Here is a 54,122-nt window from a genome sequence, read left to right as displayed (position 1 = left end):
CGCCGCCGTGCATACGGCAGACGTTCGTTCCGAGCATCGCCCAGTTGCGGCAGGGCTCTCCGTTGCGGCGGCGTGCGGTGCAACGGGTGTCCGCGTGCATGAGGTCCGAGTTGTTCTTCGACATGTCTTCTTCTCCTAGGTGCGGTGTGATGCGAAGGCGTCAGGAAGACGCCACGCTCTCGGTGGATGACTTCTTCGTATTTCTCCGAGGAGCAGATGAATTCTTCGGAGGTCAGGATGACTTCTTCGGCAGGCTCGGAAGAAGTCGCGGTCAAGCCCGGGTTTCAGGAAGAATTCACCACACGGAAGGTTGACGTGTTCGTGGTGCCTTCGGGCCAGTACCACTCCCACCCGCCCGTAAGGCTCGACTTGCGCGATTCAACCGGTGGTCGCGTCTTCCTGCGTGCGCGGGTCAGAGTGCTCTTCTTGTAGCCCTCTGCCTCCCCCGCCGCCTCCGCCTCGGACGCGGGCGCAGTCCCGCTGTTCTCGCGCATGAACTCCTGCAGCCACATCACCGCGTCGTTGCCCTCCGGCGTTCGATTGATGAGTTGATCCACGGTCGTCAGCGTTTCCCCCAGGTACTCGACCCGAGCTGCGTGGGCGTGATCGCCGTCATCGAGCGGCACCAACGTGTCTTCGAGCCGATATGCAATCGACATCTCACCGAAGTCCGCGTAGTTCCCCTTGTCCTGCGTCATTACCACTTGCTGCTGATCGTCATCCTTCGCAAAGAGCATCACTGCCCGCGCCGCGTCTCGGTAGGCGTGGCTACCAGACAGCTTGTCGGAGGCATTTCCGCCGCCCTTGTTGAAGTGCATGATGCCGATCACGACGACGTCCATCTCCCGTGCCAGCTTTGCGAGAGGATCGAGCACAGACCGAACCACTTCTCGGTGGTGGTCGTTGCCTGTCATGCTGGACGTGATCGGGTCGAAGATCACGAGCCGTGCTCCGGTTGCCTCGATTGCCCCCTTCACTAGCGGCAAGTCATCCGGCAGCGACGGGTAGCGCTCCCCAGAGGTCTCCTCCACGCCTGTGGAGATGGCAACGTCGAAGATGCGGTCCATGTCAGCGCCAGCGGCTGCGAGTCTCGGCTTCATCTGAGTCGCCCAGTCGTCTTCGACACTGACGTACAGCACCGAGGTCCTCTGGCCCAAGAGGTCGCCTGGAAGCGTGCCGTGCTGGACCTGCGCCGCGAGCCAAAGCGCGAACGTCGACTTCCCAACGCCACCGCGCCCCGCAAAGAGCGTCACAGCTCCGAGCGGGATGCGGTTGTCCCACAAGAACCGTTGACGGCGAGACGAGACTGCAGAGGCAGGCCGGAGAACCAAACGACCAGCGGATTGCCCCGACGCATCTGTATTGCGTTGCCGCGCCTCCCGCATCGCCCCGTACAGTGCCGCCGCCGACCCATCGTGATAGAGAAAGAAGTCGGAGATATCAGCTCCGACCTGACCAGCAGGCAAAAGCCCTTCCTGCACCAAGTCGATGATGAACACTCGTGCGCCAGCCGCACGCAGCCGCACCACGACCTTTTGTGCGCCAGAGCGTCCGGCCTCGTCGGCGTCGTAGGCGACAAATACGTCTCGACCACCAAGCAGCTCGAGATTTTGTGGCGGCTGCGAGGATCCGCCAGTACCTGTTGCTGCGACGAAGAGGCCCTCTGACTCCTGATTCGCGAGCAACGCGTCCAGCTCACCCTCACAGAAAAGGACCGGAAGATCGTTTCCGAGCACCACATCCTCCGGATATAGGACAGATACGCCGTGCCCGGGCGTGTTCAGCATCTTATTTGCGGTTCCGGCCCTATACCGCCGGACATTCACCCACCTATCGTTCTGCCGCACGGGGATGGTGATCCGGTCGCCGTCCCAGCCGAGGTTGTAGCGTTCGATTGTCTCCCTCGACAGTCCCCGCTCGCTTCGCAAGACTTTGAGTGCCCGTGATCCAGCTTGGCGCATCAAATCCTTGTGCCAGCGTGCAGGCGCTTTTTGGTCTTCGAGCGCGAGGGGCTGTCGCTGGGCGGAACCGTCCTCCGCACTCTGCGGTGACGCCTTGGCGCGGAGAACCCGGGTCGCCTGGTCTGGGTTTAGACCTCGGAGCACGAGACCGTGCTTCACCTCGGTCCAGTCGCAACCAAAACAGTGGGCTAGAACCCGCCCGTCCTTCCCGACGCTGAAGCCGAACGAGGGTTTCTCGTCGCGGTGGTCAGGGTTCGGGCAACTTGCCTCCCACTGGTTCGGGGCGGTCCTGTGCGCATCAAGAGCGGTGGCCCATTCGACTGCAATCGCAGGAGGCGCCGGCCATGCCGAGCTCACGACTGCTGCTCCGGCGTGAAGGTGTGGGCCTCGATGTAGGCGTCAAGCTGGTCAGGGCTGAACAGCGTGTGGAGGCCCAAACGGGTGAAGCCGATCTTCTTGCCTGTGACGAGTCGACGGACTTGCCGGTCCGTCAATCCGAGGTAGGCGGCGGCCTCGGCGTAGTGCAGCCAGTTGCGCGCTGGCGCTGGGGAGTTGTTGAGGGATGCCACGGCTGGCTCCTGTCAGGTGATTCGACCGGAGCGATGCACGCGCGTGAAGCACGCAAATTCGCCGCCCGGCCCGGTGGAAGAAGGACCTGAGAGGCGGCGGGTTGGCGAAGAGGAACTACTACGCCAGCCGAGCCGCCAGGACGGCGTTCGGAGCGTTGGGGCTAGCAGGACGAGCAGCGGGGCGTGCAGCGGGCACGCGGAGAGTCCTGCCAGCGGCGACGAGCACGACCAGCACCCGCAGCGCGTGGCGCAGCCGGGCGTTGAGGCGATTGATCCTGTCCTGCGTGCGCTGGTGGGCACGCAGCATCTCGGCGACGGCGCGCTCGGTGAAGACAGCATCCGACAGCTGCGAGAAGACGACGGCGAGTTCAGGGAGCAGCCGCGGGGCGCGCCCGATAGACGCCGGTCGGGCTGTGGTGGCGTTCCGCCCCTGCCATGCCGTGCTTCCGTACTTCATCCATCTCACCGCCTCTCTCGTCGTGGGGATCCTAGATCACGTTAAATTTATTCGAGCTCGACCCAGCGGTTTCGCAGCCGCATCGGCCGGTGGTGGAGGCCGTCAGTCGGTTCAGCGTCGAGCGTCACGGAGACGCCATGCATGTCGCTGGTGCAGTCCACCGCTACGAGCAGGTCGAGCCCGCGCACGGGCACCTTCGCGTTCCAGGACTGCGGGTAATAGAGCGACTGAAGCGACTTGGCCACGGTCCACCCGGACATGTACGGCAGGACGCCGCGATCCGCCCACACGGCGATGCGCATCGCAGCGTCGAACACGATGCCCTGACACGGCACGCGTTCGGCAGAGAGGTCTGCGCGCAGTCGCATGGTAGCGAGCTCCACGCGGCTCAGGTGGCGCATAGGGCTGTCGCCCGGCGCGGTCGGTACCGGGTCGAGGTTCAGCCAGCTGCGCTTCCAGTTCCACAGCGCGTGCAGCGCGTCTAAGGGACGCTCTGGTAGAATATTTGATGTCACGGTCAAGTCCCTCCGCCGCCCCGACTCTTTTCTTGGGAGTCGGGGCGGTATTCTGTGGCTAATATTTCTTGCTCAGCGCTGGATAGCGGACCACAAGGCTTCTGTACGCGCCGTAGGGGTCCTCGGCCTTTTCGGCCAGCCACTCGGCCTCCCGGGCGAGCCGTTCGAGCTCTTCGATCTTCTGCTGCGCCCGGCTGTGCAGCGCGGTGTAACGAGCGGCGACTTGCTTCAGGTCCGTGCGGCTCTCGTGATCCAGCGCGTACTCGACCTCTTCGCGGACGGACTGCTCGACCTGGGTGGTCTCTCGCGTCAGGGCCGTTCCCCGTTCCACGAGTGCTTGGGAGCTACCGACCAGAGAGTTCTCATAGACGCGCACGCGGCCGAACACGGCGTCGTCCACGCGCTTGATCTCGGTCTGCTCTGCGACCGAGTTGGGGTAGCTCTCCTCGCGAGCGTGGATGCGGTAGACCTCCGGGTCGGCTGCCACGGCTGGGCTGTAGTCGAAGACGGGCATGTCAGGCTCCGATCCGGCGCGCGGGGCGCTTGGCCAGGTCGCGGATGCGGTCCCGGGTGCTGGTGGCCTGGTCGGTTCGCTCGAACGCAGCGCCGAACGCACGCTCGGCGGCGTCCAGCTCGGCGCGCAGTTCCTCGGCTGCACCGCGGTAGTCGCCGGCCTTCTGCCGGAGGTTCTTCGCTGCACGCGGTCCGCCGTAGGCGGGGTATGGGGTGGTGGTGACGGTCATCGGTCTTCCTTCTGGGTTGAGCGGTCGCGAAGGCGACCGCGGGTCTTGGTCGGGCGGAGTGTTTGCGCGACCTCGGGGAAGAGCACCCCGAGCGTCGTCAGGTGATCCACCAGCGCGGTGCGCACGATAGTTGCCTTCGAAACGCCGCCGAGACGCACCATCAAATCCAGTGCGTCGACTACTTCTGTAGGCACGGTGGTGCGCAGTTCCGCTTCGGATTGACGCATTGCCATGTGCTGCCCTTTCCTTTGGCTGTAGCCTTCACGGTACATACTTGCGGCAGCACCGCGGGGCGAAAGGGGCATTTTTCTTTTCGCAACTATCGACAATGACGAAAGGCAATCCTCGTGAACACCAACAGCGAACGCGGCACCGAGTACACCGGCGACGACAAGGAGCGAGCGAAGCGCCCGCTCACCGTGCAGGAGCAGGCGAGAGCGATGCGGCGTGAGGGGCTAGCCAGCGGCAACGCGACGCCGGACAAGCACCCCAGCTAGAACAGGCCACGCGGCCAGCAGCACCCGCAGACGAGGGCTATCGAAAGCGGACTTTGAGCCATACTCTGCTCCGTGTGAACAAGCACCTCTCCTTCATCGTTACGGCGCTCGCGGCAGTCAGCATCGTTGCGAGCACGGCAGCGCTGCCGTCGGGCACGGCATCAGCGGCCCCTACCCAGGCCACGGCGGCCGGTGAGTCGACGCCCGCGGCGACCGCGAAGAAGTCGAAGCGGATCAAGAAGGCAGAGAGGCGCGTTCTTGCTGAGCTGTCCGACGCCCCGATCTGGGAGGGGCTGACGGTCAACGGCGTGAAGGTCAGCAAGCGTGTGGTCTGCGTGGATCGCACCTGGGCACCGGACGGCGGACCCGACGACAAGGGCGGGAACGCCGGATACGTCGTCGTGAAGTTCCCGAAAAAGAAGAGCGGGAAGATCAAGCTTGGCGACCCGCAGGACGGCGCGTGTGCGGACTACGAGCCCACAGCTGCAACCGCGGTCGCGAAGGTGCATGTACCTAAGAAGCTCAAGAAGAAGAGGGGCCTGCTGGTCAGCACCAAGTTCGGAGACGAGTGGCCGCTGACGGTGCCTTACGCGGTTGTGCGCTGCAAGAACATCACCGCGGGCGGCATGGATCTGAACGTCGTGACGCTCAAGGCTCCCGACGGCACTCGCTACGCGGTCAACGGCACCGCACAGGACCACACCTCCTACCCGGAAATCGATCCCATCTGGGCACCTAATCCTGACGTCGACGGATTGAGGATCGACATCTCGCCCGTGATCAACGCAGGCCTGAAGCTCTGCGATTAGTCAGAAGGAGTCATCACCATGGCACGAGAAAAAATTGAACTACGCTCCGATATCCAGGCCGCGAAGGATCGCGCGGGTACCACAGCTGGCGGCGGTCGCGAACTTCGCAAACTGGAATCGCACCTCTGGGAGGGAGAGACGGTCGAGCACGTCTCAACCGGCGTGTATGGCGAAGGTCTCGGGATAGTCGCACTTACTGACCGGCGCTTGCTGTTCTTAAAGGACGGCGTGATGAAGCAGGTGTCCGAAGACTTCCCACTTGATCGCGTTAGCTCTGTTCAGTGGAACTCTGGAATGTTGACCGGCTCCATAATCGTTTTCGTCTCGGGCAACAAAGCTGAGATTAAGAGTGTGGGGAAGCAGGTCGGCAAGCTGATCGTCGATACCGTGCGCGGGCGAATCAGCTCGAAGGGTGCACCCGCTTCGCCCGCGCCCGTCGCGGTCCCCGAAGCATCGGCCGACGACGTGTTCGTTCAGCTTGAGAAGCTTGGAGCGCTACGCGACGCTGGCATCGTCACAGCCGAAGAGTTCGATGCCAAGAAGGCAGAGCTCCTGTCTCGCCTGTAGGAAGCTCAGAGGAACTACTGCCCCTCCGAAAACCCCTCCTACCGCGCTCCGCCACCCCCGACCGAGCCAAACCGACGTGAACCACCGCAGTTCTCGCGAATGTCCGAGAATGCGGGCGAGAACAGCCCTACGAGGGCCTAGGCGGTTCACGTCGGTTTATACTGGTAATGCGTAAGGGACGTTCTTCCAAACTGGCTACGCGGGTTCGATTCCCGTCATCCCCTCTCTTGTGCCTACTGGGAAGTAGGCCGTCCAGGTCACGGACGCTCAGGCCGAACCACTCCGAAACTCCTCTGTGTGGTTCAACGCGTGGCGGGGGCCCAGCCCCCGGATGGGTGCCAGGCGACGGAGCGCAGCCGCTGTAGGTTGTGAGGAGCAGTCCTCACCTTCCATCATTAGGAACGCAGCCATGCCTTCGGACACCGATGTCCCGTCGCCCCCCACACCCGCGAGCGCCCCTGACGCGGATTCGGAACATTCGAAAGCTGACGAAACTCAGCCGAACGGACCCGACTCGCCGCAAGTTGAAGGCCCTACGGCGGAGCTCCCCGAAGCCAGCGCCGACGCGACCTCAAAGACAACGGATCCCAATAAGAAGCCGCGGAGGACGCGGACGCCTCGGTCCTACCCAGCTGCGTCTTTCCTCGAGTCTTTGCCTCTGGCAGAGGCCATCCAGCGATACGCCGCTGGTCAACGTGTGCGGAGGCTGACGCTCTTCGACCAGATGGGACGCTCGGCGGATTCTGGCACTAGCCGACAGCTGGTGACGAACTCCTCCCAATACGGGCTGACTAAGGGGAGCTATCAGGCTGAGTTCTTGGAGCTGACCGAAAAGGGTTCACTGGCATCAGGCGACGAGTCCCTCGGCCAAGCCAAGCTGGCAGCGCGGCTCCAGCTTGCCATCGCGGACGTCGTGCCGTTCAACGCACTGTACGAACAGTTCAAAAACAACCGCATGCCTGCCGCTTCAGTCATGGTCGACTTTGTCGTGGAACAAGCCCTTACGTCGAAAGCACACTCGAACGAGTGCGTTGAGACGTTCCTCGCGAACGCCCGTGACCTCGGACTACTCACGACGTACGCCGGTGCCGAGCGACTCCTCACCTTCGAGATCCTCCTGGACGAGGTCGCTGAAGAACTACCGGAGGACGACGAGAACGATGCGGACGAAGCTGAGGCTGATCTGCCGCGCCGAGAGTTCCACCGGGCACCCCCGGCACCCCGCAAGAGTGCCAAGTCGCCCGCGCAGGTGATAGCCAACGCCGCTGACCTCACGGATGTTTGCTTCTTGGTGACGCCGATCGGGGATGAGGGGTCGGAGCAACGGATGCATGCGGACCTCATGTTGGGCTCTCTCATCGAACCAGCGCTGGAGACGCTTGGGCTGCGCATAGTCCGCGCAGATCGCATCAGCACACCGGGCATGATCACTGCTCAAATCATTGACCATCTCGTTCGAGCTCCGCTCGTGATCGCGGACCTTTCCTTCGGCAATCCGAACGTGTTCTACGAGCTTGCTCTGCGGCACGCGAGTCGGCTACCGGCGGTCCAGCTAATCCGGTCGGGCGACCACCTACCGTTCGACGTCGGGCAGTTCCGCACTGTTCCGATCGATATGACGAGCATCTTCACGCTGGTGCCACAGATCGACACCTATAGGGCGGAGATTGCTCGACAGTGTCGGGCGGCGCTCAGCGAGCACGGTGACGCAGAATCGCCCCTATCCCTCTTCTACCCGAGATTCTGGGATCAGTACGGGGATCACACCTCCGCGACGTAGGCCTCGAACCGAGCGATCTGGTCGTATCAGTCGGTTGGGTAGAGGTGTCAGTAGATGGTGTCGGTCGTGGAGACAAACGCGTGCCATCCATCGGCTGACCTCGTACGGCTTGAAGCCCGCGGCGGGCAAGAGTGAAGCGTACGTGTGTCGTAGATCGCGGAAGCGCATGTGTTGCTTCACACCCGGCTGCTGGGCGGCAGGCACGAGGTAGTAGGCGCGTACCCCCCCCCCCGTCGATGTTCCGGGATCAGTCAAGCCGACGAGAGCCGTTGCCGCTTCCCAGAACAGCGCGTCGGGGTCGCTGCTGTTTGGGATGCACGAGCAGGTACTCGCGCAAGTCAACGATGAGCGAGCGCGAGAGTAGCGGCACGTTCCGGGTTGAACGAGCGCCCCTATTGGAGATGCCCACCTGCCACTCGCCATTCACGCGCCGGATAGAGGGCCCAACTTCTACGTACCCGGCCGAGAGGTTGAGGTCGCGGATGCGTAACCCTTGCAACTCGGTGGCTCGTAGCTCAGTGCCCGCCGCGAAGCGGATCAGCAGCCCTCACGGCGCTCACTCGTCCAACTCCTTTGGTACCTGCTACCCCTGTGCTGCGATCAGGAACAACGGCGCGAACCCCTCGACATTGGTGGCGCATGGGACGTCCACGGCGTCGTATGGTTGTAAGCAATCAGCCGTTGTCGCAGCGCGAACCGGAACACCGTGTTCAGCGCGGTGAAGGAGCTCCTCACGGTGGAAGACGTGCTGCCGGACGTGATGAGGTCAACACTCCAGGCCTCCACCTACTGAGAAGTGCCGGTCGAGATGCTGCAGCCGCAAGCCGGACAGGCGCCCCAGCTAGATCCGGCGCTATGGGTGCCGAGAACCAGGCACAAGGGCTATCGGGAGCCGACTCTGAGCCATACTCTCGTTCGCGTGAACAAGCACCTCTCCTTCGCCGTCATGGCGCTCGCGGCAGTCAGCATCGTCGCGAGCACGGCAGCACTGCCGGCGGGCGCGGCGTCCGCTGCCCCTACCCGGACCACCGCGACCGGCGAACCGACGCCCACGGCGACCGCGAAGAAGTCGAAGCGAATCAAGAAGGCCGAGAAGCGGGTCCTCGCTGAACTGCCCGATGCGCCGATCTGGGAGGGCCTGACGGTCAACGGGGTCAAGGTCAGCAAGCGTGTGATCTGCGTAGACCGCACGTGGGCTCCGGGCGGAGGACCGGACGACAAGGGCGGCAACGCCGGGTACGTCGTCGTCAAGTTCCCCAAGAAGAAGAGCGGCAAGGTAAAGCTCGGCGACCCGCAAGACGGGTTCTGCGCCGACTACGCGCCCCCTGCTCCGGCGGCCAAGGTCCACGTTCCGAAGAAGCTCGAGAAGAAGAAGGGCCTGCTGGTCAGCACCAAGTTCGGAGACAAGTGGCCGCTGACGGTGCCCTACGCGGTCGTGCGCTGCAAGAACATCACCGCGGGCGGCATGGATCTGAACGTCGTGACACTCAAGGCTCCCGACGGCACCCGCTACGCGGTCAACGGCACCGCACAGGATCACACGTCGTACCCGGAAATCGACCCCATCTGGGCACCGGATCCTGACGTCGACGGGTTGAGGATCGACATCTCGCCCGTGCTCGAAGCGGGCCTGAAGCTCTGCAAGTAGCACGGGACCGGTCCGTCTGCACGGTTTGACTCCGGCGACGGATGCCCGCCAGCCTCAGAGCGCTCCGAGCGGCGCTTCTCCGACTTCCTGCCGCAGCATCCGGTACTGCTGCTCCCAACCGGGAGTGCCGCGTCCAGCGACGTGCAGTGCGGTCCGGACGACTCCGAGCGCACGGTCGAGTGCACCGGACTCGTCGTCCGCGTCGACACCGATCGAGAAGGTGAGCGTGCCGGTCGACAGGTCAGCGGTCAGGTCCTGGTCGTGGACGTCGTCGAGGTCGAAGAGTGCGTCCGCGATGGCGTCGAAGTCCGCTGCGAGGGCTGCGCGCGGATCGTCCGTTGCCCCGAGTTGCGCCACGCACTCGAGCCGCACGAAGTAGTTCGTCATCACGTTCTCCTGTCCTCACAGCCCGTTCGCGCGAGCCGATACTTCAGATGCACAACGTACCAGGGGTTCGACGGCGTCAAGTGGACCGTGTGCAGGTGTTCGCCGCACGGGCAGTACGCCTTGTAGTACTTCCTCCCCTTCGCGAAGCGCCATCCCCGTGCCTCTGCCCCGCGCATGACCAGTTCGATGTCCTTCTTGGGATGTCGTGGTCGTTCGACCATCGCCACCTCCCCTCCACGCCTTCGACGGTAGGGAGCAGGACCGCGACACCGGGGCCCACCGTCGATGCCTGTGGGGAGCATCGCGATCGACGGACCTGTGGAGGAGTGATGGTCGGTGGCACGCGCGTCAGGGGCCGGCGAACTCCAGGGTGATCTCCGGGGAGTCGCCGAGATCCACCCGGGCACGCTTCCGCTCCGCCGCACGCAACGGCACGAGGTACCCGCCGTCCTTCGGGAACAGCGACGTCGTCCACGTCACCGAGCCGATCGTCACGCGCGCCGGGATCACACCCCACCCGTAGGTGAGCACCGGCGCGAGGTCAGCGATGACCTCGGCAGCGTCCGGCGGCACGACGGCGAAGAAGAACGGTGACGGGCCGCGCCACTCGATCACCTCGCCGCGGAACTCGAGCTCCATGCGGCGATCGTACGGCCGCGGACCTCGCACGGTGCGAGGGGCGCCGAACTCCGTGCGAGGTTCCGCACTCGGTGCGACGGGCGCGGGCTCGCACCGAGTGCGCAACCTCGCACCAGGCGAGCCCTGGGCCCCGCCCTCGCACCAGGCGAACCCGGGGCCCCGCCCTCGCACCACGCCGCGGGAGCCCGCCCAGCGGGACCCGGACGACGGACGCGCCCCGTGCCTCCAGGCCGGAGCCGGGGAGCACGGGGCGCGAGCCGCCGTCAGGACGCGAGCGTCAGCGGTACGACGCGGCCTGTCCGTACAGCACCTCGGTGAAGGAGGAGACGTAGGCGGACTCGTCGCCTCCCGGCAGGTTGTACGTCATGAAGACGCCGTAGCCGTCGGCCTTCGTGCGCTGTGCGAGCGACACCGCCGTCGCCGGCGGGGTGTTCTGGATGTCGACCGCGGCGGCGGAGACCTTCGACTTCGGCAGGCCGGGGATCGTCGGCGCCGTGTAGGTGCCGTAGTAGGGGTTCCAGGCGTAGTCGAGCTTCCCGCCGATCGACGGGCTCGCGGTCTTCAGGGCGTCGGAGGACGGGCCGATGTCGTAGAACGAGATGATCTTGCCCGGCATGTCCGCACGGAGGGCACTGATGAGCCAGCCGATGGACTGCTGGTTCGGCTGCGGGGTGCCGTTCGCGCCGTAGTCCGAGTACTCGTCGTCCAGGTCGACGCCGTCGAGTCCGTACTTCTTGACGGTCGCCGAGACCTGCGCCGCGAAGTCCCGCGCCGCGGCCTTCGTCGGGAAGTTCGCCAGTCCGGCGCCCTGGTGGTTGCCGAGCACCGAGAGCGTGACCTTGATGCCCTTGGCCTGCAGCGGGCGGATCTGCGTGGCGGCCTGGTCGAGGGTTCGCTGCACGTTCTCGTTGTTGTACAGCACCGCCTTGCCGTCCTCGTAGTTGATGTTCGCGGCGAAGATGATCGCCACGTCGAACGCGTTCGCGCCGTTCTCCAGCGTGTACCGCCCGACGTTGGCGAGCTCGTCGTTGTTCACCTCGACGTAGGCGATGCTCGTCGGCCCCGACTTGGTGGGCGCAGCGTGGTGCCCGTGACCATGACCGGAACCGTGTCCGTGCCCGTGGCTGGACCCGGACGAGGAGGGCGCCGCGGACGCTGCGGCGGGCACCAGTGGTGCCGCGAGCATGGCGACCAGTGCGGTCGCGATGCTGAACTTCGTGGACTGCTTCATGTGGTTCCTCCTTGGGTGGGACGGGCGGTCGGTCGGTCGGTCGGTCAGTCGGTCGGTCAGTTGCGCGGGAACCGGAAGGTGCGGACCTCGTAGGCGTCGACGGCGAACGAGGACGCGGCGAAGTCGGCCGACGCCTCGGCGTCACCGAGCGGCTCTTCGAGCAGCGTGACCTCGGCAGCCGGCCCGAACGCAGCACCGTCGGCCGAGACCGCGATGCCCCCGGTCCCCCGCTGCCCGGACGGCTCGTAGACGCGCACGACCAGGTCACCCGACCGGTCGTCGGCGAGCTTGACGCTCGACAGCACGACGTCGCCCGACACCTGCACGAGCGGCGCGAAGCCGTGCGCCGCGGTGATGGTCCGCGCGCCCGCGTTCATCCGCACGCCGGCCGACGTGGCTCCGAGCTGGTCGGTGCCGATGACGATGCCGTACCGGTGCGTCTGCACGCCCTGGTCGGTCTCGGGGTCCGGGAACCGCGGTGCCCGCAGCAGCGACAGCCGCACGGTGGTGGTGACGTGCCCGTCGACGGCGTCGCGCGTGGTGTCGAAGCCGTGGATCGAGTCGTTCACGAGGGCGACGCCGAAGCCCGGCTCGGACACGAGCACGTAGCGGTGCATCGAGGTCTCGAACTTCGCGGCCTCCCACGAGGTGTTGGTGTGCGTCACCCGCTTCTGCGCGCCGAACTGCGTCTCGGCGACGGTGTGCTCGGCGCGGACGTCGAGCGGGAAGGCCACCTTGAGGGACTTCTCGGTCTCGTGCCAGTCGGTCACCTGGTCGAACTCCAGGGTGCGCGACCCCGGCGCCAGGACGATCTCCTGCGTCACCGTCGAGTCGCCGAACGCCCGGGACACGACGACCCGTGCAACCCCGGACTCGTCGACCGACGCGGCCAGCCCGGTGGTCGACACGAGGTCCTCGACGCGGTTGCGGTAGTACCGGTCGACGTCCCACGCGTCCCACATGTTCGGGAAGTCCTGGTGCAGCTGCAGCAGGTTCGCCGCCTGGCCGGCCGCGATCGCCTCCCGCCCGCTCGTCTGGATCGACGACTCGGACGCCACCGACACCGTTCTGCGGTACCTGCACGCCCTCGGGCACCGACGCATCGCGCACGTCGCCGGCCGGCCCGAGTTCGAGCACACCGCCATGCGCATGGACCGGCTCCGGGCGTTCGCTGCCGACGAGGGGCTCGACGACACGGTCTCGGTACCGACGGACCACTCGGCCGAGGCCGGCGCCAGCGCCACCCGCACCCTGCTGTCGAGGAGCATCCGACCGACCGCGATCGTCTACGACAACGACGTGCTCGCCGTCGCCGGGCTGGGCGTGGCGAGCGAGATGGGCGTCGCGGTGCCCGGCGACGTCTCGATCGTGTCCTTCGACGACTCGGCGATGATCCGGCTCGTCCGGCCAGCGATCACCTCGCTCACCCGCGACACGGTCGAGCTCGGACAGCGTGCGGCGACCCTACTGCGCGCGCAGATCGACGCCAGCGCCCCGCTCCCCTCACGCCCGGGCCCCTCGCTCACCCTGAGCGTCCGCGAGTCCACCGGCCGCGCCCCCGCCTGACCCGCTCCGGAGGTCGGCGCCGACGACTCGCTCCCGCTCCCGCCGCCGCTCCCCCTCCCGCTCCCGAAGCGCGGCGCGGCTGCCTGGATCTGGCGCGCACACACCGGTCGGCGACGGGACGACGTGGTCTTCTCCGCGCCGTGACGGTTCTGGTTCACGAAACCCGAGGATCGTGAACCAGAACCGTCATCGATGCGAAGCGGAACCTCCTACACCCGCGGGCAACGGTCACCGGCGGTTCGTCGGGGGTCGGACCCGCTCGAGAGCCCGCCGCATGGACGACGTCGTGCTGAAGCCGAAGCGGGTCGCGACGTCGGACGGGCGGTCGCCTCGGGTGAGTGCGCTCCGGACGGCGAGACTGCGGTACCAGCGGCCGAGCTGCGCGGGCGAGCAACCCGTCACTGCGGCGCACCGGCGCTCGAGGGTGCGCTCCGACATCCGGACACCGACGAGGAGGGCCTGCGGAGACGACGGACCGGCCGGATCGAACAGGCGGTCGAGGACCCGCGCGAGACCGTTGTCGCCGAGCATCGGGGGCGGGTTGTCGCGGAGCACCGTCGTGACGACGAGCCGTGCGAGGGCCTGCTGCTGCGCGCCGTGCCACCTCCCGCCGTCGAGGTGCCCGACGTGGCGGAGCGCGAGGCCGACGTCGGGCGAGGGAGCCCCGGGCGGACCGGTGGTCGCGACGGGTGGGAGTGCGAGGACCTCGTCGGCGAGCGGGCCGAGCGTTGCGGCGCCGACGAGGACACCGGTCAGCGCGAAGAGCGCCTCGTGCGGGAACGCGTACGTCTCCGCGACGCGGGGCGGGCCGGAGCGCTCGGGGCCCGTGCTGATCGTGATCGTCGCGTGCCCTTCGACGAGGGCGGCGGTGCCGGCGTCGACGATCGCGATGTCCTCTCCGTGCCGGACCCACACGGAGCGGGACCGCGTCGCCACCCAGACGTGGGTGCCCGTCGGTTCGACGTCGAGCGTCCACGCCTCGTCGTCGGACCGGACCTCGGTGCCCGGCCCGACCTGGAGCCCGACGGCGTCGATCAGTGCTCGGAGCGCGTCACCCATCCGACGAGCGTGCTCCACGGGCAGGACGCGCGGACGTGGATCGGGCGACCTGTGGAAGAGGGGGGATAACCCCACCCGGGGTGGGGAGAGGGCAGGATGGGGGAACGGCTCCGCGATCGCGAGGCTGGATGCATGACCGACACCGACCGCCTCGACCAGGCGCGAACCGTCCCGCTGGACGACGTCACGCCTTCGCCCGACCAGGCCCAGACCGTCCCGCTGGGCGACTCCGTGCCCCCTGGAGCCACCAAGCCGATGCCCCAGTACCCGCGCCAGCACCAGCAGGACCCCCAGGACGCCCCGCAGTCCCCGCCGGCGTCGTGGAGCGCCACCCCGCGGGTCGGGTCCGGTCCGGTCGGTGGTTCCGGTCGCGGGTCCGGCATGACCGCCGGGCAGTTCTACCGTGACGCGTGGAAGCGCCTGCCGCGGGACTTCGGCTACATGGCGCTCACCGCCGTGCTGCTCTGCACGCTGTACTTCGCGTTCCCGACGGCGATCTTCGGTGGCGGGTTCCGCGACCTCTTCAACCCCTTCGTCCTGCTCATGTTCTTCATCGCGCTGTTCGTGGCGCGGTGGCTCGGACAGTTCGAGAAGCTCCGCATGAGCTGGGCCGACCGACGCCCGATCCGCCCGGTGGACTGGACGCCCCGCTGGCAGCAGAACTGGTGGACCCGCACCGGCTCGGCCGTCGCCAACCCGCACTACTGGCTCTACCTGCTGCACGCCGCGGTCGTGTACCCGCTCGTCGCGGTCTTCACCGTGGGCGCCGGAGCCCTGCTGTTCGTCGGCTTCCTCTGGCCCGTCGGGCTCGCGGTGGTCGCGTTCGCCAACGGGCTGAGCGCGCAGTACTTCGGTTGGGACACGACGGCCGTCGTCGGGTTCGGCGCCCTCGGGTTGCTGTCGATGGCCGCATCGGTCGTGCTCTTCCCGCTCTGGGCCCGCGGATCCGTCCTGGCGCACTACTGGGTCGACTTCGGCCTGCTGGGCGGCTTCCGAGCCGAGCAACTCGAGCAGCGTGTCGCCGGCCTGCAGGCCTCCCGCGCCGGTGCCGTCACCGCCGAGGGGCAGGCGCTCCGCCAGATCGAGCGCGACCTGCACGACGGCCCGCAGCAGCGGCTGGTGCGACTCCGCATGGACCTGTCCGCCGCCGAACGCGCCTTCGAGAAGGACCCCGAGAAGGCCAAGCAGCTCATCGGTGAGGCATCCGAGCACGCCCAGGACGCCCTCGACGAACTGCGCGCACTGTCACGCGGCTTCGCCCCGCCGATCCTGCTCGACCGCGGACTCGTCGCGGCGCTCGAGGCACTGGTCGCCCGCACCCCGATCCCGGTCGGTCTGGACGTCCGGCTACCCGAGGGCCTGGAACTCGCCACGGAGATCCAGCGCAACGTGTACTTCACGGTGAGCGAGCTGCTGACGAACACCATGAAGCACGCCGGCGCCACCACTGCCGGGGTGTACCTCGGGCTGGTCGTCGACGCCTCGGGCCTCTGGTACCTGACGGTCAGCGTCACCGACGACGGCCGGGGTGGCGCACGACCGCAGCAGGGCCACGGGATCGAGGGCCTGATCGGCCGCATGCGGGCCCTCGACGGCGACCTGGTCGTCTCGAGCCCCGAGGGCGGCCCGACCGAGGCCACCGCCCGGATCCCCCTCGGTGCCCTGAACGGCGTCCCGACGGCGGCGAACCAGCGGTCGTGACCCCACGGGGGCGCCCGCGCTCCCACTAGGCTGGTCGGCATGACAGACGGCCCGGATGCAGCACGCATCCGGGCCGTCGTCGTCGACGACGCCATCCTGCTGCGCGAGGGCCTGGCCCGCGTGCTCGACGAGGCCGGCATCGACGTCATCGGGCAGTACTCCGACGCCCGGGCCTTCCTGGCGACGCTGCCCGAGGGTGCACCCGACGTCGTGGTGATGGACGTGCGGATGCCGCCGACCTTCACCGACGAGGGTGTCCGCGCCGCCGTCGAGACCCGCCGGATCGCTCCACGGACGGGTGTGCTCCTGCTCTCCCAGTACGTCGAGGCCACCTACGCCGAGGACGTCCTCGCGGCCGGCGCGACCGGCATCGGCTACCTGCTCAAGGACCGCGTCACCCGGCTCGAGGAGATCGACGACGCCGTCCGCCGCATCGCCGCCGGGGGCACCGTGCTCGACCCCGAGGTCGTCACGCAGCTGATGAGCCGCCGCCGCGACCCGCTCGCAGCCCTGACCCCGCGCGAGCGTGACGTGCTCGGGCTGATGGCCGAGGGCCGCACGAACGCCGCGATCGCCCGCGCCCTGGTGATCGGCACCGGAGCCGTCGAGAAGCACGTGTCGAGCATCTTCGGCAAGCTCGCGCTCGAGGACACCGGAGAGGACCACCGCCGCGTCCTCGCCGTCCTCGCCTACCTCGGATGAGCCGAGCCCGAGGATGAACCGAGCCCGAGGATGAACCGGGTCCCCGCACCCCTGCTGGCCCTCACCGCGATGGTGTCCGTCCAGCTCGGCGCCGCGATCGCGAAGACCCACTTCGACGACGTCGGCGCGGTCGGGGCCGCCACGCTCCGGCTCGTCATCGGCGCCGTCGTGCTCGCCCTGGTGGTCCGTCCCCGCGTCCGGCACTGGACGCGGGCGCAGTGGCTCGGTGCGGTCGGCCTCGGCCTGGCGCTCGGCGGCATGAACGTCTTCATCTACCTGTCGTTCGCGAGCATCCCGATCGGTGTCGCCGTGACGATCGAGTTCCTCGGGCCGCTCGCCTTGTCGCTCGTGCACACCCGGCGCTGGCGCGATGCCCTGTGGGCCGTGCTGGCGCTCGCCGGGGTCGTGCTGCTCGGCGTCGGTCCGACCGCGGTGACCGAGGTGGGTGGGGTCGCCTGGGCGGTCCTGGCCGCCGGAGGCTGGGCGGGCTACATCGTGATGAACCGGCACGTCGGTGCCGCGATCCCCGGCGTCGACGGGCTCGTCGTGTCGATGGTGGTGGCGATGCTGGTGTCGTTGCCGTTCGGGCTCCGGTCCGCGGTCGACGGCGTCCTGCGCGAACCGACGCTCCTGCTCGTCTTCGGTGCCGTCGCCGTGCTGTCCAGCGTGCTGCCGTACGCCCTCGAGATGCTCGCACTCCGCCGGATGCCGACACGGGTGTTCGGGGTGCTGCAGAGCCTCGGCCCGGCGATCGCCGCCTTGGCCGGCCTGGTGGTGCTGGCCGAGGGGCTGTCGGTGCTCGAGACGGTCGCCCTGGCGTGCGTCACCGCCGCGAGCGTCGGCGTGACGCTGTCGGCACGTCGCCGGCGCGGCGGACCGGTGGGGTGAACGAAGAGGAGGCCCGGATCACGTCCGCCGACGGCGGTGCGTGATCCGGGCCTCCTGGAGAAGACCGTCTACTCGTCGCGCAGGAAGTCTGCGTACGTGGGTTCCGACTGCTCGCCCGACAAGAGGGACGGATCGTTGATCCGACGCTCGACGTAGGCGCTGATGACCTCGGGCGGGGTGAGCACGTGGGCGACCCAGGACGGCACCGCTGCGTTCTTCATGGTGCCTCCTTCGTGAGTACGGATCCGGACCGATTGCCTCGATCAGTGAGTTACTTGCTGAACCCGCGTTCGCTAAACCATCCTCGGGGTGCGGGCGGAAGTCAACGCAGTGCGTTCTGCGGACTCCGGTTCGCGCTGTCCCGGTCGACACGGAGCGTGCGGTGCTTCACCGCGGAGCGCCACACCCACGCCTCGGCCTGCTGCCCGAACTGCGCCCACTCCACCAGCACGGCGTCGCGGGTCCAGCTCTTCGCGAAGGCCTTCACCCGGACATGGAAGGTCGGGAACTGGATCCACGCCCAGACCGGCTTCGGGGTGACGGCGTGGCAGACGTCGCCGCCGCGGGCATCCTCGGACAGGGAGTACGCGCGCGGACGCTCGACCTCCGGGTGCTCCGGGGGCTGCCACCGGTTCTCGCGACGCCGTCCCACGACGGTATTCGAACGTGTGTTCGAACGACAGTCAAGTCGACCGCGTCGTGTGGACGACGACCTGGCGTCGGACGGGCGTGTCGTCGGCGGGCGGCGAGCCGGGGCGGATGGGCACGCGTTCCCACCTCGTTGACGGTTCTGGTTCACGATCCCCGGGCGGCGCGAACCGGAACCGTCATCGCGCGGACACGAACGTCCGTCCCTCGCCGAGCGGAGGGGTGTTCCGCTGGCGGGGTCCCGGGGCATAGTGTGCGGGCATGCAGAGCAGCACGGGGGTACGGGTGGTGTCGGCGGCCGCGGTGGTGGCGGCGCTGGTGTTCGGAGCGGCCGGACTGGTCGGGACGGTCTGGTTGGCTCCTTGGGACCTGCCCCGCGGGCTGCTCCTCGGCGCCACGGTCGTCGCCGGCATCGCTGCCGTCGTCGTGCTCGTCGCCGCGGTGCGCGCTCGAGACCGCCGGGCGCTCACGTTCGCGGTGTCCGTGCTCGCGTTCGCGCTCGTGTCGCTGGTTCCCGGACTGTTGATCGATGTGTTCCTCGTCGTCGCGCAGGCGGCGCTCGTGGTCTTCGGCGTCATCACCGTCCGGAGTGAACCGGGTGCGCACCGGGCCTTCGGATGGATCGTCACGGTGGCGGCTGCAGCGTGGTTCGTCACCGCACTGCTGTCGGAGACCGTGCTCCTCACAGCGCTCCCGCAGGAGTCGCTCGGTGTCGCCTTCGCGGTCCCGGGCCTGCTGCAGACCGTCGCCTACCTGGCCGCGGCCGTGCTCGTCGCCGTGCCGCTGCTGCGCCCGGTGGGCCGCGGGGCCGGCGTGCTGTGGGCCTCGGCCGAGGTGCGCTGAGCCGGACTCCCGCCCGCCTCAGCCCGCGCTGGCCGCCAGGCGCTCGGAGCGTCGGCGTGCCTGCTCCGCGGGGTCCGGCACCGGGGCGGCCTGGATGAGCCGTCGTGTGTACGGGTCCTGGGGCGAGCGCAGGATGGCGTCGCGCGTCCCGTGTTCGGCGACCCGGCCGCCGTGCAGCACGACGACCCGGTCGCACAGGGTGTCGACCACGGCGAGGTCGTGCGTGACGAACAGGCACGCGAACCCGAGGCGCTCCTGCAGCTCGCGGAACACGTCGAGCACGCGGGCCTGCACCGACACGTCGAGCGCGCTCGTCGGCTCGTCGGCGATCAGGAGCGCGGGGTCGAGGGCCACCGCGCGGGCGATCGCGACGCGTTGCCGCTGGCCTCCGGAGAGTTCGTGCGGGTAGCGCTCGGCGTACCCGCCGTCGAGACCGACGTCGGCGAGGAGCCGCTCGACACGCTCCTCGACCTGCACTGCCGGCAGCCGGAGGATCTGGCGGAGCGGCTCGGCGACGGTCTGCCCGACGGTGTACCGGGGGTTGAGCGACCGGAGCGGGTTCTGGAACACCACGCCGACGTGCTGGCGCATCTGCCGGCGGGCGGCTCGTCGTGCGCCGGCGACGTCGGTGCCGTCGACGACCACCGAGCCGGAGGTGATCGGCGCGAGGCCCACCGCGGCCCGGCCGATGGTGGTCTTGCCGCTGCCGGACTCCCCCACCAGGCCGACGATCTCGCCACGGCCGACGGTGAACGACACGTCGTCGACGGCACGGAAGCGCCCGCGCAGGGCGCCGCCGTACTCGACCACGAGGTGCCGGACGTCCAGGACGGCGGCCGGGGGCTCCGTGGCGGAGCCGAGCCGGGCCTCCAGACCGGACCCGGTGCCCATGCGCGGGACCGCAGCGAGGAGTTCGCGCGTGTAGTCGGCGGACGGTGCGGCGAAGACCGCCTCGGCGGTGCCGGTCTCGACGACGCGTCCGCGGCGCATCACGACCACGCGGTCGGCGAGGTCCGCGACGACACCCATGTCGTGGGTGATGAGCAGGATCGCGGTGCCGGTGCGCTCGCGCAGCGCGCGGAGGACGTCGAGCACCTCGGCCTGCACGGTGACGTCGAGGGCGGTCGTCGGCTCGTCCGCGATGAGCAGGTCCGGATCGGCGGCGAGCGCCATCGCGATCATCACGCGCTGGGCCTGCCCGCCGGAGAGCTCGTGCGGGTACTGGGCCAGGCGGCGTTCGGGTTCGGGGACCTCCACGGCGCGGAGCAGCTCGAGCGAGCGTTCCCGGACGGCGGCGCGGTCGTGCTGGCCGTCGGTGCGTCGGACGGCCTCGGCGAGCTGGAACCCGATGGTGAACACCGGGTTCAGCGCCGCGGACGGGTCCTGGAAGATCATCGACACGCTGCGGCCCCGGACCGACCGGAGGGTGCGCTCGTCGGTGCCGATGACCTCGAGGTCGCCGAGCCGGATGCTCCCCGAGGCGCGCGCACCGTCGGGGGCGATGCCCATCGCGGTCATCGCGGTCATGCTCTTGCCGGAGCCGGACTCCCCCACGACCGCGACGACCTCGCCCCGGGCGACGGTGAACGAGGCGTCGTCGACGGCGCGGACCACCTCGCCGTCGACGTCGACGTCGAAGGTGACGGTGAGGTGCTCGACGGTCAGGACGTCGGTGGTGCCGCTCATGGGGTCTCCGGGGGGTCGGTGTCGTCGCGGGCGGCCTTGAAGGCCTCCCACTCCTCGAGCATCTTGCGGTGGTAGCCCTGCAGCCACTGCATGTAGTCGCGGCCGTTGAGCAGACGCTCACGGACCTCGGCGTCCACGTCGCCCGTGCCGGTGCGGCCGGCACCCTCGACGACGGCGAGCCCGCGGCCGATGATGTCGCGCTGCCGGTCGAGGTACTTCCGTTCGCTGGCGAGCCAGGAACCCCAGACGTCGGCCTCGGCCCGGAAGTAGTGACTGCGCTCGCCGGGGACGATGTGGCGCTTCACGAACCCGGAGTCGACGAGCCGTCGGGTGGCCATCGACACCGACCCCGAGCTGGCACCGAGCGCTGCCTGCAGGTCCGACGACGACGAGTGCGGTGCGCGGGTCATCATCAGGTAGCCCAGCACCCGGGCGTCGGTGAGGGGCATGCCCGCGCCGTCGTTGAGCATCAGGGCGAACTCCTCGACGAACGCCTGGCGCTCCGGTCCGAGCAGCCGGTCGTCGTCGGGGGCCCCTTGGGCGGCGCCCCTGTCGTCCGTCACGAGGCCAGCCCGGCGGCCACCTCGGGTCGCTCGTCCGGGATCGACCACGGCTCCTGCGACATGCCGCCACCGCCGCGGATCGCCCGCACGGTGCCGTCCTCGTCACGCGTGTAGGTGATGTCCTCGTCGACCGAGCCGAAGCGGTTGCCGTGGGTCATCCGCAGAGTGTCGGCGTCGACGACCTCGAGCCGGGTGGGGGTGTCCATCGGCTCGGGGCCGGACGGGTCCACCTCGACGAGCCGGTCACCGATCCGGGCGACGTCGGTGACGCCCCACGGGTTCGCGAAGCGTCCTGTGAAGGCGGCGGCGTCGACGTCGTCGGGTACCGGGGTCCCCGGGGCGTCGGCGTCGGCCGCTGCGTCGAGCATCGCGATGACCGCTGTGGCGATGAGCGTGGCGGGTCCGGCGGCGGCACTCGTGAGCACGGACACGACGAGTCCGGACGCCGGGTCGAACATCGACTGGGTGATGTGGCCGGGGAACCCGCCCGAGTGGCCGCGGATCTCCCGTCCGCCGATCCGGTCGACGATGAACCCGGCACCGTAGCCCCGGGCCGCGGGGTCGTCGGTGGCGCTCCAGGCCTTCCGCTGCGCGAGGCGCTTGGAGTGGTCGTCGAGCAGGGTGCCCTGCCCGATCACGTGCTGCGAGAAGTAGCGGACCAGGTCGGACGCGGTGCCGTGGAACCCGGTGGCGGCGGCCATCGCGCGGGTGTCGACGTGGTCGATGCGCTGCCGGTGCCGCGCGGTGTGGAAGCCGGTGTACCCGACCACGAAGTCGTCGGCGCGTGCGGGGTCCCAGTCGGGGCCGGTGTTCCGCAAGCCCAGGGGTTCGGTGATCGACTCGCGCACGAAGTCGTTGTACGACTGCCCGGACACCGCCGCGATGACCAGGCCGAGCAGGGAGTAGCCGAGGTTCGAGTAGTTGAACGACGAACCGGTCGGCACCTTCTGGCCCCGGTCGAGCACGAGCGCCAGGAGTTCCTGCTCGTCGGGGAACGGGCGGAGCAGGGACCAGTAGTCGCCGTCATGCCCGTCGCGGATGACGCCGGCCCCCATCTCCATGAGCTCGCGCAGGGTGGCGTCGGCGAGCGGCGAACCGCCGTCGACCAGTGCCGGGACGTACGTGCCGACGGTGTCGTCGAGCCGGAGCGACCCGCGCTCGGCGAGCCGCAGCAGGGCCGTCGCGGTGAAGGTCTTCGAGTGCGAGGCGATGCGGAACAGGTCGGTGGTGGTCAGGCGGCGCCCGGCCTCGACGTCGGCGTAGCCCCAGGCCTCGTCGAACAGGACCTCGCCGCCGTACCCGACGGCGACCTGCACGCCGGGCACCCGCAGCTGCCACACCTTGTACGACACCCACTCACGGATGTAGGGCAGGGTCTTCCGGTACGCGGAGAGGGTGTCGGTCACGGTGGTCCTTTCGAGAAGCGGTGGTTCGAGTCTGGCGCGTCGATCGCTGCGGCGTCCGCCGCGACGCACGTCAGCGCCGACGCGGGTCGAGTGCGGCGCGCAGCGTGTCGCCGAGCGCGATGACGGCGAGCACGGTCACGGCGAGGAACGCCGCCGGCGCGATGAGCATGTGCGGGGCGCGGAGGAACTGCGAGGTCGCCGCGGACAGCTGCAGCCCCCACGAGATCGCCGGACGCTCCAGCCCGATGCCGAGGTAGGTCAGCGACGACTCGGACACGATGACCCCGCCGACGGTGATGGTGGCGAGCACGAGCAGCGGCGAGATCGACGACGGCAGCACGTACCGGGTGGTGATCCGCCACGTCGACAACCCCATCGTCCGGGCGGCGAGCACGAACTCGGCACCCCGGACGCTGCGGACGCTCGACCGCACGAGCCGGGCCATCGTCGGCCACCCGAACAGCGCGAGCACGAGCGACACCGTGAGCACCGACCGCTCCCCCACGCTGTTCAGCACGACGACGGCGCCGAGCAGGAACGGGAACCCGAGGAACACGTCGGTGAGCCGGGCGAGGACGGCGTCGACCCACCCGCCGACCATGCCCGCGACGGTCCCGACGACGACCGCGACCATGCCGGCGAGCAGGGTCGTGAGCACCGCGACGGCGATCGACGACCGGGTGCCCCAGATGACGTTCGCGTACACGTCGCAGCCCTGCAGGTCGAAGCCGAACGGGTGCCCGGCGGTCGCTGACGCCCCGCTCCGGCCGAGGTCGCACACCCGGGGGTCGCCGTGGCCGAACAGGCCGGCGAAGAGCTGCGGGAACGCCGCGATGAGCAGGACCACCACGAGCACCGACGCGGGCACCCAGAACCCCGGCGTCCGGGCGGCGGCGAGCAGTGGCCGGCGCCGGACCCCGACGACGGGTTCGACGGTGGCGCCGAGGGCTTCGGTGGTCATCGGGAGGCTCCTGTCCGGACGCGCGGGTCGAGGGCGGCGTGCAGCAGGTCGACGAGCACGCTCGTGACGAGGAACACCAGGATGAGGGCGGTCGAGATGCCGACGACGACGGCGCCCTCGTGCGAGCGGATGCCCTGGAACAGCAGGTTCCCGACGCCCGGCAGGTTGAAGATGCCCTCGATGATGACGGTGCCGCCCATCAGGTACCCGAGGTCGGTCGCCAGGTAGGTGGCGGTGGGGATGAGGGAGTTCCGCAGCACGTGCACGCCGACGATCCGGCCCGGCGCGAGCCCCTTGGCGCGGGCCGTCCGCACGTAGTCGGCGTCGAGCGTCTCGATCATCGACGTCCGGGTGAGCCGGGACACCGCGGCCAGGCCGAACAGGGCGATCACGAACGCCGGCAGGACGTACGCGGTTGGCCACCCCGCGGTGACACCCGCGACCGGGAACCAGTGCAGCCGCACCGAGAACACCAGCTGCAGGGCCACGCCGAGCACGAACACGGGGACCGCGCCGACGACGATGGTGCCGACGAGCACCGTCTTGTCGAGCACGGTGCCGCGCCTGAGCGCCGAGACGACGCCGAGCCCGATGCCGAGGACGATCTCGAGCGCCCACGCGCTCAGCGCCAGCGTGATCGTCACCGGCCACCGTGAGGCCATCTGCTCGCCGACGGACTGCCCGTTGAAGTCGGTGCCGAAGTCACCCCGGAACAGTCCGCCCAGGTACTGCACGTACTGCAGCCACAGCGGCTGGTCGAGGTGGTACTCGGCCCGCAGCGCCCGCACGACCGAGTCGGTCAGGGGGCGCTCGCCGCCGAGCGCCTTGATCGGGTCGCCGGGCAGCGCGAACGTCATCGCGTAGATCAGGAAGGTCACCCCGAGGAACACGATGACCAGGCCGCCGAGTCGGCGACCGACGGCGAGCGTCGGACGCATCACGCGCCTCCCGACACGGCCGCCGACACCGGACGGGAGGCGCGGGTCGGGTCCGCCACGTGCGCCGCGCAGGCGAGGATCGCCCCGTACTGCACGCCCACGAGCTTCCCCACCGGGATCGGCTGCGCACCCGTCGACGCGTCCGCCTGCCAGTGCGCGTACCGCTCGGCCAGGCGGTCGCGGAGCCGCCGGAGCGGCGCGGACGCCGTGCCGGCGGTCGTCTCCGCCTCGACGGCGCGCAGGAGCATCCCGCCGTAGCGCAGGCGGAAGCAGCGGACGAGGTCCTCGCAGCCGAAGCGCTCCGCGACGGTGGCCGTCCGGTCGGCCGGTTCCCGTTCGGCCCGGCGGCGGTCGGTGTCCGCCATCCCGACGAGCATCGGCACGAACGCCCGGGAGGCCTCGACGAACGGGGACGGGATCGAGAGCATCGGAGACGCCTCGTCGAGGAACGCCTGCAGCTCCGCACCCGAGGCACCGAGCTCGTCCGCGCACCGACGGAGCAGGTCGGCGTACGGCTCGCCGGTCGGGGTCTGGTCGTCGGCATCGGGGTGGCTCCAGTACGGCAGCTCGGCCACCATGCAGAGGGCGCCGTGCCGCATCGCCCACGCCGCGCTCGATCCGCCGTGGATGTGCTCGCCGGGGTCGACGCCGAGTTCCTCGAGGTAGGCGTACGCCGTCTCGATGCCATCCATCGCGAACACCGCCGGGGCGAGCTCCCGCAGGTACGGCGACTCCGGCTCCCCGGTGTCGAGCGGCAGCCCGAGTGCCGCCGGCACCGCGTGCAGGGTGTCGACGACGGCGGGCAGGTCCTCGGACAGGTAGTAGTAGACGCCGCCCATCTCGCCGTTGTGCAGGCTCACGAGCAGGTCCGGCTCGGTGTCGTCGATGAGCCGCATGAACGCGAGCGTCTCGGGCAGCACCTGGTCGAAGTACACCGACTTGTAGCTGTTCGGGAACGTCCACTCGACCTGGCTGTCCGGGGCCGGCCGGTAGAAGTGCCGCGAGTAGAAGACGCGGTCGTGCGGGTCGTGGAACCACGCCTCGTTGAGCCGCATGCCGTCCGGGTCGATCGTCGGGACGATGTGCCAGGTGACGTCGAGCCCGGCCACCCGCTCGTCACCGAGGGCCGTCTCGGCGAGGTGCAGCGCCGTCCACGAACCGATCGGCTCGTTCGGGTGCACCCCGCCGACCACGACGGCCGCGTGCGACCCGGTGCCGATGCGGTAGCTGTGCAGGGGTTCGCCGAGGCGGCTCGTGCCGATCCGGGTGACCGTGACCCGGTCCGGGTGGGCCGCGGCGAGCGTGGCGAACCGGGCGTGCAGGTCGTCGACGAGCGGGAAGCCGTCGCGGTCGGGGACGTCACGGACCAGGTCGAGGACGGTGTGCTGCTCCATGCCCCGCCCTACTTCACGGCGATCTGCGCGATGACGGGGCTGCCCGCCACTGCCGGCAGCTTCGCGATCTTGTCGCTCGTGACGTACGAGTACTTGTCGAAGAAGGTCGGGACGATCGGGAAGTCCTCGAGGACCGCCTCCTGCGTCTTCGTGTAGTACCCGTTCGCCTCGTCCTGGGACCCGGCGGAGTCGGCCTTCGCGAGCAGCGAGTCGACGTCGTCGGACTGGTAGTAGCCGGTGCACGGGGAGCAGCCGCCGGCCGTGGTGAACAGCGCCCGGAGCGTGTTCTGCTGGCTGATGTACAGCGCGCCCCAGTGGCCGAAGTGCGGGCCGGCGACGGTCTTGTCGGTGAGCTCCGAGTAGTAGGACGCCCAGTCGGTGGTGGCCTTCGCCTCGGCGTCGACGCCCAGGTTCTGCCGGATCTGGTTGGCGTACGCCTCGTACAGGGAGTCGAGGCCGGTGCCGCCCGGGTAGACGAGCGTCATCGTGCCGTCGAACCCGCCGGCACTGGCGAGGAGCTTCTTCGCCGCTGCCGGGTCGAACTCGCAGGCGTCGCCGCAGATGCCCTCCTCGGTGCCGGACATCGACGGCGGGGTGAGTGCAGTGGCCGGTTCGTACAGCCCGCCGTAGATCGCGTCGTTGACCTCGTCACGGTCGATCGACATCGAGATCGCGCGGCGCACGTCGGGGTCGGAGTACCGGTCGTCCCACAGCGGGAACCCGAGGTAGTCGATGCCGGGGGCGTCGAAGGAGTGCAGGCGGTCGCCGAAGTCGGCCTTCGCGCTCGTCATCTTGTCGGTCGGCAGGAACAGCACGTCGGCGTTGCCGGCCAGGACGTCGGTGTACGCGGTGTTCATGTCGGAGTAGCTGCGGAAGGTCACCTCGTCGGTGGCGGGCTTCGTGCCCTCGTAGTCCTTCCAGGCCGTGACGGTGAACTCCTGGTCCGCCTTCCACGCCTTCGTCATCTCGTACGGGCCGTTGCCGATCGGCTTCTTGTCGTACGCCTTCAGGTCGTCGTAGGCGGCCGCGGGCATCGGGTAGAACGCCGTCTGGGCCTGGCTGAGCTGCAGGGGGAACTGGCTGTCCGCGTGGGTGAGCGTGACCGTGAAGGTGTCCTTGCCGGTGACCTTCAGCCCCGACATCTCCTTGGTCTTCGGGGTGCCCTTCGCCGGGTTGAGGTCCGTGTACCCGACGATCCCGGCGAGCTGACCGCTGTTCTCCCACGCGTTCGGGCCGTAGGCGACGTGGTTCCAGGCCTTCACGTAGCTCTCGGGCGTGACGGCCTCGCCGTTCTGGAACGTCCAGCCGTCCCGCAGCGTGATCGTCCAGGTGGTGGCGTCGTCGCTCTCGACGCTCTTCGCCGCCACGTACTGCAGGTCACCGTCGGCGTCGGTCTGGGTGAGCGGCGCGAAGACGCTCATCACCTGGTCGAAGGCCACGGTCTGCCGCCCCGGGGTCAGGTGGTCGGGTTCGCCGGTCGCGTAGACCAGGCTCGAGGGAGCGTCGTCGTCGGCCGCGCCGCCGGCCGAACAGCCGGTCGCCACCAGTGCCAAGGTTGCCGCCGCGGCCAGCGCGGCGATCGTCCTGCGTCGCATGATCTCTCCTCGATCGGGTGCGGCCGGATCCCTGCCCGGTCGTCGTGGTGGGAAAGCTAGGCCGGTTCGAATCCCGTCCACAAGACTTCTTTCAATGCGCTCTGAGAGTTTTACCGCGCAGAAACACTGACGAAACGACACCCGTCGCGCGCTCCGCCGCGGTGTGCCACGCTCGGACCATGCGCCACACACCGCACTTCCTGATGACCGACGTCGACGAGGTCCGACGCCTCATCACCGGGAACCCGTGGGCGACGATCGTGTCCCACACCGCGGCCGGGCTGGTGGCGTCGCACTACCCGGTGCTGCTCGAGACCCCCGGCCCCGACGACGACCCGGACGCCCTCGTGCTGGTGTCCCACGTCGGCCGCCCCGACGAGGTCGCGCACGAACTCGGACAGCACGAGGTGCTCGTCGTGTTCCAGGGTCCGCACGGCTACGTGTCCCCCGCCTGGTACCCGCCGGAGCAGTTCGTGCCCACCTGGAACCACATCACCGCACACGTCTGGGGCACTCCCGAGATCCTGTCCGACGACGAGAACTTCCGGGTCCTCGGCGAGCTCGTCGACCACTTCGAGCACGTCATGCCCTCGCCCGTGTCGTTGCAGATCGACGAGGAGACCGCCCGCCGGATGGCCAAGGGCACCGTCGGCATCCGGATCCGCGTCACCCGGTTCGACGCCCGCGCCAAGCTGTCGCAGAACAAGGCCCCCGAGGTGATCGACCGCATCGTCGCCGGGCTGCGGGGCGACGGCCCCTACGCGTCGCCGGCGCTCGCCGACGAGATGGAACGAGCGCGCGGTCTGGAGGAACGGTGAGCGAGATCCTGCTCCGCACCGTCCGGCGTGTGGGAACCTCCGGGGCCCCTGCCGACGTCCGCATCGTCGACGGTCGCGTCACCGAGATCGCACCGACCGGCACGCTCGACCCCACGAGCGTCGACACCGACGTCGTCGAGGCCGCCGGTGCCTGGCTCGGCCCGGGGCTCCGCGACCACCACACGCACTTCGACCAGTGGGCACTCGTCCGCCGCCGTGTCGACGTGACCGGCTGCGACTCCGCCGAGGCGACCGCCGACCTGCTCGCCGCCGTCGCGCGGGCGGGCGTGGCGGACCGCGTCCTGGTCGGACACGGCTACCGCGACGGGATGTGGCCGCACCCTGCCCGACGCGAGCTGCTCGACCGTGCCGCTCCGAGCCTCCCGGTCGTCGTCATCAGCGCCGACCTGCACGCGGTGTGGTGCAACGCCCTCGCGCTCGCGCACTTCTCGGCTGCTGTCGGCCGACCGCTCGAGGCGGGCGAGGACGGGGTCCTGCGCGAGCAGGACGCGTTCGACGTGACCGGTGCGCTGTCGCAGGTGCCGGACGACCTGCTCGACGCCTACGTGGCGGACGCTGCCGAGGCCGCGGCGGCCCGCGGGGTGACGGGCGTGGTCGACCTCGAGATGCGCTTCGGGCTCGACCGCTGGCGCCGCCGGATCCACGCCGGCACCGACGCGATCCGGGTCGCGTCCGGGGTGTACCCGGCCGAGCTCGACGAGGCCATCGCCCGGGGGCTGCAGACCGGCGACGTGGTCGACGGCACGCGGGGCCTGCTCACGATGGGGCCGTTCAAGGTGGTCACGGACGGGTCCCTCGGCACCCGGACCGCCGCGATGACCGACGGCTCCGGCGTACTCGCCTGGCCGTTCGAGGAGCTCGTCGCGATCACCCGCCGTGCCGTCGACGCCGGACTCGTCCCCGCGATCCACGCGATCGGCGACCGTGCGAACACCCTGGCGCTCGACGTCTTCGAGACCGTCGGGGCCCGCGGCACGATCGAGCACGCGCAGTTGCTCGTCGACACCGACGTCGACCGGTTCGCCCGGCTCGGGGTCGCCGCGTCCGTGCAGCCCGAACACGCCATGGACGACCGGGACATCGCCGACCGACACTGGGCCGGGCACACCGACCGGGCCTTCGCCTTCGCCTCGCTCGCCCGGGCCGGAGCGCGCCTGCTGCTCGGGTCGGACGCTCCGGTGGCGCCGCTCGACCCGTGGGTGTCGATGGCGGCGGCCGTTGGTCGGGACCGCGACGGGCGGGACCCGTGGCACCCGGCCGAACGACTCTCGGCACTCGTCGCGTGGCAGGGGTCGACCGACGGACGGGTCGGGGTGTCCGTCGGCGACGTGGCGGACCTGGTGCTCGTCGAGACCGACCCGCTCGCCGCGTCCTCGTCCGCCGCGCTGCGCGGCATGCGGGTGCTCGGGACGGCCGTCGCCGGGCGGTTCACCTACCGAGAGGTGTGAGCGCGCGGGTGTGCCCGTGCCCCGTGGGCTACTTCTGGTCCTTCGGGCACCAGTAGAGCTTCCGACCGGCCATGTCGGCCATCCGGATCTCGGTGCCGCACACCCGGCACGGCTCGCCCTGCCGGTGGTACACCCAGTGGCGGTCCTTGCGTGAACGCAGGGCCTTCTTGTGGTCGGCCTCGGACAGGTCGTCCATCGTCATCATCAGACCGTCACGGACACCGTCGTGCAGCAACTTCGACCAGTCGGCCCAGAGCGCCTTGGCCTGCTTGACGGTGATCTTCTTGCCCGGCTTGTACGGGTCGATGCGCTGCCGGAACAGCAGCTCGGCGCGGTAGATGTTGCCGATGCCGGCCACGACGGACTGGTCCATGAGCAGCTGCCCGATGGCGACGTTCCGACGGCGGACGTTGTCGACGAAGGTCTTCTCGGCCTCGGGCCCGTCGTCGTTCATCGGGTCGGGGCCGAGCTTGTCGAGCGCGCGCTGCACCTCGGCCGGTGTCTCCACGACGCACGCGGTCGGGCCGCGCAGGTCGGCGACGGTGTCCTCGGTGAGGATCCGCACCCGGACCTGGCCGACCGGGCCCGGCGGGAAGGACTCGATCGGGTCCTCCGCCTTCTCCTGCTCGGCCATCCGGTACCGGGCGAGCCGCGGTGCGCCGATCGAGCTGAGCGACTCTTCGCGGTCGTCGTCGTCCGACAGCGCCTCGGCGGTGGAGATCACGCCCGCGAAGTCCCATGCCCCGTACAGCCCGAGGTGGACGCGGAGGAACAGGTCGCCCTCGAACTCCAGGAACATCTGCTTCGCGACCGCACGCGCGGCGATCATGCGCTTGCCGTCGAGCTGCGCGGCGCCGGCGGCGAAGCGACCCTGGGGGCTCGACACCTCGCAGCGCTTGCCGACGAAGTGCCGGGTGAACTGGTTGGCGATGCGGTGGACGGAGTGACCCTCGGGCATTGGTCTTGTCTACTCGGTGTTGCTGGGCCGCTGGGTCGCTGTCCTACTGGTCGATCTGGCGGCCGGCGATCAGCCCGGTGGTCTCGTACTCGGCGAGCTGGGCGATGCGGCGGGCGTGGCGCTCCTCGCCCGAGAACGGCTCGGCGATGAACAGGTCGACGAACCGGATCGCCTCGTCCTCGGTGTGCTGGCGCGCGCCGATGGAGATGACGTTGGCGTCGTTGTGCTGACGGGCGAGCAGCGCGGTCGACTCGTTCCAGACGAGCGCGGCGCGGATGCCCTCGACCTTGTTGGCGGCGATCTGCTCGCCGTTGCCGGAACCGCCGAAGACGACACCGAGCGCCTGGACGCCGGCGCGCTGGTCCTGCACCACGGCGTGCGCGGCGTTGATGCAGAACGAGGGGTAGTCGTCGAGCGCGTCGTACTCGGTCGGACCGTGGTCCACCACCTCGTGCCCGGCTTCGGTCAGGTGGGTTGCGAGGGTCTTGTTGAACTCGAGGCCGGCGTGGTCCGTTCCGAGGTGGATGCGCATGGAACCGATCATATTCCTGCGGCTCCGGGGCCCGGACCACCACTCACTACGGTGCGCGGACCGCCACCACGAGGTACCGGGTGGGGTCGTCGCCCGGGTTGCGGTAGACGACGTCGGCGGGGTCGCCGAGCTCGATCCGGTCCCCCGCGGCCAGGCGCGTCGGCTCGCCGCCGACGACGACCTCGAGCACGCCGTCGACGACCCAGATGCAGTGCCGCAGGAACGCGGTCGCCGACGCCGGGTAGGCCACCTCGCGGCCGGCCGGGAGGCGCACCTCGGTGACGTCGGCGGGGAACGCCGCGCTCGAGACCGGACGGCGGCGGTACCCGGTGGCGGGATCGGTCCAGGAATCGGCGGTCGCGCCGCGCTGGACCCCGCGCGCCTCGTCGGGGTCCGTCACCCTGGGCACCTCGTGCTCCAGGGCATCGTCGAGGAGCTGCGAGATCGTCAGGCCGAAGGCACCGGACAGTCGACCGAGGATCGTCGCGGTGGGGCTGGAGACCCCGCGTTCGACGCGGTTGATCATCGCGCGGGAGACGCCGGACTCCTCGGCGAGCTCGGTGAGGCTCCACTTCCGCTCGGTGCGGAGCCGCTGGAGGCGTTCGCCGAGCGCCCGCTGCTCGGCGACCGGGGTGTCGTCGGCGCCGGTTGCGGGATCGGCGCGCTCGTCGTCTACGATGTGAGACATGACGACAGCATATGCGACGAACGGGGTCGTGATCCGCGACTGCACCCCGACCGACCTCGACGTCGTGCACGCCCTGCACGTCGATGCCGTCCTGCACTCCACCGCCATCTGGCAGGACACCCCGCACCCACGTGCGTACTTCGACGGATGGCTCGCCGAGCGGCGGGGCGGCGGCTACCCGGTGGTCGTGGCCGAGGTCGACGGCGTCGTGGCCGGCTACGCCACGTACTCGCAGTGGCGGCAGCCGGACGGGTACCGGCACACCGTCGAGCACAGCGTCTACGTGGTCGAGACGTTCCGCGGCCGGGGCATCGCGACGACCCTGATGGCCGAGTTGGTCGCGCGCGCCACCGCCGAGGGCCGGCACGTCATGATGGCCGGGATCTGCAGCACCAACACGGGGTCGATCGCCCTGCACGAACGCCTGGGGTTCACCACGGTCGCGGTCGTGCCCGAGGTCGGACGGAAGTTCGACCGCTGGCTCGACCTGACGCTCATGCGCCTGCCGCTCGTCTGACGCGACGGGCGGGGCGGGCGGGGCGGGCGCACCACGGGCCTCCCGGCCGCCCGTCGACGAACGGAACCTGGTTCCGGACACGGAACCACGCGATCCCGCGGTGCTGTGTCCGGAACTTGGTTCCGGAGCGTCAGTTGGTGGTGTCGAAGACCGGGCCGACCGTGCGCGAGCGCTTGAGCTCGAAGAAGCCGGGGTACTTCGCGACGGCGACGACGCCGTCCCACAGGTCGAGCGCCTCCTGGCCCTTGGGCGCCGGGGAGATGACCGGTCCGAAGAACGCGGTGCCCTCGACGGCGATGACCGGTGTGCCGACGTCCTGGCCGACGCGGTCGATGCCGTCCTGGTGGCTGGCGCGCACGGCGGCGTCGACCTCGTCCGTCCAGGCGTACTCGAGCAGGTCGGCGTCGAGGCCGAGCTCGGCGAGCACGGCGGGGACGACCTGCTCCGGGTCGGACTCCTGGCGGTGGTGGATGTGCTCGCCGAGGGCGTCGTAGAGCGGCTTGACGACGTCCTGTCCGAGCCGGAGCTTCGCCGCCGTGACGATGCGCGGGTAGACCTGACCGGCGTGCAGGCGCTCCTTGTAGGTGTCCGGGACGTCCTGGTCCTCGTTGAGGACGAACAGGCTCATCACGTTCCAGGTCACGTCGAGGTCGCGGTGCTCGGCGACCTCACCCACCCAGCGGCTCGTCATCCAGGCCCAGGGGCAGTTCGGGTCGAACCAGAACTCCACGGCGGTGCGCGCGGTGGTGGGGTCGGTCGGGTTGTCCACAGTCGTCTCGGTCACGATCCGAGCGTACGCGGCGTCGCTAGGCTGGAACCCATCGTCCCGCCGGCGCACGACGCCGTCCGGGGCCCCGTACGCGGACACCGATCGTCCGCGTCCCCAGCGAAGATGGAGCGTTGCGTGCCCGGAGAGAACCTCACCCGAATCGAAGCCCAGGAGCGCGCGGCCGTCGTCGCCGTGCAGACGTACGACGTCGAGCTCGACCTGACCCGCGGCGCCGACAGCTTCGGCAGCACCACGCGGGTGCGCTTCACCGCCACCGCCGGCGCATCGACCTTCATCGACGCCATCACGAAGACTGTGCACTCGATCACGCTGAACGGCACGGCGCTCGACGTCGCCGCGGTGAACGACGGCGTGCGCATCCGGCTCGACGACCTGCAGGAGCAGAACGAGCTCGTGGTCGTCAGCGACGCGCTGTACACGAACACCGGTGAAGGTCTGCACCGGTTCGTCGACCCGGTGGACGACGAGGTGTACCTGTACTCCCAGTTCGAGGTCCCCGACTCCCGCCGCATGTTCGCGGTCTTCGAGCAGCCCGACCTGAAGGCCGAGTTCTCCTTCACCGTGACGGCGCCGTCGCGGTGGCAGGTCGTCTCGAACTCCCCCACGCCGGAGCCGCACGTCGACGGCGACGTCGCGACCTGGGCCTTCCCGCCCACCGCGCGCATCTCGAGCTACATCACCGCACTCGTCGCCGGCCCGTACGAGGTCGTGCGCGACGAGCTGACCAGCCGCGACGGCCGGACGATCCCGCTCGGCGTGTTCGCGCGCAAGTCGCTCGCCTCGTACCTCGACCCCGAGTACGTGTTCGACATCACGAAGAAGGGCTTCGCGTACTTCGAGGAGAAGTTCGACGTCGCCTACCCCTTCGAGAAGTACGACCAGCTGTTCGTGCCGGAGTTCAACGCCGGTGCGATGGAGAACGCCGGCGCGGTCACCTTCACCGAGACCTACGTGTTCCGGTCGAAGGTCACCGACGCCATCAAGGAGCGCCGGGTCGTCACGATCCTGCACGAGCTCGCCCACATGTGGTTCGGCGACCTGGTCACCATGAAGTGGTGGAACGACCTGTGGCTCAACGAGTCCTTCGCCGAGTGGGCCTCCACGATCGCCACGGCCGAGGCCACCGAGTGGACCGAGGCCTGGACCACGTTCCAGGCGATGGAGAAGTCCTGGGCCTACCGCCAGGACCAGCTCCCCTCGACGCACCCGATCGTCGCGACGATCAACGACCTCGAGGACGTCCAGGTCAACTTCGACGGCATCACCTACGCGAAGGGCGGCTCGGTCCTCAAGCAGCTCGTCGCCTGGGTCGGCATCGACGCGTTCTTCGCCGGTGTCTCCGCCTACTTCAAGAAGCACCACCACTCGAACACCGAGCTCCGCGACCTGCTCGTCGAGCTCGAGGCGACGAGCGGCCGTGAGCTGACCGAGTGGTCGAAGCTCTGGCTCGAGACCGCGGGCGTCAACACCCTGCGCCCCGAGATCCAGACCGACGAGTCCGGCGTCATCACGTCGTTCACCGTCCTGCAGGAAGCCCCCGCCGACTACCCGACGCTGCGCCCGCACCGTCTGGCGATCGGTGTGTACGCCTTCCGGAACGACGAGTCCGCGCCGTTCGGCGCCGACACGGCCTCCGCCGGCGGCAAGCTCGAGCGGGTCCACCGCGTCGAGATCGACGTCGACGGCGCCCGCACCGAGGTGCCCCAGCTCGTCGGCGTCCAGCGCGGCGACCTCGTGCTGCTGAACGACGACGACCTGGCCTACGCCAAGATCCGTCTCGACGAGCACTCCCGGCGCACCGCGATCGAGCACCTCGCGTCGATCGCGAACCCGCTCGCCCGCTCGATCGTCTGGGGTTCCGTGTGGGACGCCACGCGCGACGCCGAGTCCCCGGCCAGCGACTACGTCCGCCTCGTGCTGGGCAACATCGCGACCGAGACCGAGTCGACGACCATCCGCACGACGCTCTCGCAGCTGCTGCTCACCGCACGCAACTACGTGGCGCCGGGCTCGGTCGAGGCCACGGTCCGCACCGTCGGCGACACGCTCTGGCAGCTCGCGTCCTCGGCCGAGGCCGGTTCGGACGCGCAGTTCCAGTTCGTGAAGTTCTTCGCGCAGGTCCCGTCCACGCCCGAGCACGTCGCGACCCTGCAGGGTCTCCGCGACGGATCGGTCACCCTGCAGGGCCTCGAGATCGACACGGACCTGCGCTGGGAGCTGCTCGAGGGCCTCGTGCTCGCGGGTGCTGCGGACAACGCCGAGATCGACGCCGAGCTCGCCGCGGACAAGACCGCGTCGGGCGAGCAGGCCGCGGCCCGCGCCCGGGCGACGATCCCCACGGCCGAGGGCAAGCTGGCGGCGTTCTCGTCGCTGGTCGACTCGTCCGAGCTGCCGAACGCCATCGTGCGCCAGACCACGGTCGGGTTCCAGCACGTGAACAGCCCGGTGCTGCTCGAGGGCCTCGTGCCAAAGTACTTCGAGGTGCTCACGCGCATCTGGGCCGAGCGCAGCTACCACATGGCCGACACCATCGTCTCGGGCCTCTACCCGGCGCCGCTCGCGTCGGCCGAGCTCCGTGACGCCGCCGCCGCGTGGCTCGAGGAGCACCCGGAGACGCCGGCGCTGCGCCGCATCGTGTCCGAGAGCCTCGCGGGCACCGAGCGCGCGCTCCGGGTCCAGGCCGCCGACGCCTGACCCCTGCTCTGATCCGGCGGGGTCTTGGTGTTCCTCCAGGGACACCGAGGCCCCGCCGCTTAGCATCGACCGGATATGAACTTGGCTGCAACGACCGAAGACACGTCCAAACTGGTCTCGAACGCGTTCACGGACTTCGTCGACACCTGGCAGGCACCGATCACGATCGTCATCACGATCATTGCCGCGATCATCCTCCGGCTGATCCTGCGCCGGATGATCAAGCAGGTCGTCGACCGGATCGTGAACGGCGTCAAGAAGCGCCAGGGAGCCGCTGACACCCAGGCTCTCATCGCGTCGCCCGTGCAGACCGCTCGGGTCGTCCAGCGCACCCGGACGCTCGGCAGCGTCCTCGAGAACCTCGCCACCGTCGTCGTGGTCGCGATCGCACTCGTCATCATCGCCACTGCTGTGTGGAAGGGCGCCGCGGTCGGCATCGTCGGTGGTGCGTCCCTCGTCGCAGCCGGCCTCGCCGTCGGCGCCCAGTCCATCGTGAAGGACCTGCTGTCCGGCATCTTCATGATCCTCGAGGACCAGGCCGGCGTCGGTGACGTCGTCGACACCGGGCAGGCCACCGGCGTCGTCGAAAACGTCGGGCTGCGCGTCATGCAGATCCGCGACGTGAACGGCATCCTGTGGTTCGTGCCGAACGGCCAGATCCTGCGCGTCGGCAACCTGTCGCAGGGCTGGTCGCGCGTGCTCGTCGACATCACCGTCCCCTACGACACCGACATCGACGCCGTGCAGGACGCCCTGCTCAAGGCCGCCGTCACGATGTCGCAGGAGTCCCGCTGGCGGCAGCGGATCGTCGAGAAGCCCGAGATCTGGGGGCTGCAGTCGATCACCGACGCCGGCATGGTCTTCCGCCTCGTCGTGAAGACCCGCGCGTCCGAGCTCGACGTCGTCGGCCGGGAGCTCCGCACCCGTCTGAAGCACGCGGTCGACGAACTCGGCATCACCCTGCCGGCGATGGCGATGATCATGCCCGAGGGCTGGGAGAACGCGACCTCGATCAACGGCCTGCGCACCGTCCGCACCCAGCCGACGCCGGCGCCCACGAAGCCCCGGCGGACCAAGCGCAACATCCTCGGGCAGCCGATCCGCACGGACGACCCCGACAGCGGGAAGGACCCCCGATGACCGACCCCACACCCCCGAGCGGCACGGGCGGGCCCGGAGCACGCGGCTCGCTCGGCATGCCCGGCGCCCCCGGCATGCCAGGCTCGGTCGGCGTCCCGGCGCAGCCGATCACCCTGCGCGTCGGGGAGCACGGCGCCTCGGCCACCGGGTCGCTGTTCGAGCGGATCGGCGGCGCCCCGACCTTCGACCGGCTCGTCCGGCGCTTCTACGAGGGCGTGCAGCAGGACGAGGTCATCTGGCCGATGTACCCGGCCGACGACCTCGAGGGTGCGATCTGGCGCCTGTCCGCCTTCCTGCAGCAGTACTGGGGCGGTCCGGGCACCTACAGCGAGCAGCGCGGCCACCCTCGCCTGCGGATGCGGCACAACCCGTTCCGCATCACGTCCGAGGCGCGGGAACGCTGGCTCCACCACATGCACGATGCGGTCGAGTCACTCGAGCTCGCGCCCCTCGACGAAGCCGAGCTCTGGGGCTACCTCGACCGCGCCGCCCACGCGATGACGAACACCTTCGACTGACCCGCGCCGGGCACACGCCGTCCTGTCCTTGAGACGCCGCCGAATCCGGCGGCGTCTCGACGCTCCCGCGGCGTCTTCCGCTGACGCCGGCGTGCAGTGATCGTCACGCGTGGCAGACGGGAGGCCCGTGGCGGCTCGGCCACGGGCCTCCCGTCCGCCGGTTCCCGCGTTCTCGTGCGCGCGAGACGCCGGCGTGTCCGTCCGACGCCGTCATGTGCGTTCCGCGCCTCCGAATTCGGCGGCGTCTCGCGGGACCGGCGGCGTGTTCGCGGGACGCCGGCGTCTTCGGGCAGCGCGGGTCAGCGCACGTAGGAGCCGGAGGTGAGGTCCTCGACCAGGGACGGCCGCGACGGCCGCCAGCCGAAGGCCGACCGGGCGTGTGCGCCGGATGCCTCCTGGTGCAGCAGCAGGGCGTCGGCGAAGTCCCGCCCGAGCCGTTCGCGGCTCGCGTCGACGCTCTCGGCGACGACCGGTGCACCGTGGGCCCCGGCCTCGGCGATCTGGCGGACGGTCGGGTCGTCCCCGGTCGCGGCGACGATGTACCCGTCGGGCTCGCCGCGGTGCAGCGCGAGGACGTAGAGCTCGCCGAGGTCGTCGACGTGCACCGTCGTCCAGCGCTGCGAGCCGTCGCCCACCAGCCGCACCGGCTGCTCGCCGTCGCTGACGAACATCGCCGGGATGCCGGCGCCGCGCCCGTACACGATGCCGGGCGCGACGATGGTGCTCCGCACGTCGCTCCCCCGCAGCAGGGCCTCGTTCGGTCCGCGCCAGGCGGTCAACGCCGGCGGGTCGATCGGCGACTGCTCGGAGATGTCCGTCGAGTCACCGAAGGTGAAGATCCCGCCGGTGTGCACGAACGGCTTCGGTGTGCCGGCCAGGGCACCGATCGCGGTGCGGATGAAGTCCGGGTCGACGCCCGGAGCCGATGCCGTGTGGACGACGCCGTCGCTCTCGTGCAGCAGGCGTTCGACGACGTCGGTGTCGGTGACGTCGCCGACCAGGGCCCGGCCACCGGCGTCACGGACGTGCTGGGCCTTCTCGTCGGACCGGACGAGCGCGGTGACCTCGTCGCCGTGGGCCACGAGGGAGCGGAGGACGGAGGAGCCGATGTAGCCGGACGCACCGGTGAGGAAGACGTGCATGCGGCCAGCCAACCACGGCGGCCGGGTGCCGTCGCCGTAGCCGTCGGCGTCCCCGTCACTGTCGTCGTCGCTAGGAGCTCAGGGTCCAGGCGCGGCGCTTCACGAGCACGTGGCCGCGCGAGGTCGTGAGCCGGCTCCACGGACCCGTCTCGAACAGGCGGACCGGGTCGTGCCCGAGGAACCCGAGGCTCTCGCCCGCGAAGCCCGCACCGGCGGGCAGGTGCTCGACGCCGGGGACCGGTCGGCCCCAGACCTCGGCGCGGATCCGCCGGACGATGGCCTCGCCCGCGTTGGACGGCACGGCGTCGGCGACCTCGGCGATGCCGTCGCGGGTGGCTCGGCGGAGGAGTTCCGGTGAGACGTCCGGCAGCGGGACCCAGCCGCCGCGGGGCGGGGAGATGGCCGCCCACGTCACGGTGTGCACCTCGTGCGGCAGCTCGACCTCGATCGGGGTGGCCCGAGTCGGGTCGGCACCCTCGGCGTGTTCGGCGTCCTGCGCCTCGGCCAGCAGGCGGAGGCGCTCCAGGAGCGACTGCAGCGGGACCACGGTGTCGATCGACGCCGGCTCGGTGAGCGAGAACGTGCGGAGCCCGAGCACCGTCGGCAGTTCGTCGAGCAGCCCGAGCGGGTAGAGGATCGCCGTGTAGACGGCCAGGACGCCGGAGTCGGCGATGAGCCGGACCGAGCCGTCCTCGATCCGAGCGGCACGTCCGAGGTACGTGCGGAGGTCACCGAGTGAGGCGGCGTCGGGAAGCGTGAACGAGTTGCCCATGTCGTCCCCGATCCTACCGGCCGTCGATGCCGCAGCACCTGGGCGTGGCGACCTGCGACGGGGGCGGGCGGCCGTTCGTAGAATGCACAGCGTGAACGGCGAACCCGACTTCCTGCGGACCCTGCGACTCGAGGACACCGGCGCGAGCACGGGCGAGACGATCCTGACCGGCGCCAGCCACTGGTCACCCGGCGGACGGGTGTTCGGTGGCCAGGTCCTGGCGCAGTGCATCGTCGCCGCGCAGCGCACGATCGAGGGACGCGACGTCCACTCGATGCACGGTTACTTCCTGCGACCCGGCGACATCGACGTGCCGATCACCTTCGGGGTCGAACGCATCCACGACGGCCGGTCGTTCGCGGCCCGTCGCGTGCAGGCGTACCAGCGCGGTGTCCCGATCTTCTCGATGATCGCGTCGTTCCAGGTGCCGGACACCGGCATCGAGCACCAGGACCCCTACCCGGTGGACACCCCGGACCCGGAGTCCCTGCCGTCGGCCGCGTCGATCCTGTCCGCGATCGACCACCCGGTCGCACGTGCCTGGGCCGCGCGGTCCATCGACCTGCGACACGTCGAGGGCCCGGTGTTCGTCGACGTGCAGGGCGAGCACGTGCCGCACCAGGCGGTCTGGTTCCGCGTGCAGGGCGACCTGCCGGACGACCCGGCGCTCCACCGTGCGGTGCTCGGGTACGCGAGCGACCTGTCGATCCTCGAGCCGATCATGCGGCGGCACGGCGTCGCCTGGGGCACCCCGGGGGTCAAGAGCGCGAGCCTCGACCACGCCATGTGGTGGCACCGCGACGGTCGCGCCGACGAGTGGATCCTGTACACGCAGGAGTCCCCGAGCGCACAGGGCGGACGGGGACTCGCGTTCGGCCGGATGTTCTCCCGTGACGGTCAGCTGCTCGCCACCGTCGCCCAGGAGGGCATGATGCGGGTGCCTACGGCCGGCTGAACTGCACCGGTTCCTCGAGGTAGCGCTCGCACGCGGCACGCTCGGTGTCGGTCAGTCGACGCGGACGGTTCGTCGCCGCGTCGACCATCACGAGTGCCGTCGTCGCCCGGGTGTACAGGACGGCGGGGTGCTGCCCCACCGGCGACCAGACCTCGTACGAGACGTCGATGCTCGCGCCACCGAGCCGCCCGATCCACATCTGGATGTCGAGCGGTTGACGGAGGTACGGGATCGATGCCAGGTACTCCAGGCGCTGGCCGGCGATCACCGTCATGGTGCCGGAACCCGGCCGACCGTCGATGATCGGCGCGGGCAGGTCGCTGTCGGGGTCCTCACCGGGGTCGGCACCCCAGAACCCCACGATGCGCGCCTCTTCGAGGAGGCGCAGCATCGCGGAGTTGTTGACGTGACCGTAGGCGTCGATGTCGCTCCACCGCATGCGGATGGGAGCGTGCAGTCTCGCCACGAGGATCAGTCGCGGGTGAGCTTGCGGTACGTCGCGCGACCGGGCTTCGCGGCATCTGCACCGAGCCGCTCGATCTTGTTCTCCTCGTACGCCTCGAAGTTGCCCTCGAACCAGTACCAGTTCGGCGTGCCGTCCTCGTTGAGGCCCTCCCACGCCAGGATGTGCGTGGCGATACGGTCGAGGAACCACCGGTCGTGGGTGATGACCACGGCGCAACCGGGGTACTCGAGCAGGGCGTTCTCGAGGCTGCCGAGCGTCTCGACGTCCAGGTCGTTGGTCGGCTCGTCGAGGAGCAGCAGGTTGCCGCCCTGCTTGAGCGTCAGCGCCAGGTTCAGACGGTTGCGCTCACCACCGGACAGGATGCCGGCGCGCTTCTGCTGGTCCGGGCCCTTGAAGCCGAACTGCGACACGTAGGCGCGGGACGGGATCTCGGTCTTGCCGACCTGGATGTAGTCGAGTCCGTCGGACACGACCTCCCACAGGTTCTTGTTCGGGTCGATGCCGCCGCGGGTCTGGTCGACGTAGGAGATCTGGACGGTGTCACCGATCTTCAGCGTGCCCCCGTCGAGGGGTTCGAGGCCGACGATCGTCTTGAAGAGCGTGGTCTTGCCGACACCGTTCGGCCCGATGACGCCGACGATGCCGTTGCGGGGCAGCGTGAACGACAGGTCGCCGATGATGACGCGCTCACCGAACTGCTTGCGCAGGTGCTCGGCGTCGATGACCTGCGAACCCAGACGCGGGCCGACCGGGATCACGATCTCCTCGAAGTCGAGCTTGCGGGTGCGCTCGGCCTCGGTGACCATCTCCTCGTACCGGGCGAGACGGGCCTTCGACTTCGCCTGACGGCCCTTGGTGTTGCTCCGGACCCAGTCGAGCTCCGAGGACAGGCGCTTCGCGAGCTTGGCGTCCTTCTTGCCCTGGACCTCGAGGCGAGCACGCTTCTTCTCGAGGTAGGTCGAGTAGTTGCCCTCGTACGGGTACAGGCGGCCGCGGTCGACCTCGGCGATCCACTGGGCGACGTGGTCCAGGAAGTACCGGTCGTGGGTCACGGCGAGGACGGCACCGTGGTACTGCTGCAGGTGCTGCTCGAGCCAGAGCACGCTCTCGGCGTCGAGGTGGTTGGTGGGCTCGTCGAGGAGGAGCAGGTCGGGCTTCTGGAGCAGCAGCTTGCAGAGCGCGACGCGGCGCTTCTCACCACCGGACAGGTGCGTGACGAGTTCGTCCCCCGGGGGGCACTGCAGCGCGGCCATGGCCTGCTCGAGCTGGGAGTCGAGGTCCCACGCGTCGGCGGCGTCGATGTCTTCCTGCAGCGTGCCCATCTCGGCCAGGAGCGCGTCGAAGTCGGCGTCCGGCTCGGCCATGAGCGCCGAGATCTCGTTGAAGCGTGCGAGCTTGCCGTGGATCTCGCCCACGCCTTCCTGCACGTTCTCGAGCACGGTCTTGCTCTCGTCGAGCTCCGGCTCCTGCATGAGGATGCCGACGCTGAAGCCCGGCGTGAGCTTCGCCTCGCCGTTGGACGGCTGGTCGAGACCCGCCATGATCTTCAGGATCGTCGACTTGCCAGCACCGTTCGGCCCGACGACGCCGATCTTGGCACCGGGGAGGAACGACATCGTGACGTCGTCGAGGATCAGCTTGTCGCCGACCGCCTTGCGGGCGCGGACCATCTGGTAGATGTACTCAGCCATATCGGCCCCAAGTGTAGTGACACCGCCGGAGCACCGCTCGCCCGACGCCGGATCGCCGCTTCCCGCACCTGGACGAACAGCCCTGTTGCGCAACGCACTTCACGACGTAGCCTCTCCTCGCCCCGCAACCTCGGGGGCCCGTCGCTCACCACGACGAGGACCAGGACCAGGACCACGGACAGGACGAGGACCATGACCACGCACACGACCACGACCCCGTCGCGGCTCCGCCGCCTCGCGCTCCCCTTCGTCGGAGCGATCGCACTCACCGTCGCACTCATCGCCCCGGTGTCGCCGGCATCGGCCGCCGGTGCCGTGCCGAAGGGCGACCCGTACCTGCTGTACACGGCGAGCATCAGCGCCAACGGCACGGGCACCGGCTACTCGTCGTACATCAACGTGCACGACGCCCACAACAACGCCTACGCGTTCGGGATCCAGTCGGACAAGGGCTCGCCGCAGAGCAAGGGCAAGCCCCGCTACATCTGGGAGCGCGTGCAGAACGGCAAGTTCACCTACGGCTACCTCGGCCCGGCCACCAACAAGCTCACGCCCATCGGCATGCGCTGGTACAAGAACGACGTCGCGACGATGATCGTGAACCACAAGACGATCGGCACCCTCAAGCTCAACCTCGACGGTCGCCTGTTCTTCAACGCCGAGGCCAACGCCCGCCTGAACGGTGACGTCGTGCACTCCACGGTGCAGAACACCCGCATCACGGTGGGCGACCGCAAGTCGAACACCGGCCTGAACGGCAAGTGGGACACGAGCTTCTCGTTCCACGGACTGAAGGCGAAGCAGACGAACAGCCCCCGGGTGCAGGGCGCCAGCTTCAAGATCGACGGCCGCGTGACCGGGCTGCCCCGCGGCGGCAACTGGGACACCGCCCAGGTCTCCGGCATCGGCATGATCGCCCAGAAGTGGTGACCGTCGCGACGCGGTGAACCGCACGCGTCCCCGGCGGCCTGACCCGTAGCCCGACTCCGGTCGGCGTGCGGGTCAGGCCGCTTCGGCGTCGTGGGCGTGGTCGTCGAGGGGCGGCGCGGGGTCCCAGGGGGCGGCGTCCTGTTCGAGGACGTGCTCGGACGGACCCGCGGGCTCCGCGCCGTCACCGAGCGCCGGCGCGCCGTGCAGCCCGTCGACCTCACCGTCACGGTCGCCGTCCGGGTCGTGTTCGGTCGCCGGTGCGTGGTCGTCGTGCGAGCCCTCGGACTCCGCCCCGTGGTCGGTTCCGTGACCGGCGCCGGGCCCAGCAGCGGGGCCACGGACCTCGCCGGTGCGGGGGTCCACACCGCGCAGGCCACCCTGCCCCGAGGCACCGTCGCCGACCTGCCGCGGTACCCGCAGCCAGTTGCTGATCCCCCACGCCAGGTCGTGTCCGATGCCGTCGGCGTCGATCTCGACCGAGGTCCCGCCGCGACCGTCGCGTTCCCACGTGCGGATGCGGACCCGGCCGGCGACGACGATCCGGTCGCCCTTCTTCAGGGACTTGTACACGTTCGGCGCGAGCGACCGGAACGCGGTGACGGTGTACCAGTTGGTGGCGCCGTTGACCCAGGCGGCGGTGGCCCGGTCCCAGCGGCGCGAGGGCGAGGCGAGTCGGAGACTCGTGATGGCGATGCCGGTCTCGGTGACGAGGTGCCGGGGCTCGGTGGCGACGATTCCGCAGACGGTGATGATGTCGTTCATGCGTCGATCGTCACGGAGCCCGGGGCCGCGTCAGCGACCCCGGGCTCGATCTGTGGCGTGTGGACCCGACCAGGCGACCTGTTGAGGACGAGTCCCCCGGGCCTCCTGTCCGGACCCGGTCAGTGCGCTCGGAACTCGGGCCGGGCGGCCAACGGTCCGAGCGCGGCGTGGACCGCGCCCTTCGCGGACTCGAGGGACGGGTACGGCCCGCCCGCCCGTCGTCGCCCGTAGAGCTCGACCTGGAACCCGTCCGCCGCGCGGTGGATGCTGCCCACCGCTCCGGCCGGACCGATCGCGACCCAGGTTCCCGTGCTGTCCGTCATGTTCGAACCACCTCCTCGTGGCCCTGCCGCCCCGGGGTCAGGACGCCAGGATGTACTGACTGTAGGCCTTCCGGACCTTGTTCACCTTGGGCAGCGCGACTGCGAGGCAGTACCCCTGCCCGGGGTTCTTCGCGAAGAAGTCCTGGTGGTACTCCTCTGCCGTGTAGAAGGTCGAGAGTGGCTCGATGGTGGTGACGATCCCGCCGTCCCAGATGTCCGACGCCCGCTCGATGGCGCGCTCGAACAGCTCGCGCTGCGCGTCGTCGGCCGGGAACATCGCGGAACGGTACTGCGTGCCGACGTCGGCCCCCTGGCGGTTCAGCTGCCGGGGATCGTGCAGCGTGAAGAAGACGTCGAGCATCACGTCGGCCGGGATCACCGACTCGTCGAACGTCACCGCGACGGCCTCTGCGTGCCCCGTCGTCCCGGTGCACACCAGTTCGTACGAGGGGTCCTCGACCCGTCCGCCGACGTAGCCCGACACCACGTCCTGCACCCCCTGGAGCGTGCGGTACACGGCGTCGAGACACCAGAAACATCCACCTGCGAGCACGAACGTGGTCATGGCCACAACCTCTCTGCGGGCCGCCGGTGCAGCCCCTCGTTCCTCCACAACAGTGTGCGCGGAGACCCTGTTCCCCAGATCGGACGGCGCCCCTCGGCGTGTCGGTGGTCCCCCGTAGCGTCGGAACCACACCGACCAGGAGGCCAGCGATGCAGACCATGACCGAACCCGCCCTGCGGATCCGTACCGTCCCGCTGGCCCGCGCCCGGGGCGAATACCGCATCCTCGACGTCCGCGACGACCTGAGCCGGGTCACCCGGGCAAACGGCGAGATCGTCGGGTACGTCGACCGCATCGACGTCGCCGGTGACACCGCCTACCGTGCCCGCCGGTACGTCGCGACCGAGCGCCGGTTCGTCGAGCTGCCGAGCGTGTGGTCCGCCGACGATGCCGTGGACACCCTGCGCTGGTCATGATGTTCCACATTGGAATCATCTGCACCGGGATGCACGGAACGCCGTCCGGCCTCCCCGACGCCTGACCGTTCCGTGGGTATGGTGCGCGCATGGACTGGTGGAACGACCTGACCGACTGGACTTCGTCCGACACGGGGTGGCGGGTGCTCTCGGGCGCTGTGATCCCCTTCGTCGCCATCGTCGTGGCGGGTGTCATCGCGGCGCTCATCGGGCGCAGCGCGACCAAGCGGGTCGTGGCGCTCCAGGAGCGGGAATCGAAGAACGCGGCCGTCGCCGCGATCCTGACGGCTGCGCGCAAGGCAGCGGCGTGGGGATCGCTCGGGCACGACGAGCGGGCCTACGCCGACCACCTCGCCGAGGACGCCGACATCCGGCTGCGCCTGCTCCCCGTGCAGGGTGCGCCGCTGGCCGCCAACTGGGCCCAGCACGAGATCGCCGACATCAAGAAGAACTCGTCGACGTTCAGCTTCCAGGCGGACCAGTCCCTCGCCGAGTTCCGTGACCGCCTACTCGACTGGCAGGCACGACCGAGCCGTGCGCGCAAGCTCTTCAAGGCCGACCTCGAGCGCTGGAAGTTCGAGTCCCCGGACCCCGATGCCGACCTGATCAAGCGCCAGCAGGACTGGAACGCCGACCAGGCCGAGGCCCCTCGCATGCAGGCGCAGGCGAAGACCCCGGCACCGGCGCCAACTGCTCCCGCCGAGCGTCCCACCCCGACGACGACCTCGCTGCGTCCGGCCCAGCGCCCCGCGTCCGCACCCTCGACTCCTCCGGCGCCGGCCGCTGCTGCACCCGGTACTGCATCAGCCGGTACTGCGTCAGCCGGTCCTGCCGGCGGGACGTCCCCGTCGTTCTCGGTGAACCGTGGTGCGGGCACGAACCCGAACCGCGGCAGCGCCGACCCGAACGCCACGCGCTCCTTCGGTGACAACACCACGCGCGTCTACGGCGACGACGAGGCTGCACCCCCGGTCCGTCCGGCGCTCGGCACCCCGACCTCGCCCGCCCGCTCCGCCCAGGGCCGCGGCACGGACGACACCGAGGTCGTGGACGACGACAGTGCCACGCGGGCCTTCGGCGACGCGAGCGCCATCCGCGCCTTCGGCGACACCGACCGCGCACCCCGGAACGACCGTCCGTCCTCGTCCGACCGCCCGGTCGCGACGCCCACCGCGGCCGACGCCCACGTCAACCGGGCGCCCGCGAACGACGTCCCGCCCGCATCGGCACCCCGGGTCGACACCCCCGGCGCGACGAACACCACGTCCATCCCGACGCGTCTGAACCAGGCCCCCGCCGAGCCGGCCGACGCGAACGAGACGTCAGAGGCGCCGTACACGCAGCCGATCAGCGCCGCCGAACTCCGGCGCCGCGCCGCGGACGACGACGAGTAGCAGCCAGCACGACGAGTAGCAGCCGCCACGACGAGAACAGGGCCGCCATCCGGAGAGGATGGCGGCCCTGTTCGTCTTCGGCGCCCCCGGCAGGAATCGAACCCGCGGCACGGTGGGTAGAAACCACCTGCTCTATCCACTGAGCTACGGAGGCGAGCAGCGTCGATTGTAGCGGCGAGCGGCCCCCGGACGCTCGATGCACGCCCCGCCGCGTCGCCGTGACGGGGCTCGGCGGTCGCTCAACGGTCGGCCGCCGTCTGCTCCCCGTTCCCCTCCGGGACACCCGCGCTTCGTAGCGTCCGGAGCATGCGCACCACCGGTTCCGTCCTCGCCGTCGTGCCCGCACGTGCCGGGTCGAAGGGGATCCCCGGCAAGAACCTCCGCACGGTCGCGGGTCGTTCGCTGGTCCGTCGGGCGGTCGAGTCGGCACGACGTGCCACGCGCATCGACGAGGTGGTCGTCACCACCGACGGCGACGCCATCGCTGCCGAGGCCGTCGCCGCCGGTGCCGCCGTGGTCCGCCGTCCGGCCGAGCTCGCCGGTGACGAGGCGTCCTCGGAGTCCGCCCTGCTGCACGTCCTCGACGCGATCAGCACCCCGCTGCCCGAGGTCCTCGTCTTCCTGCAGGCGACCTCGCCGTTCATCGACCCGGCCGACCTCGACGCCGCCGTCGCACGCGTGGTCGACGGGCACGCCGACGCGGTGTTCGCCGCCACTCCGTCGCACGCGTTCCTGTGGCGGACCGCCCCGGACGGCACGGCGGTCGCGGTGAACCACGACGCGGCGACCAGGCCCCGTCGGCAGGACCGGGAGCCCGAGTACCGCGAGACCGGCGCCTTCTACGTGATGCGGACGGCGGGGTTCCTCGAGAACCGACACCGGTTCCACGGCCGCGTCGAGCTGGCCGTCGTCGACGGTGCCGGCGCGATCGACATCGACGACGAGGCCGACCTGGCCCTCGCCGAAGCCCTCGCCGAAGCGCCCGCCGAAGCGCCCGGCGCGCTGACCGACGCACCCGTCGGCGCCCCGGCCCCAGCAGCCACCACGACCCGAGACCCATCCCCGACGCGGGGCACCCCCGCACCGAACGGAGCACCATGACCGTCACCATCGGTACGTCCACGATCGGCGCGGGCCGCCCCGCGTACCTCATCGGCGAGATCGGCCTCAACCACAACGGCGACGTCGACATCGCGAAGCAGCTCATCGACGTCGCTGCCGATGCGGGCCTGCAGGCCGTGAAGTTCCAGAAGCGTACCCCCGCGATCTCCACGCCGGAGCACATGAAGAACACCCCGCGCAGCACCCCGTGGGGCGACATGACCTACCTGGAGTACCGCTACCGCGTCGAGTTCGACCGCGACCAGTACATCGAGATCGGTGACCACGCGACCCTCCGCGGGCTCGACTGGTTCGCGTCGCCGTGGGACGAGCCGTCGGTCGACTTCCTCGAGGACCTCAACGTCGTCGCGTACAAGATCGCCTCGGCGTCCGTCACCGACCTCGGCATGCTCGCCGCCGTCGCCGCGACCGGCAAGCCCGTCATCCTGTCGACCGGCATGTCCACGCTGGAGCAGATCGACGCTGCGGTCGAGAGCCTCGGCACCGACCGTCTCGTCCTCATGCACGCGACGTCGACCTACCCGCTGCCGGCCGAGGAGGCGAACCTCCGCATGATCGACACCCTCGCCCACCGCTACGCGGGCGTCCCCGTCGGGTACTCCGGCCACGAGCCCGGCCTGCAGATCTCCATCGCCGCGGTCGCCCTCGGTGCCACGGCCGTCGAGCGCCACATCACGCTCGACCGCACGATGTGGGGCTCCGACCACGCCGCGTCGCTCGAGCCGCACGGCCTGAAGACGCTCGCCCGCGACATCCGCATCATCGAGACCGCCCTCGGCGACGGCGTCAAGAGGATCTTCCCCGGCGAGCAGGCACCGCTCGCGAAGCTGCGTCGCGTCGGCGCGTGAGCGCATGCAGTCCCCATCCGACCGCCGACGAGCAGGCACCGCTCGCGAAGCTGCGTCGCGTCGGCGCGTGAGCGGGGCGCACGTGAGCGGAGTGCGCGTGAGCGGCCCGGTCGACGGGACCCGTGCCCTGGACGGGCCGGGTGACGCCGGCGGGTCGACAGTCGGACTGGAGGCGCGCCTCCCGTCCGCCGCGTCACCACGCGTCCGACGCGTGGTCGGCCTGGTCGACACCGACTCGTTCGCGAAGTGGGGCGCCCACCTGCTGGCGACCGCCCCGACGGACTGGGACCTGGAGCTGCGCACCGTGGCGACCCCGCGGTCGGCGAGTCCGAAGCAGCTGCGGTCGGCGTTCCGCGGGCTCGACCGGCGACTCGCCCACCTGCACCGCGAACCGCCCACGCCGAAGGACGTCGACGCCGTCGTCGAGGAGCTCCGACAGGACCCGCCGGACGCCGTCCTGGTGTCGTTGATCGGACCGGTGGCCGAACTCGTGATCGACGAGGTGCACCGGCGGATCCCGGACCGGCCGGTGCTGGTGTCGGGGCTGCCGGGGATCTCGTTCCCGTCGAAGTGGAAGGGCATCTTCTTCCGCGCCCGGGCCGACCTGTTCGTGCTGCACAGCCACCGCGAGGTCCGCGCGTACGAGGAGATGGCGCGTGAGGGCGGCGTCGAGCCGCACTTCGCGCTCGCCACGCTGCCGTTCGCGCGGGGTGCCGGCGCGACCGGCGGTGCCGGCGCAAGCGATGGTGCGGGCTCGACGGGCCGCGACTCCGTCGTCTTCGCTGCGCAGCCGAGTGTGCCGTTCGAGCGGGCCGACCGGGCACTCGTCGTGCGGTGGCTCGTCGAGACGGCGCGGGCGCACCCGGAGTGGCGCGTCGTCATCAAGACGCGCGCTGCGGCCGGTGAGCACCAGACACACCGCGAGGAGCACCCGTACCCGGACCTGGTGCCCCCGGACGCGCCGACCAACCTCGTGGTGGAGAGCGGCCCGATGGCCGAGCACCTCGACCGGGCGGTGGCGCTCGTGACGATCAGCTCGACCGCGGTGCTCGAGGCGGCGGCGCGAGGCGTGCCCGCGCTCACGCTGACCGACTTCGGGATCGGCCGGCACCTGATCAACGAGGTGTTCGTGGGGAGCGGCCTCGAGGGTGACGCCGTCGACCTGGTCGACGGACGGTTCGGCGTCGTCCGGCCGGAGTGGATGCGGGACAACTACTTCCACCCGGCCTCGGAGGACGACTGGCAGCACCGACTCGTGGAGCTGATGGCCCGACGGGACGCCGGCACGTTGCTGGATCGGGCACCGGCACGGCGGAGTCGCGGTGGGGTGCTGCGCCGTGCGTGGGAGCGGAAGAACGCCCTCGGTGGGGCCGATCGCAGCCCGCTCGGACTGGTGGCACTGGGCATCGGGGCGCCGATCCGGGGCGCGAAGCGACTGGCGCGACGCGTGCGGGCGCTGGTCGATCCGCCGGAGCCCGTCGTGGTGGCGGCGCCGACGTCGCAGCGTGCGGGGGCGCAGGTCACTGTGCCCCCGCCGGGGGCCACCGCTGGGACGGCCGCGGCGGCGGCCACCCCGGCCGCGGCGGCGGCTCGTTCAGAGCGCCTTGGCCACCGCGAGCAGGAGTTGGTCACGGGTCGGGACGCCGGGTGAACGGAAGACCTCGGTGCCGTCGTCCTGCCGCACGATGATCGTGGGCGTGGACCGGATACCGAGGTCTTCCGCGTCGTCGGGGTGCGCCGCCACGTCGCGTTCGGTCACGGTGAGCCCGGGGACGAGCGCCGACGCCTCGGCCGACACCCGGCGGGCGGCGGCACACGGCGCACAGAAGGCGGACGTCCAGAGGTCGAGCTGCATGTGGTCCTGCAACGCGGCGGGTGGGGGTTCTACTCCCGGTCGAACTCGCCGCTGCGGTCGCCGCGGTCCTGCAGGTCGTCCACCGGGTCGGACTCCTCCGGCTCGTAGGTGAACTCGACCGAGATCTGGTCGAGGACCTGGCGGGACTTGGTGGCGCGGTAGGTGAAGGCCGTCTGCAGGCCCTCGACGTCGGCGAACACCGTGACCTCGTCGTCCAGCGCGTCGCTCGTGGCGGTGCGGGTGTCGGTCGTGCCGTCGAAGGGGCCGCCGTGGAAGATCGCGGTGTACTCGTCGCCTTCGTGGATGGTGATGTCGCTCATGCCTCCCTTCTACCAGGCCGCGGCTGGTGCAGTCTGTCCAGCCCGTCGTTGCGCTATTCATAGCAAGGCTATATAGTTCAGCTATGGAAACACCGCGTGAGCAGACGATCGAGACCCTCCTCGTCTCCGTCAACCGCCTGATCCGCAGCGCCGTCCAGTCGACGGGCAACACCACGTCCACCGCGGTCTGGCGCACGCTCGGCATCCTCGAGACCGACGAGCCCCTGCGACTCGGTGAACTGGCCACCGCCTCCCGGGTGGCGCAGCCCACCATGACCCGACTCGTCGCCGGCATGCTCGCCGACGGCCTGGTCAGCCGCAGCGTCGACCCGGACGACTCCCGCGGGCAGCTCATCGAACTCACCGAGGCCGGACGCGAACGGCTCGCCTCCTGGCGCTCCACCCTCACCAGCACGGTCGGCCCGTTGTTCGCCGACCTGACCGACGACGACTGGGACGTCCTGCACCACGCGGCGAACCTGATCGCCCAGCGCACCCGGACAACCCCCAACGGAACGGAGATCCCCGCGTGAACGCCCACGCACCCGCCGGCCAGTCCGGCTCCATCCTCAAGCAGTCGTCCGCGGTCTGGGCGATCGCCTTCGCCTGCGTCGTCGCGTTCATGGGCATCGGCCTCGTCGACCCGATCCTCCCGGCGATCGCTGCGTCCCTCAAGGCGACCCCCGCGCAGACCGAACTGCTCTTCACGAGCTACCTCGCCGTCACCGGTGTCGCGATGTTCTTCACCAGCTGGGTCTCCAGCCGCATCGGCGCGAAGCGCACCCTGCTCATCGGACTCGCCCTGATCGTGCTCTTCTCGGTCCTGGCGGCGACGTCGAACAGCGTGTGGAGCATCATCGACTTCCGCGCCGGCTGGGGCCTCGGCAACGCGCTCTTCATCTCAACCGCGCTCGCGACCATCGTCGGGGCAGCGTCGGGCGGCACGGCCTCGGCGATCATCCTGTACGAGGCAGCGCTCGGCCTCGGCATCGCCGTCGGGCCCCTCGTCGGAGGCCTGCTCGGCTCGGTGAGCTGGCGCGGCCCGTTCTTCGGCGTCACGACCCTGATGGCGGTGGCGTTCATCGCCATCGTCGCCCTGCTGAAGACCGGCAGCCTCGAGAAGCCCACGCCGACGAAGCTCTCCGCACCCTTCCGCGCCCTGGCCCGTCCGGCACTCGCAGCCCTCGCCGCGACCGCGCTGTTCTACAACATCGGCTTCTTCGTCCTGCTGGCGTACACGCCGTTCCCGCTCGGCTTCGGCGCGCTCGGCATCGGGTTCACGTTCTTCGGCTGGGGTGTCGGTCTCGCGATCACCTCGGTGTGGGTCGCCCCGATGCTCACCGCCCGTCTCCGGAGGACGACGGTGTTGAAGATCGCGCTGCCGCTGCTCGCACTCGACCTGTTCGCCGCGGCCCTCGTCGTACGGTCCCAGGTCGGCCTGATCATCTGCGTCGTCATCGGTGGCCTCGTGCTCGGTGTCCTGAACACCGTCCTCACCGAGTGCGTCATGGAGGCCACCGACCTCCCCCGCTCGGTCGCCTCGAGCGCCTACTCCGCCGTCCGCTTCATCGGCGGCGCCATCGCCCCGCCCGTCGCGACCCTGCTCGCCGACGCGTACTCCCCCTCGGCGGCGTACGTCTTCGCGGGAGCGTCCGTCGCGGTCGCCTTCGTCGTGATCCTCTGCACCACGAGGGTCCTGCGCCGCGTCGACGACGGTGCCGAGCCGGAGCGTGTCGAGGCCGAGGCCATCACCGCCGGCGACATGGCCTAGGTACGGGGCTGCGGAGGCGCCTTCCCCCTTCCCGCGAACGGGCGGAATGCCGGAGTGTCCCCCGTGGGCACCCCGGCATTTCGCCCGTTCGTGCGTCCGCGCGGGGGCTCGCTCGCCCCTCATTCCACGCTCCACCCGCGAGTGGGCGAAATACCAGGCTTCGACCGCAGAGCGACCCCGGCATTTCGCCCGCTCGTGCGGGGCTGGCGAGAACCGTACGGCAGGCTGGGTAAAGGGCGACCGCCTGGAGGCGCGGGGCGGCCTGCCGGGGTCGCCTCGGGCCTCCAGGCGGTCGTTTTGCGGTGCTCGCTGCTCGCGTCGCGGACGAGCGGGCGAAACATCCGGGTGCGCCCGCAGGGCAACCGCGGCATTTCGCCCGCTCGGCAGGACGTGGGCACGCGAGGCCGCGACTGCAGCGCCGCCGTCGGCGAGCGGGCAGAACACCGCGGTCCGTCCGCAGGGCGACCGCGGCATTTCGCCCGCTCGCGGTGACGACGCGGGAGCGGGCGGGATCGGTGCGGCGGGCGGGGTGGAGGGCGACCGCCTGGAGGCGCGGGGTGGCCTGCCGGGGTCGCGGCGGGCCTCCAGGCGGTCGCCTGCACCGCATTCGGCTCGTGACCGAGACGAGCGGGCGGAACATCCGGGTGCGTCCGCAGGGTGACCGCGGCATTTCGCCCGCTCGCGGAACGGGCGGGCACGGGCGGGCCGGCGCGGGCGGGCGGGGACGGCGGCACGTACGGGAGGCACACGGGGCGGGAATAGGATCGAGGACATGGCAACCGCGAATGACCGCCTCGTCTGGATCGACTGCGAGATGACCGGCCTCGACCTCGAGGTCGACGAACTCGTCGAGGTGGCCGTGGTCATCACCGACTTCGACCTCGAGCCCGTGCACCCCGGCTTCGACATCGTC

61 protein-coding genes and 1 tRNA gene (2 of these 62 cut by a window edge) are annotated in these 54,122 nt (G+C 70.0%); 26 read left to right on the top strand and 36 right to left on the bottom strand.

All coding sequences use genetic code 11. The features are described from left to right. From DEJ20_RS05510 to DEJ20_RS05475, 8 genes are all read right to left on the bottom strand, one after another. Window positions 1–124: the beginning of an HGGxSTG domain-containing protein gene (locus tag DEJ20_RS05510; protein ID WP_111235312.1), read on the bottom strand. The gene continues 461 nt to the left of window position 1, outside the view; the window shows 124 of its 585 coding nt (coding positions 1–124); its start codon is at window positions 122–124; its stop codon lies off the left edge, out of view. 160 nt (window positions 125–284) lie between these two features. Beyond that, the gene (locus DEJ20_RS05505; protein WP_284183380.1) at window positions 285–2,120 is read right to left on the bottom strand and encodes an AAA family ATPase; all 1,836 of its coding nucleotides are present in this window, start codon (window positions 2,118–2,120) and stop codon (window positions 285–287) included. 194 nt (window positions 2,121–2,314) lie between these two features. Further along, a complete protein-coding gene (locus tag DEJ20_RS05500; protein WP_111235314.1) occupies window positions 2,315–2,530 on the bottom strand; it encodes an excisionase family DNA-binding protein in 216 nt (71 codons plus the stop codon). Between the two features lie 118 nt (window positions 2,531–2,648). Next, window positions 2,649–2,987 carry a hypothetical protein gene (locus tag DEJ20_RS05495; RefSeq protein WP_111235315.1) on the bottom strand — a complete coding sequence of 113 codons (339 nt, stop codon included), beginning with the start codon at window positions 2,985–2,987 and terminating at the stop codon, window positions 2,649–2,651. A 47-nt stretch (window positions 2,988–3,034) separates the two neighbouring features. Beyond that, window positions 3,035–3,508, bottom strand: coding sequence for a hypothetical protein (locus DEJ20_RS05490; protein WP_146245429.1), 474 nt, complete (start codon window positions 3,506–3,508; stop codon window positions 3,035–3,037). A gap of 52 nt (window positions 3,509–3,560) precedes the next feature. Then, window positions 3,561–4,016, bottom strand: coding sequence for a hypothetical protein (locus tag DEJ20_RS05485; RefSeq protein ID WP_111235317.1), 456 nt, complete (start codon window positions 4,014–4,016; stop codon window positions 3,561–3,563). A 1-nt stretch (window position 4,017) separates the two neighbouring features. Beyond that, the gene (locus tag DEJ20_RS05480) at window positions 4,018–4,245 is read right to left on the bottom strand and encodes a hypothetical protein (RefSeq protein WP_111235318.1); all 228 of its coding nucleotides are present in this window, start codon (window positions 4,243–4,245) and stop codon (window positions 4,018–4,020) included. Then, window positions 4,242–4,478, bottom strand: coding sequence for a hypothetical protein (locus tag DEJ20_RS05475; protein WP_111235319.1), 237 nt, complete (start codon window positions 4,476–4,478; stop codon window positions 4,242–4,244). Before DEJ20_RS05475 ends, DEJ20_RS05480 begins: the two co-directional genes overlap by 4 nt. 114 nt (window positions 4,479–4,592) lie before the next feature. Between DEJ20_RS05475 and DEJ20_RS05470 the strand changes: the two genes are divergently transcribed. From DEJ20_RS05470 to DEJ20_RS05450, 5 genes are all read left to right on the top strand, one after another. Next, complete coding sequence (locus DEJ20_RS05470) at window positions 4,593–4,742, top strand: hypothetical protein (RefSeq protein WP_181431544.1); 150 nt, start codon at window positions 4,593–4,595, stop codon at window positions 4,740–4,742. Between the two features lie 74 nt (window positions 4,743–4,816). Next, a complete protein-coding gene (locus DEJ20_RS05465; protein ID WP_258377159.1) occupies window positions 4,817–5,551 on the top strand; it encodes a DUF2511 domain-containing protein in 735 nt (244 codons plus the stop codon). A gap of 18 nt (window positions 5,552–5,569) precedes the next feature. Next, the gene (locus tag DEJ20_RS05460; RefSeq protein ID WP_111235320.1) at window positions 5,570–6,118 is read left to right on the top strand and encodes a PH domain-containing protein; all 549 of its coding nucleotides are present in this window, start codon (window positions 5,570–5,572) and stop codon (window positions 6,116–6,118) included. A gap of 763 nt (window positions 6,119–6,881) precedes the next feature. Continuing rightward, a complete protein-coding gene (locus DEJ20_RS05455; protein ID WP_146245430.1) occupies window positions 6,882–7,898 on the top strand; it encodes a hypothetical protein in 1,017 nt (338 codons plus the stop codon). 919 nt (window positions 7,899–8,817) lie between these two features. Further along, on the top strand, window positions 8,818–9,546 hold the full coding sequence (locus DEJ20_RS05450; RefSeq protein ID WP_258377160.1) for a DUF2511 domain-containing protein: 729 nt from the start codon (window positions 8,818–8,820) through the stop codon (window positions 9,544–9,546). Window positions 9,547–9,600: 54 nt separating this feature from the next. On the opposite strand, the gene DEJ20_RS05445 is transcribed toward DEJ20_RS05450, so the two are convergent. From DEJ20_RS05445 to DEJ20_RS05430, 4 genes are all read right to left on the bottom strand, one after another. After that, window positions 9,601–9,933, bottom strand: a complete 333-nt coding sequence (locus DEJ20_RS05445) for a hypothetical protein (RefSeq protein WP_111235322.1) — start codon at window positions 9,931–9,933, stop codon at window positions 9,601–9,603. A 348-nt stretch (window positions 9,934–10,281) separates the two neighbouring features. Then, window positions 10,282–10,572, bottom strand: a complete 291-nt coding sequence (locus DEJ20_RS05440) for a DUF1905 domain-containing protein (RefSeq protein ID WP_111235323.1) — start codon at window positions 10,570–10,572, stop codon at window positions 10,282–10,284. A gap of 277 nt (window positions 10,573–10,849) precedes the next feature. Beyond that, complete coding sequence (locus tag DEJ20_RS05435; protein WP_111235324.1) at window positions 10,850–11,803, bottom strand: endo-beta-N-acetylglucosaminidase H; 954 nt, start codon at window positions 11,801–11,803, stop codon at window positions 10,850–10,852. A gap of 56 nt (window positions 11,804–11,859) precedes the next feature. Further along, window positions 11,860–12,861, bottom strand: coding sequence for a glycoside hydrolase family 38 C-terminal domain-containing protein (locus DEJ20_RS05430; protein ID WP_349814998.1), 1,002 nt, complete (start codon window positions 12,859–12,861; stop codon window positions 11,860–11,862). Between DEJ20_RS05430 and DEJ20_RS05425 the strand changes: the two genes are divergently transcribed. Then, window positions 12,764–13,369, top strand: coding sequence for a LacI family DNA-binding transcriptional regulator (locus tag DEJ20_RS05425; protein WP_258377161.1), 606 nt, complete (start codon window positions 12,764–12,766; stop codon window positions 13,367–13,369). The genes DEJ20_RS05430 and DEJ20_RS05425 overlap by 98 nt on opposite strands. Before the next feature lie 228 nt (window positions 13,370–13,597). Here DEJ20_RS05425 and DEJ20_RS05420 read toward each other — a convergent pair whose 3' ends face one another. After that, the gene (locus DEJ20_RS05420) at window positions 13,598–14,428 is read right to left on the bottom strand and encodes an AraC family transcriptional regulator (RefSeq protein ID WP_111235325.1); all 831 of its coding nucleotides are present in this window, start codon (window positions 14,426–14,428) and stop codon (window positions 13,598–13,600) included. Window positions 14,429–14,560: 132 nt separating this feature from the next. Between DEJ20_RS05420 and DEJ20_RS05415 the strand changes: the two genes are divergently transcribed. Genes DEJ20_RS05415 through DEJ20_RS05405 form a run of 3 tightly spaced genes read left to right on the top strand, consistent with a single transcriptional unit; the run spans window position 14,561 to window position 17,719 of the window. Beyond that, a complete protein-coding gene (locus tag DEJ20_RS05415) occupies window positions 14,561–16,129 on the top strand; it encodes a sensor histidine kinase (protein WP_111235326.1) in 1,569 nt (522 codons plus the stop codon). 39 nt (window positions 16,130–16,168) lie between these two features. Beyond that, window positions 16,169–16,831 (top strand): response regulator transcription factor, encoded by a 663-nt coding sequence (locus DEJ20_RS05410; protein ID WP_111235327.1) that lies wholly within the window; start codon window positions 16,169–16,171, stop codon window positions 16,829–16,831. Between the two features lie 30 nt (window positions 16,832–16,861). Next, window positions 16,862–17,719: an EamA family transporter gene (locus DEJ20_RS05405; RefSeq protein ID WP_111235328.1), complete on the top strand. Its 858-nt coding sequence runs from the start codon at window positions 16,862–16,864 to the stop codon at window positions 17,717–17,719. A gap of 68 nt (window positions 17,720–17,787) precedes the next feature. Here the strand turns inward: DEJ20_RS05405 and DEJ20_RS05400 are convergent, their stop codons facing one another. After that, on the bottom strand, window positions 17,788–17,940 hold the full coding sequence (locus DEJ20_RS05400) for a hypothetical protein (RefSeq protein ID WP_163343414.1): 153 nt from the start codon (window positions 17,938–17,940) through the stop codon (window positions 17,788–17,790). Between the two features lie 101 nt (window positions 17,941–18,041). Further along, entirely contained in the window at window positions 18,042–18,371 is a 330-nt protein-coding gene (locus DEJ20_RS05395) for a hypothetical protein (RefSeq protein WP_111024186.1), read from the bottom strand. 257 nt (window positions 18,372–18,628) lie between these two features. Here DEJ20_RS05395 and DEJ20_RS05390 point away from each other — a divergent pair, with 257 nt between their 5' ends. After that, entirely contained in the window at window positions 18,629–19,210 is a 582-nt protein-coding gene (locus DEJ20_RS05390) for a hypothetical protein (protein ID WP_146245431.1), read from the top strand. Between the two features lie 18 nt (window positions 19,211–19,228). Here the strand turns inward: DEJ20_RS05390 and DEJ20_RS05385 are convergent, their stop codons facing one another. From DEJ20_RS05385 to DEJ20_RS05355, 7 genes are all read right to left on the bottom strand, one after another. Next, window positions 19,229–20,896 (bottom strand): dipeptide ABC transporter ATP-binding protein, encoded by a 1,668-nt coding sequence (locus DEJ20_RS05385; RefSeq protein WP_111235330.1) that lies wholly within the window; start codon window positions 20,894–20,896, stop codon window positions 19,229–19,231. After that, window positions 20,893–21,459, bottom strand: coding sequence for a GbsR/MarR family transcriptional regulator (locus DEJ20_RS05380; RefSeq protein WP_111235331.1), 567 nt, complete (start codon window positions 21,457–21,459; stop codon window positions 20,893–20,895). The genes DEJ20_RS05385 and DEJ20_RS05380 overlap by 4 nt, the downstream gene beginning before the upstream one ends. After that, on the bottom strand, window positions 21,456–22,865 hold the full coding sequence (locus DEJ20_RS05375; protein WP_258377162.1) for a serine hydrolase: 1,410 nt from the start codon (window positions 22,863–22,865) through the stop codon (window positions 21,456–21,458). Before DEJ20_RS05375 ends, DEJ20_RS05380 begins: the two co-directional genes overlap by 4 nt. A 70-nt stretch (window positions 22,866–22,935) precedes the next feature. Continuing rightward, entirely contained in the window at window positions 22,936–23,826 is an 891-nt protein-coding gene (locus DEJ20_RS05370) for an ABC transporter permease (RefSeq protein ID WP_042538539.1), read from the bottom strand. After that, window positions 23,823–24,764 carry an ABC transporter permease gene (locus DEJ20_RS05365; RefSeq protein WP_027464675.1) on the bottom strand — a complete coding sequence of 314 codons (942 nt, stop codon included), beginning with the start codon at window positions 24,762–24,764 and terminating at the stop codon, window positions 23,823–23,825. The genes DEJ20_RS05370 and DEJ20_RS05365 overlap by 4 nt, the downstream gene beginning before the upstream one ends. Beyond that, on the bottom strand, window positions 24,764–26,158 hold the full coding sequence (locus DEJ20_RS05360; RefSeq protein WP_111235332.1) for a M14 family zinc carboxypeptidase: 1,395 nt from the start codon (window positions 26,156–26,158) through the stop codon (window positions 24,764–24,766). The genes DEJ20_RS05365 and DEJ20_RS05360 overlap by 1 nt, the downstream gene beginning before the upstream one ends. Window positions 26,159–26,166: 8 nt before the next feature. Continuing rightward, window positions 26,167–27,753, bottom strand: a complete 1,587-nt coding sequence (locus DEJ20_RS05355) for a peptide ABC transporter substrate-binding protein (protein ID WP_258377163.1) — start codon at window positions 27,751–27,753, stop codon at window positions 26,167–26,169. A 179-nt stretch (window positions 27,754–27,932) separates the two neighbouring features. Between DEJ20_RS05355 and DEJ20_RS05350 the strand changes: the two genes are divergently transcribed. Together DEJ20_RS05350 and DEJ20_RS05345 are read left to right on the top strand one after the other, a co-directional pair. Then, entirely contained in the window at window positions 27,933–28,571 is a 639-nt protein-coding gene (locus DEJ20_RS05350; RefSeq protein ID WP_111235371.1) for an FMN-binding negative transcriptional regulator, read from the top strand. Further along, window positions 28,568–30,040: an amidohydrolase gene (locus DEJ20_RS05345; RefSeq protein WP_111235333.1), complete on the top strand. Its 1,473-nt coding sequence runs from the start codon at window positions 28,568–28,570 to the stop codon at window positions 30,038–30,040. Before DEJ20_RS05350 ends, DEJ20_RS05345 begins: the two co-directional genes overlap by 4 nt. Window positions 30,041–30,068: 28 nt before the next feature. On the opposite strand, the gene DEJ20_RS05340 is transcribed toward DEJ20_RS05345, so the two are convergent. Genes DEJ20_RS05340 through DEJ20_RS05330 form a run of 3 tightly spaced genes read right to left on the bottom strand, consistent with a single transcriptional unit; the run spans window position 30,069 to window position 32,218 of the window. Next, window positions 30,069–30,998: an Fpg/Nei family DNA glycosylase gene (locus DEJ20_RS05340; protein ID WP_111235334.1), complete on the bottom strand. Its 930-nt coding sequence runs from the start codon at window positions 30,996–30,998 to the stop codon at window positions 30,069–30,071. A 43-nt stretch (window positions 30,999–31,041) separates the two neighbouring features. After that, on the bottom strand, window positions 31,042–31,530 hold the full coding sequence (locus DEJ20_RS05335; protein WP_111192012.1) for a ribose-5-phosphate isomerase: 489 nt from the start codon (window positions 31,528–31,530) through the stop codon (window positions 31,042–31,044). A gap of 46 nt (window positions 31,531–31,576) precedes the next feature. Next, the gene (locus tag DEJ20_RS05330) at window positions 31,577–32,218 is read right to left on the bottom strand and encodes a helix-turn-helix domain-containing protein (RefSeq protein ID WP_111235335.1); all 642 of its coding nucleotides are present in this window, start codon (window positions 32,216–32,218) and stop codon (window positions 31,577–31,579) included. On the opposite strand from DEJ20_RS05330, the gene DEJ20_RS05325 reads away from it, so the two are divergent. Beyond that, window positions 32,217–32,735, top strand: coding sequence for a GNAT family N-acetyltransferase (locus tag DEJ20_RS05325; RefSeq protein ID WP_111235336.1), 519 nt, complete (start codon window positions 32,217–32,219; stop codon window positions 32,733–32,735). The genes DEJ20_RS05330 and DEJ20_RS05325 overlap by 2 nt on opposite strands. 130 nt (window positions 32,736–32,865) lie before the next feature. Here the strand turns inward: DEJ20_RS05325 and DEJ20_RS05320 are convergent, their stop codons facing one another. Next, window positions 32,866–33,426, bottom strand: a complete 561-nt coding sequence (locus tag DEJ20_RS05320) for a mycothiol-dependent nitroreductase Rv2466c family protein (RefSeq protein WP_258377165.1) — start codon at window positions 33,424–33,426, stop codon at window positions 32,866–32,868. A gap of 213 nt (window positions 33,427–33,639) precedes the next feature. Here DEJ20_RS05320 and pepN point away from each other — a divergent pair, with 213 nt between their 5' ends. From pepN to DEJ20_RS05305, 3 genes are all read left to right on the top strand, one after another. Further along, the gene (pepN, locus tag DEJ20_RS05315) at window positions 33,640–36,219 is read left to right on the top strand and encodes an aminopeptidase N (protein WP_111235337.1); all 2,580 of its coding nucleotides are present in this window, start codon (window positions 33,640–33,642) and stop codon (window positions 36,217–36,219) included. Between the two features lie 75 nt (window positions 36,220–36,294). After that, window positions 36,295–37,359, top strand: coding sequence for a mechanosensitive ion channel family protein (locus DEJ20_RS05310; RefSeq protein ID WP_111057866.1), 1,065 nt, complete (start codon window positions 36,295–36,297; stop codon window positions 37,357–37,359). A gap of 56 nt (window positions 37,360–37,415) precedes the next feature. Further along, window positions 37,416–37,877, top strand: coding sequence for a globin (locus DEJ20_RS05305; protein WP_258377166.1), 462 nt, complete (start codon window positions 37,416–37,418; stop codon window positions 37,875–37,877). Window positions 37,878–38,176: 299 nt separating this feature from the next. Here DEJ20_RS05305 and DEJ20_RS05300 read toward each other — a convergent pair whose 3' ends face one another. Both DEJ20_RS05300 and DEJ20_RS05295 read right to left on the bottom strand, forming a co-directional pair. Then, window positions 38,177–39,019 (bottom strand): NAD-dependent epimerase/dehydratase family protein, encoded by an 843-nt coding sequence (locus DEJ20_RS05300; protein WP_111235338.1) that lies wholly within the window; start codon window positions 39,017–39,019, stop codon window positions 38,177–38,179. Between the two features lie 70 nt (window positions 39,020–39,089). Further along, window positions 39,090–39,791 carry a DUF8185 domain-containing protein gene (locus tag DEJ20_RS05295; RefSeq protein ID WP_071405518.1) on the bottom strand — a complete coding sequence of 234 codons (702 nt, stop codon included), beginning with the start codon at window positions 39,789–39,791 and terminating at the stop codon, window positions 39,090–39,092. Between the two features lie 82 nt (window positions 39,792–39,873). Here DEJ20_RS05295 and DEJ20_RS05290 point away from each other — a divergent pair, with 82 nt between their 5' ends. Further along, on the top strand, window positions 39,874–40,746 hold the full coding sequence (locus DEJ20_RS05290) for an acyl-CoA thioesterase (RefSeq protein ID WP_111235339.1): 873 nt from the start codon (window positions 39,874–39,876) through the stop codon (window positions 40,744–40,746). Here the strand turns inward: DEJ20_RS05290 and DEJ20_RS05285 are convergent. Continuing rightward, the gene (locus DEJ20_RS05285) at window positions 40,733–41,185 is read right to left on the bottom strand and encodes an acyl-CoA thioesterase (RefSeq protein WP_111235340.1); all 453 of its coding nucleotides are present in this window, start codon (window positions 41,183–41,185) and stop codon (window positions 40,733–40,735) included. The genes DEJ20_RS05290 and DEJ20_RS05285 overlap by 14 nt on opposite strands. Window positions 41,186–41,217: 32 nt before the next feature. Beyond that, window positions 41,218–42,903 carry an energy-dependent translational throttle protein EttA gene (ettA, locus tag DEJ20_RS05280; protein ID WP_071405516.1) on the bottom strand — a complete coding sequence of 562 codons (1,686 nt, stop codon included), beginning with the start codon at window positions 42,901–42,903 and terminating at the stop codon, window positions 41,218–41,220. Window positions 42,904–43,095: 192 nt separating this feature from the next. On the opposite strand from ettA, the gene DEJ20_RS05275 reads away from it, so the two are divergent. Next, window positions 43,096–43,833 (top strand): hypothetical protein, encoded by a 738-nt coding sequence (locus DEJ20_RS05275; RefSeq protein ID WP_181431545.1) that lies wholly within the window; start codon window positions 43,096–43,098, stop codon window positions 43,831–43,833. Window positions 43,834–43,905: 72 nt separating this feature from the next. On the opposite strand, the gene DEJ20_RS05270 is transcribed toward DEJ20_RS05275, so the two are convergent. The 3 genes from DEJ20_RS05270 to msrA form a co-directional block, all read right to left on the bottom strand. Beyond that, window positions 43,906–44,595: a single-stranded DNA-binding protein gene (locus tag DEJ20_RS05270; protein WP_111235342.1), complete on the bottom strand. Its 690-nt coding sequence runs from the start codon at window positions 44,593–44,595 to the stop codon at window positions 43,906–43,908. Window positions 44,596–44,714: 119 nt separating this feature from the next. Beyond that, window positions 44,715–44,918 (bottom strand): methyltransferase, encoded by a 204-nt coding sequence (locus DEJ20_RS05265; RefSeq protein ID WP_111235343.1) that lies wholly within the window; start codon window positions 44,916–44,918, stop codon window positions 44,715–44,717. Window positions 44,919–44,955: 37 nt separating this feature from the next. Continuing rightward, window positions 44,956–45,483, bottom strand: coding sequence for a peptide-methionine (S)-S-oxide reductase MsrA (msrA, locus tag DEJ20_RS05260; RefSeq protein ID WP_111235374.1), 528 nt, complete (start codon window positions 45,481–45,483; stop codon window positions 44,956–44,958). Window positions 45,484–45,632: 149 nt separating this feature from the next. Here msrA and DEJ20_RS05255 point away from each other — a divergent pair, with 149 nt between their 5' ends. Further along, window positions 45,633–45,899 (top strand): hypothetical protein, encoded by a 267-nt coding sequence (locus tag DEJ20_RS05255; RefSeq protein WP_111235344.1) that lies wholly within the window; start codon window positions 45,633–45,635, stop codon window positions 45,897–45,899. An 89-nt stretch (window positions 45,900–45,988) separates the two neighbouring features. Then, window positions 45,989–47,293, top strand: coding sequence for a hypothetical protein (locus DEJ20_RS05250; protein ID WP_111235345.1), 1,305 nt, complete (start codon window positions 45,989–45,991; stop codon window positions 47,291–47,293). A gap of 81 nt (window positions 47,294–47,374) precedes the next feature. On the opposite strand, the gene DEJ20_RS05245 is transcribed toward DEJ20_RS05250, so the two are convergent. Next, window positions 47,375–47,447 (bottom strand) — tRNA-Arg (locus tag DEJ20_RS05245). Between the two features lie 152 nt (window positions 47,448–47,599). On the opposite strand from DEJ20_RS05245, the gene DEJ20_RS05240 reads away from it, so the two are divergent. The 3 genes from DEJ20_RS05240 to DEJ20_RS05230 all read left to right on the top strand — a co-directional run bounded on the left by DEJ20_RS05240 (window position 47,600) and on the right by DEJ20_RS05230 (window position 50,914). Further along, window positions 47,600–48,394: an acylneuraminate cytidylyltransferase family protein gene (locus DEJ20_RS05240; RefSeq protein ID WP_111235346.1), complete on the top strand. Its 795-nt coding sequence runs from the start codon at window positions 47,600–47,602 to the stop codon at window positions 48,392–48,394. Further along, entirely contained in the window at window positions 48,391–49,263 is an 873-nt protein-coding gene (locus DEJ20_RS05235; RefSeq protein ID WP_111235347.1) for an N-acetylneuraminate synthase family protein, read from the top strand. The genes DEJ20_RS05240 and DEJ20_RS05235 overlap by 4 nt, the downstream gene beginning before the upstream one ends. Before the next feature lie 82 nt (window positions 49,264–49,345). After that, a complete protein-coding gene (locus DEJ20_RS05230) occupies window positions 49,346–50,914 on the top strand; it encodes a DUF6716 putative glycosyltransferase (protein WP_146245432.1) in 1,569 nt (522 codons plus the stop codon). On the opposite strand, the gene DEJ20_RS05225 is transcribed toward DEJ20_RS05230, so the two are convergent. Both DEJ20_RS05225 and DEJ20_RS05220 read right to left on the bottom strand, forming a co-directional pair. Next, a complete protein-coding gene (locus DEJ20_RS05225; protein ID WP_027464648.1) occupies window positions 50,858–51,118 on the bottom strand; it encodes a thioredoxin family protein in 261 nt (86 codons plus the stop codon). The two genes, DEJ20_RS05230 and DEJ20_RS05225, sit on opposite strands and share 57 nt — an antisense overlap. Window positions 51,119–51,147: 29 nt before the next feature. Continuing rightward, entirely contained in the window at window positions 51,148–51,438 is a 291-nt protein-coding gene (locus tag DEJ20_RS05220; RefSeq protein WP_027464647.1) for a hypothetical protein, read from the bottom strand. Window positions 51,439–51,521: 83 nt separating this feature from the next. On the opposite strand from DEJ20_RS05220, the gene DEJ20_RS05215 reads away from it, so the two are divergent. The 3 genes from DEJ20_RS05215 to orn all read left to right on the top strand — a co-directional run. Beyond that, a complete protein-coding gene (locus DEJ20_RS05215) occupies window positions 51,522–51,971 on the top strand; it encodes a MarR family winged helix-turn-helix transcriptional regulator (protein ID WP_111024208.1) in 450 nt (149 codons plus the stop codon). Next, complete coding sequence (locus tag DEJ20_RS05210; protein WP_111235349.1) at window positions 51,968–53,209, top strand: MFS transporter; 1,242 nt, start codon at window positions 51,968–51,970, stop codon at window positions 53,207–53,209. Before DEJ20_RS05215 ends, DEJ20_RS05210 begins: the two co-directional genes overlap by 4 nt. Before the next feature lie 772 nt (window positions 53,210–53,981). Continuing rightward, a protein-coding gene (orn, locus tag DEJ20_RS05205) for an oligoribonuclease (protein ID WP_071405505.1) crosses the window boundary here: on the top strand, window positions 53,982–54,122 show its start. The gene runs 498 nt beyond the window's last position; the window shows 141 of its 639 coding nt (coding positions 1–141); its start codon is at window positions 53,982–53,984; the stop codon falls past the right edge of the window.

The sequence above is a fragment of the Curtobacterium sp. MCSS17_005 genome, from assembly GCF_003234225.2.
GTDB classification, from domain to species: domain Bacteria; phylum Actinomycetota; class Actinomycetes; order Actinomycetales; family Microbacteriaceae; genus Curtobacterium; species Curtobacterium flaccumfaciens.
Note: the sequence above shows the minus strand (reverse complement) of the source record. Positions and strands in the feature narration are given on the sequence as shown.

Bases quoted from the DNA above. Each gene is read 5' to 3' on its own strand.
- DEJ20_RS05495 (WP_111235315.1), bottom strand. From the start codon at position 2,987: ATGAAGTACGGAAGCACGGCATGGCAGGGGCGGAACGCCACCACAGCC.
- DEJ20_RS05485 (WP_111235317.1), bottom strand. From the start codon at position 4,016: ATGCCCGTCTTCGACTACAGCCCAGCCGTGGCAGCCGACCCGGAGGTC.
- DEJ20_RS05480 (WP_111235318.1), bottom strand. From the start codon at position 4,245: ATGACCGTCACCACCACCCCATACCCCGCCTACGGCGGACCGCGTGCA.
- DEJ20_RS05475 (WP_111235319.1), bottom strand. From the start codon at position 4,478: ATGGCAATGCGTCAATCCGAAGCGGAACTGCGCACCACCGTGCCTACA.
- DEJ20_RS05460 (WP_111235320.1), top strand. From the start codon at position 5,570: ATGGCACGAGAAAAAATTGAACTACGCTCCGATATCCAGGCCGCGAAG.
- DEJ20_RS05445 (WP_111235322.1), bottom strand. From the start codon at position 9,933: ATGACGAACTACTTCGTGCGGCTCGAGTGCGTGGCGCAACTCGGGGCA.
- DEJ20_RS05440 (WP_111235323.1), bottom strand. From the start codon at position 10,572: ATGGAGCTCGAGTTCCGCGGCGAGGTGATCGAGTGGCGCGGCCCGTCA.
- DEJ20_RS05435 (WP_111235324.1), bottom strand. From the start codon at position 11,803: ATGAAGCAGTCCACGAAGTTCAGCATCGCGACCGCACTGGTCGCCATG.
- DEJ20_RS05425 (WP_258377161.1), top strand. From the start codon at position 12,764: ATGTTCGGGAAGTCCTGGTGCAGCTGCAGCAGGTTCGCCGCCTGGCCG.
- DEJ20_RS05420 (WP_111235325.1), bottom strand. From the start codon at position 14,428: ATGGGTGACGCGCTCCGAGCACTGATCGACGCCGTCGGGCTCCAGGTC.
- DEJ20_RS05415 (WP_111235326.1), top strand. From the start codon at position 14,561: ATGACCGACACCGACCGCCTCGACCAGGCGCGAACCGTCCCGCTGGAC.
- DEJ20_RS05410 (WP_111235327.1), top strand. From the start codon at position 16,169: ATGACAGACGGCCCGGATGCAGCACGCATCCGGGCCGTCGTCGTCGAC.
- DEJ20_RS05405 (WP_111235328.1), top strand. From the start codon at position 16,862: ATGAACCGGGTCCCCGCACCCCTGCTGGCCCTCACCGCGATGGTGTCC.
- DEJ20_RS05400 (WP_163343414.1), bottom strand. From the start codon at position 17,940: ATGAAGAACGCAGCGGTGCCGTCCTGGGTCGCCCACGTGCTCACCCCG.
- DEJ20_RS05390 (WP_146245431.1), top strand. From the start codon at position 18,629: ATGCAGAGCAGCACGGGGGTACGGGTGGTGTCGGCGGCCGCGGTGGTG.
- DEJ20_RS05385 (WP_111235330.1), bottom strand. From the start codon at position 20,896: ATGAGCGGCACCACCGACGTCCTGACCGTCGAGCACCTCACCGTCACC.
- DEJ20_RS05370 (WP_042538539.1), bottom strand. From the start codon at position 23,826: ATGACCACCGAAGCCCTCGGCGCCACCGTCGAACCCGTCGTCGGGGTC.
- DEJ20_RS05365 (WP_027464675.1), bottom strand. From the start codon at position 24,764: ATGCGTCCGACGCTCGCCGTCGGTCGCCGACTCGGCGGCCTGGTCATC.
- DEJ20_RS05360 (WP_111235332.1), bottom strand. From the start codon at position 26,158: ATGGAGCAGCACACCGTCCTCGACCTGGTCCGTGACGTCCCCGACCGC.
- DEJ20_RS05355 (WP_258377163.1), bottom strand. From the start codon at position 27,753: ATGCGACGCAGGACGATCGCCGCGCTGGCCGCGGCGGCAACCTTGGCA.
- DEJ20_RS05350 (WP_111235371.1), top strand. From the start codon at position 27,933: ATGCGCCACACACCGCACTTCCTGATGACCGACGTCGACGAGGTCCGA.
- DEJ20_RS05340 (WP_111235334.1), bottom strand. From the start codon at position 30,998: ATGCCCGAGGGTCACTCCGTCCACCGCATCGCCAACCAGTTCACCCGG.
- DEJ20_RS05335 (WP_111192012.1), bottom strand. From the start codon at position 31,530: ATGCGCATCCACCTCGGAACGGACCACGCCGGCCTCGAGTTCAACAAG.
- DEJ20_RS05325 (WP_111235336.1), top strand. From the start codon at position 32,217: ATGACGACAGCATATGCGACGAACGGGGTCGTGATCCGCGACTGCACC.
- DEJ20_RS05330 (WP_111235335.1), bottom strand. From the start codon at position 32,218: ATGTCTCACATCGTAGACGACGAGCGCGCCGATCCCGCAACCGGCGCC.
- DEJ20_RS05320 (WP_258377165.1), bottom strand. From the start codon at position 33,426: ATGACGAGCCGCTGGGTGGGTGAGGTCGCCGAGCACCGCGACCTCGAC.
- DEJ20_RS05310 (WP_111057866.1), top strand. From the start codon at position 36,295: ATGAACTTGGCTGCAACGACCGAAGACACGTCCAAACTGGTCTCGAAC.
- DEJ20_RS05305 (WP_258377166.1), top strand. From the start codon at position 37,416: ATGCCCGGCGCCCCCGGCATGCCAGGCTCGGTCGGCGTCCCGGCGCAG.
- DEJ20_RS05300 (WP_111235338.1), bottom strand. From the start codon at position 39,019: ATGCACGTCTTCCTCACCGGTGCGTCCGGCTACATCGGCTCCTCCGTC.
- DEJ20_RS05295 (WP_071405518.1), bottom strand. From the start codon at position 39,791: ATGGGCAACTCGTTCACGCTTCCCGACGCCGCCTCACTCGGTGACCTC.
- DEJ20_RS05290 (WP_111235339.1), top strand. From the start codon at position 39,874: ATGCACAGCGTGAACGGCGAACCCGACTTCCTGCGGACCCTGCGACTC.
- DEJ20_RS05285 (WP_111235340.1), bottom strand. From the start codon at position 41,185: ATGCGGTGGAGCGACATCGACGCCTACGGTCACGTCAACAACTCCGCG.
- ettA (WP_071405516.1), bottom strand. From the start codon at position 42,903: ATGGCTGAGTACATCTACCAGATGGTCCGCGCCCGCAAGGCGGTCGGC.
- DEJ20_RS05275 (WP_181431545.1), top strand. From the start codon at position 43,096: ATGACCACGCACACGACCACGACCCCGTCGCGGCTCCGCCGCCTCGCG.
- DEJ20_RS05270 (WP_111235342.1), bottom strand. From the start codon at position 44,595: ATGAACGACATCATCACCGTCTGCGGAATCGTCGCCACCGAGCCCCGG.
- DEJ20_RS05265 (WP_111235343.1), bottom strand. From the start codon at position 44,918: ATGACGGACAGCACGGGAACCTGGGTCGCGATCGGTCCGGCCGGAGCG.
- msrA (WP_111235374.1), bottom strand. From the start codon at position 45,483: ATGACCACGTTCGTGCTCGCAGGTGGATGTTTCTGGTGTCTCGACGCC.
- DEJ20_RS05255 (WP_111235344.1), top strand. From the start codon at position 45,633: ATGCAGACCATGACCGAACCCGCCCTGCGGATCCGTACCGTCCCGCTG.
- DEJ20_RS05250 (WP_111235345.1), top strand. From the start codon at position 45,989: ATGGACTGGTGGAACGACCTGACCGACTGGACTTCGTCCGACACGGGG.
- DEJ20_RS05240 (WP_111235346.1), top strand. From the start codon at position 47,600: ATGCGCACCACCGGTTCCGTCCTCGCCGTCGTGCCCGCACGTGCCGGG.
- DEJ20_RS05235 (WP_111235347.1), top strand. From the start codon at position 48,391: ATGACCGTCACCATCGGTACGTCCACGATCGGCGCGGGCCGCCCCGCG.
- DEJ20_RS05225 (WP_027464648.1), bottom strand. From the start codon at position 51,118: ATGCAGCTCGACCTCTGGACGTCCGCCTTCTGTGCGCCGTGTGCCGCC.
- DEJ20_RS05220 (WP_027464647.1), bottom strand. From the start codon at position 51,438: ATGAGCGACATCACCATCCACGAAGGCGACGAGTACACCGCGATCTTC.
- DEJ20_RS05215 (WP_111024208.1), top strand. From the start codon at position 51,522: ATGGAAACACCGCGTGAGCAGACGATCGAGACCCTCCTCGTCTCCGTC.